Below are 57,671 nucleotides of genomic sequence, written 5' to 3' on the forward strand. Positions count from 1 at the left end.
CTGGGTAACCCACTGAAAGGTATGCTGATAGTTGGCTATAAACTGATTAAACAGCACCGGGAGTTCAGGACGCGACTGCGCCTGAGCGGCAATATGCGGCGTGTCGGAGAGCAGCTGCTTGCAGTGCCAGATAAACTCGCTAAAGCCGCTGAACCCCAGCTTCTGGCACAGCCGCATAATGGTGGCGGTAGAAACGAACGTCGCCTGCGCCAGCTCGCGAACCGTGATGTTGCCTACCAGCAGCGGATGCTCCGTGAGGTGGGCGAGGACGCGATACTCCGCGCGGGTCAGAGACGTCCCGCGCGTTAACAGCGTGGCCAGGCGGTTATTCATTATTTCGCGGGTTCGACAGGCAGATCGTCTCGCGCACCCCATTCGCTCCAGGCGCCGTCGTAGAGCGTGACGTCGCTTACGCCGAGCGTGGCGAGCGCCAGAATCACTACGCAGGCCGTTACGCCGGAACCGCAGCTGGCAATAATCGGACGATGTAAATCAACCCCTGCCTGGTCAAAAATAGCGCGCAGCTCGTCGGTGGTTTTCAGCTCGCCCTCAAACACCAGATCGCCCCACGGCACGTTCAGTGCGCCCGGAATATGTCCGCGCTTCAGCCCCGGACGCGGTTCATCCGCTTGGGCATTGAAGCGCGGAGCAGGGCGGGCATCAACGATTTGCGCCGTTTTTTCATGGCTCACGACCAGCACGTCGGTCAGGCGTTTCACCACGTGGGTGTCAAAGGTCGCGTCGAATTCGCCTTCCGGCAGCGTTACGCCACCCTGCTGAAGGGGCAGTTCGTCGCGCTTCCAGCCCGCCAGCCCGCCCGCCAGAATCGAGACTTTTTCTACGCCGAAGTTTTTCAGCATCCACCACGCGCGCGGTGCGGAGAAGAGGTTACCTTCATCATACACAACGAGGTGCTTATCTTTGCTGATGCCCAGCTCGCGCATCGCCACGGAAAACGCTTCCGGGCGCGGCAGCATGTGCGGCAGGGGAGAGTTGTGATCGGAAAGGGCTTCGATATCAAAAAATACCGCGCCAGGCAGATGCCCGGCACGGTATTCACCGGGCACGTCACGATGCTCTTGTCCCGGAGGGGCCATACGCGCGTCAATAATCTGAACTTCCGGATCGTCGCCGTGCTCAATCAGCCAGTCGGCAGCGACAAAATATGAGGTGGACATGGGTTGCCTCCATTCTTTTCCGTAAAAAAGGATTGTCGGTGTTTTTTCTGACACCGACAAGCAAACCACGTTCAACTCGCGAGCAAGCCCCTATTTTTTCACCGGTTCGCCGTCCTGCCAGGCTTTTTGCAGCGCAGGCCAGTAGTCGCGGTTGGCCTCGATCATCTCATCAAGAATCACTTTCGCATGTTCCATGGTCGGCACGGTGCGGTTGAGGGTGAACGCCTGCAGGGCTTTCTCATAGCTGCCCTCGATGGTCGCCTCCACCAGAAGCTGTTCCGAGGCGAGCTGCTGTTGCAGCAGGGTCTGATGGAACAGCGGCACCTGACCGAGGCAAATCGGTTCCGGGCCTTCGGCGGTGATATAAGCGGGCACTTCGACCACGGCATCATACGGCAGGTTGGCGATCGCCCCACGGTTTTCCACCATTACCAGATGTCGGCTGCGCAGGTTAAAGGCCAGCGAGCAGGCGACATCAACAATAAACTCGCCGTGGACGCCCACGTGGAAGGCATCCGGTAGGATCCCGGTTCGCTTATATTCTTCGGCAGCGGCGAACAGCTTTTTCTCACGCCCGTCCATCACTTCATTGGCGCGGGTATAGTCCGGGTTCTGATGCTCCACAATCTGGTTCGGCATCAGGTAGTACTGCAGATACGGGTTCGGCAGATACTCCGGGAAGTTGTCCATGATCGGCTTGATATTGCGCCAGGTCTTCACCCATGAAGGATCGGAATGCTGCGGATCGGTTTTAGCCGCGTCTTCCGTCAGCAGGCCAAACTTTGCGATATGCTTACGCAGCTCGGGCAGCTTGTCTTCGCCGTCCACCAGCACGCGGGTAAACCAGCCGAAGTGGTTCAGTCCGAAGTAGTCGACCTCCAGCTTGTGGCGATCGACACCCAGAATTGCCCCCATATTGCGCATCGCGGCCACCGGCATATCGCAGATATTCAGCACCCTCGCGTTCGGGCGCAGACGCCGCACGCCCTCCGCGACGATCGCCGCCGGGTTGGAATAGTTCACGATCCAGGCTTTTTCATGCGCGTAGCGATCGACCAGATCGATAAGCTCCACCATCGGCAGGATCGTGCGCAGGCCGTAGGCAAGCCCGCCGGGTCCGCACGTTTCCTGGCCCACCACGCCGTGACGCAGCGGGATCTTCTCATCCTGCTCGCGCATTTTATACTGGCCAACGCGCATCTGGGCGAAGACGAAATGCGCGCCGCTGAAGGCCACTTCCGGATCGCTGGTGACGGTAAATTTGATGCTCTGACTGTGGTCGCGAATCACCTTCTCGACGACGGGCGCAATGGTGCTTTGACGCGCCTCGTCGATGTCATAAAGGCGGATTTCGGCCAGAGGGAAATCCTGCAGGCGCACCATCAGGCTTTTCACAATACCCGGCGTGTAGGTGCTGCCGCCGCCGGCAATCGACAGAATGAATGGGGGTGTAAACATCTTTAGCTCCTTTCAGAGAAACGTCTCAACGGCTTCTCGCATTTTTTGACGTGCAGCCCGTAGACCACCTGAACGTTGTTACCTTGTTTGATAATCCCTTTCGCGCCGGTCGCCTTCAGCCGCGGCTCGTCGATAATGGCGACGTCCTTCACCGTGACGCGTAAGCGGGTGTAGCAGTTATCCACGACCTGAATATTTTCCCGGCCTCCGAGACCTACCACGATGGATTCGCCCAGCCCGTCGTTATTCCCCTTCGCCTGGTATTCCTGCTTGCTGTAAAGGCGCGTTTCCTTGTCGTCATCCTCACGGCCCGGCGTTTTCATGTTGAAGTGCAGGATCAGGAAGCGGAACACCACGAAGTAGAGGGCAAACACGATCAGCCCCACCACGATGTACATCGGCCAGTTGGACTTCTCCGTGCCGAGCGGCAGGTTGTAAAGGATGAAGTCGATAATCCCGTTGGCGCCGATGGCGTGAACGCCCAGCAGCGAGAACAGCATCATGCCGATGCCGGTCAGCACCGCGTGCACCACGAACAGCAGCGGGGCGACGAAGAGGAATGAAAACTCAATCGGCTCGGTCACGCCGACCAGCAGCGAGGTCAGCGCCGCGGGGATAAGAATGGCTTTCGCAATGACTTTACGCTCCGGCTTTGCGGTCATATACATCGCCAGCGCGGCGGCAGGCAGGCCGAACATTTTGCTGATGCCGCGCGCGTCCCACACCACCGTGCTGCTGAGCTGCTTCACGTCCGGGCAAGCCATCTCGGCGAAGTAGATATTGCGCGCGCCCTGATAGGTTGCGCCGCACACCTCCTGCGTACCGCCCAGCTCGGTATAGAGAAACGGCGTATAAACCAGATGGTGCAGGCCAGTGGGAACCAGAATGCGTTCCAGGAAGCCGTAGATGGCCACGCCAAACGGTCCGGAGCCTTTGATGGCAAGCGCCAGGGCGCTGATGCCGTGCTGGGCAAAGGGCCACAGTTCACTCATCACCACGCCGAGCAGCATGGAGACGGGGAGCATGACGATGGCGACAAAACAGTGGCCGGAGTAAATCGCCATCGCGCCGTTAAACTGTACGCCGGAGTATTTATTGTACAGATATCCGGAGAGCGCCCCGGTCAGGATCCCGGCAAAGACCCCCATCTCCAGCACCTGCACGCCCAGCACCATAGTCTGTCCGGCCGCTCTCATCTGAGCTGCTGGTGCCAGCGCGCCCTGCAGCTGCAGCGTGACGTTCATGGCGTTGATGAACACGATAAAGGTGACAAGGCCAATCAGTGCGGCATAGCCTTTATCACGCGTCGCCAGACCAATCGGAATACCGACGGCAAACACCAGCGCCAGGTTAACCAGCACCGACACGGCAGATTTCGCGATAAGCTGACCAGTATGCTGAATCAGAGGATGTCCGAGAAACGGCAGGTACTCCGCGAGATTACCGTTACCCAGCACGTTACCAAAGGCGATAAACAGACCGACGATCGGTAAGATAAGTACCGGTCCGTACAATGATTTTCCGAAATTTTGTAGGGCGTTCACGGCTCGTTTCATGGCTTTCTCTCTTATTGAACCGCGCACTCGGGGTGCGTCATGGTCATAAAACTAGCAGTCTTCAGGCACGTTTATCCAGCTATCTTATTGTTTTAAAAACAAATGACTTGGAAAGTAACATGTGACGTTATGTCTTGTGATCGCGGTTCCATCACGGCGTAGCGGCGTGATGCCATTCTGCGAGGCGCTTTCCAGACTCTAAAATTGGACTTTTTGAATTAATGAAACTTGCGGATAATACTTATCCGGACGACGACCAACAGGCCCCCCGGGCCAGGGACAAAGGATGAAACCGTTTCGCTTAGCCGCGCTCTCTCTTGCGCTGCTTACCACGTTTACGCTTGTCGGCTGTGATAACAGCGACGATAAATCTCAGGCTGCGGCTCCCGCGGCATCCACCGCATCCACACCAAAAGCCGCGGAAAAGCCCAATGCTGAAACGCTGGCTAAACTGGCCGCCCAGAGTCAGGGAAAAGCGCTGACCTTGCTGGATGCCTCTGAAGTCCAGCTAGACGGTGCTGCCACGCTGGTGCTGACCTTTTCTGTTCCGCTGAATCCTGAACAGGATTTCGCGAAAACAGTGCATGTCGTGGATAAGAAAAGCGGCAAGGTTGACGGGGCGTGGGAACTTGCGCCTAACCTGAAAGAGCTTCGCCTGCGCCATCTGGAGCCTAACCGCAACCTGGTCGTCACCGTTGAACCAGGCCTGCAGGCGCTGAACAAAGCGACGTTTGGTACTAATTATGAGAAAGCCCTGACCACCCGGGACATTGAGCCCACCGTCGGTTTTGCCAGCCGCGGCTCGCTGCTGCCGGGTAAAGTGGTGGAAGGTCTGCCGGTGATGGCGCTCAACGTCAACAATGTCGATGTCAACTTTTACCGCGTGAAGCCTGAATCGTTGGCCTCCCTTGTTAGCCAGTGGGAGTACCGTAACTCGCTGACCAACTGGGAATCCGACAACCTGCTGAAGATGGCGGAACTGGTTTACACCGGTCGATTCGATCTTAATCCGGCGCGCAACACGCGCGAAAAATTGCTATTGCCTCTGAAGGATATTAAACCGCTCCAGCAGTCTGGCGTTTATATCGCGGTCATGAACCAGGCCGGGCACTACAATTACAGCAACGCCGCGACGCTCTTTACCTTAAGCGATATTGGACTGTCCGCTCACCGTTATCATAACCGCCTGGACATCTTCACCCAGAGCCTGGAAAACGGGGCGGCGCAGTCCGGGGTTACCGTTACCCTGCTGAATGACAAAGGGCAGACCCTTGCCGAAGCAAACAGCGATGCCGACGGCCATGCGAAGCTTGAAACCGACAAAGAGGCCGCGCTGATTCTGGCCAGCAAAGACGGCCAGACCACGCTGCTTGACCTCAAGCTGCCGGCGCTCGATCTGGCGGAGTTCGATATTGCCGGTAGCCCCGGCTACAGCAAGCAGTTCTTTATGTTTGGCCCGCGCGATCTCTACCGCCCGGGTGAAACGGTGATCCTCAACGGCCTGCTGCGCGACAGTGACGGTAAGCCACTTCCGGATCAGCCCGTGAAGCTTGACGTGCTGCGTCCGGATGGACAGGTCGCGCGTACCATTGTCGTCAAGCCAGAGAACGGGCTCTATCGCTTTAACTATACGCTGGACAGCGGAGCGCAGACCGGCATGTGGCATATACGCGCCAACACGGGCGATAACCTGCAGCGTCTGTGGGACTTCCATGTCGAAGACTTCATGCCAGAGCGCATGGCGCTCAACCTGAGCGGACAAAAAACGCCGGTATCACCGCAGGATAACGTCGACTTTAACGTGGTGGGCTATTACCTTTATGGCGCACCGGCCAACGGTAATTCTCTGCAGGGCCAGCTTTTCCTGCGTCCGCTGCGAGACGCGGTGTCTGCGCTGCCGGGCTTCCAGTTTGGCGATATCGCCGAAGAGAACCTGAGCCGCAGTCTTGATGAAGTGCAGCTTACGCTTGATGAGCAGGGGCGTGGGCAGGTTTCTACCGAAAGCCAGTGGAAAGAGGTGCATTCTCCGCTGCAGCTGATATTGCAGGCCAGCCTGCTGGAGTCCGGTGGCCGTCCGGTAACGCGTCGTGCTGAGCAGGCTATCTGGCCGGCGGCTGAGTTGCCGGGGATTCGCCCTCAGTTCGCCAGTAAAGCCGTTTATGACTACCGCACCGATACCACCGTCAACCAACCGATTGTTGACGAGAACGGCAACGCCAGCTTCGACATCGTGTATGCCAATGCCAGCGGAGCGAAAAAAGCGGTTTCCGGGTTACAGGTTCGCCTGATCCGCGAGCGCCGCGACTACTTCTGGAACTGGTCTGAGAGCGAAGGCTGGCAGTCTCAGTTCGATCAGAAAGACCTGGTCGAAGGCGAGCAGGAGCTGACTCTCAAGGCCGATGAGACGGGTAAAGTCACCTTCCCGGTGGAGTGGGGTTCTTATCGTCTGGAGGTGAAAGCGCCTGATGAGATGGTCAGCAGCGTGCGTTTTTGGGCGGGGTATAGCTGGCAGGATAACAGCGACGGCACTGGGGCAGCGCGCCCTGATCGCGTGACGCTGAAGCTGGATAAGCCAGCCTATCAGCCAGGCGACACCATTAATCTGCACATTGCAGCGCCGGCCGCAGGCAAGGGCTATGCGATGATCGAATCCAGCGAAGGGCCGCTGTGGTGGAAGGAGATCGACGTACCGGCAAACGGGCTTGATCTCGCTATCCCGGTCGACAAAGCCTGGAGACGTCACGATCTTTATCTGAGTACGCTGGTGGTACGTCCTGGGGATAAATCCAAATCCGCTACGCCGAAACGCGCGGTCGGCCTGCTGCATCTGCCGATGGGCGACGAAAACCGTCGCCTGAATATTGCGCTCGATACCCCACAGAAAATGCGTCCAAACCAGACGCTCTCGGTGAAGGTGAAAGCCAGCGTGAAAGAGGGGGCCGTGCCGCAGAAGGTGAACGTCCTGGTATCGGCGGTGGACAGCGGCGTGCTGAACATTACCGATTACGTGACGCCTGATCCCTGGCAGGCTTTCTTTGGTCAGAAGCGCTACGGCGCGGATATCTACGACATTTATGGCCAGGTCATTGAAGGGCAGGGCCGCCTGGCCGCGCTGCGCTTCGGTGGCGATGGGGATGAACTGAAGCGCGGCGGCAAACCGCCGGTGAACCACGTCACCATCATTGCCCAGCAGGCACAGCCGGTCACGCTGGATGCCAACGGGGAAGGCACGATTACGCTGCCGATTGGAGACTTTAACGGTGAGCTGCGTCTGATGGCGCAGGCCTGGACGGAGGACGATTTCGGTAGCAGTGAAAGCAAGATTATTGTGGCCGCGCCGGTTATTACCGAGCTTAATACCCCACGCTTCCTGGCAAGTGGGGACACCTCACGCCTGACGCTGGATCTAACCAACCTGACCGACCAGCCGCAAACGCTGAACGTTGCCCTGACCGCAACAGGCAAATTATCGCTGGAAGGCGGGCAGCCGCAGCCGGTGCAACTGCCTCCGGGGGCACGAACCACCCTCTTTATTCCGGTGCGTGCGCTGGAAGGCTATGGTGACGGTGAGGTGACAGCACAGGTTACCGGCCTGCAGCTTCCGGGCGAGACCTTTGCGCCACAGCAGAAGAGCTGGAAAATCGGCGTGCGTCCGGCGTCCCCGGCGCAGACGGTCAATACCGGTGCCATGCTGAACCCTGGCGAATCCTGGACCGCACCGGCGCAGCACAGTAACGGTTTCTCTCCTGCCACCCTGCAGGGGCAACTGCTGCTGAGCGGAAAACCACCGCTCAACCTGGCGCGCTACATTCGTGAGCTGCAGGCCTATCCGTATGGCTGCCTGGAGCAGACCGCAAGCGGCCTGTTCCCGTCGCTCTACACTAACGCGGCGCAGCTTACGGCGCTTGGCATCAAAGGTGATAAGGACGATAAACGCCGTGCCGCCATTGATATCGGTATTTCCCGTCTGCTGCAGATGCAGCGTGAAGACGGCGGGTTCGCGCTGTGGGATAAAAACGGTCCGGAAGAGTACTGGCTGACGGCCTACGTGACCGACTTCCTGGTGCGCGCGGGCGAGCAGGGTTACAGCGTACCTGCCGATGCGGTGAATAACGCCAATAGCCGCCTGCTGCGCTACCTGCAGGATCCGGGCATGATGTCCATTCGCTACAGCGACGATACTCAGGCCAGTAAATTTGCCGTGCAGGCCTATGCCGCTCTGGTGCTGGCACGTCAGCAAAAAGCACCGCTGGGAGCTCTGCGTGAAATCTGGGAACGTCACGCTCAGGCGGCGTCCGGGCTACCGCTGATGCAGCTGGGCATGGCGCTCAAGCTGATGGGCGATGCGCCGCGCAGCCAGCAGGCGCTGGATCTGGCGCTCAAAACACCGCGTAACGACAGCAAAACCTGGATGGCCGATTACGGCAGCCAGCTTCGCGATAACGCGCTGATGCTCTCCCTGCTGGAGGAGTACAAGCTGCTGCCGGATGCGCAGAATACGCTGCTGAATGCTCTGTCTGAACAGGCCTTCAGCCAGCGCTGGCTGTCAACGCAGGAGAGCAACGCGCTGTTCCTGGCCGGACGTTCGCTGCAAACCTTGTCCGGTACATGGCAGGCGAAAACCTCTCTGTCTGAGACCGCATCAGGCGGCGATAAGTCACTGGTACAAAACGTGAGCGGCGACCAGCTTGGCGCGCTGCAGGTGACCAATACCGGCACGACTCCGCTGTGGGTGCGTCTGGACAGCACCGGCTATCCGGAATACGCCCCTCAGCCGAGCGCGAACGTGCTGCAGGTTGAACGTCATATCCTGGCAACCGACGGCAGTACTAAATCACTCTCTTCCCTGAAGAGCGGTGAGCTGGTGCTGGTGTGGCTGGAAGTTAAAGCCAGCCAGAACGTGCCGGATGCGCTGGTGGTGGATCTCCTCCCTGCGGGTCTGGAGCTGGAAAACCAGAACCTGGCAAGCAGCAGCGCCAGCCTGCAGGACAGCGGTAGTGAAGTACAGAACCTGCTCAGCCAGATGCAGCAGGCGGACATTCAGCATATGGAATTCCGCGACGACCGCTTTGTGGCCGCCGTGCCGGTAAATGAAGGTCAGCCGGTCACGCTGGTCTATCTGGCGCGCGCCGTGACGCCGGGAACCTACCAGGTGCCGGTTCCGATGGTCGAGTCCATGTATGTGCCGCAGTGGCGGGCAACGGGGGCGGCCAGTGGCCCGCTGATTGTTGTTCCGTAATATGCGAATGGCACGTTTGACACGCTCCCGCTGGCTCTGGCTGGCGGGAGCGCTTCTCGTTTTATGGGGGCTAATTGTCGCCGCCGACCGCCTGTGGCCGTTGCCTCTGAAAGAGGTTAACCCTGCCCGGGTGGTGGTGGATGAGAAGGGCACGCCGCTCTGGCGTTTTGCCGATAGCGATGGGATCTGGCGCTATCCGGTGACGATCGAAGAGGTATCTCCCCGTTATCTTGAGGCGCTGATTCAGTATGAAGATCGCTGGTTCTGGGATCACCCCGGCGTAAACCCGCTTTCTGTTCTGCGCGCTGCCTGGCAGGATCTCACTTCCGGAAGAGTGGTTTCTGGCGGCAGCACGCTCACCATGCAGGTCGCGCGACTGCTGGACCCGCATCCGCGCACCGTTGGCGGCAAAATTCGCCAGCTCTGGCGTGCCATGCAGCTGGAGTGGCATCTTTCCAAGCGTGAGATCCTCACGCTCTATCTCAACCGCGCCCCGTTTGGCGGTACGCTGCAGGGCGTGGGGGCTGCAAGCTGGACGTATCTGGGCAAGCCGCCGTCGCAGCTCAGCTATTCCGACGCGGCGCTGCTGGCGGTGCTGCCGCAGGCACCGAGTCGTTTACGCCCGGACCGCTGGCCTGAACGGGCCGAAGCGGCGCGCAACAAAGTGCTCGACCGCATGGCGACGCAGGGCGTCTGGTCCGCAAAGCAGGTCAAAGAATCCCGTGAAGAATCAGTATGGCTGGCACCCCGGCAGATGCCGCAGCTGGCGCCGCTCTTTGCACGGATGATGCTCGGCAAAAGTCGCGACACGAAAATTGTCACCACGCTGGATGCCGGACTGCAGCGGCAGCTGGAAGAGCTGGCAATGAACTGGAAATCCCGCCTGCCGGCACGCAGCTCGCTGGCGATGATCGTGGTCGATCATACCGATATGAAAGTGCGCGGCTGGGTGGGGTCGGTGGATATCAACGATGACACGCGTTTCAGCCACGTGGATATGGTCAATGCGATCCGATCGCCGGGATCGGTGTTAAAGCCCTTTATCTACGGCATGGCGCTGGATGAAGGACTGATCCATCCCGCCTCGCTGCTTCAGGACGTTCCAAGAAAAACCGGTGATTATCGCCCGGGAAATTTTGACAGCGGTTTCCACGGACCGGTCAGCATGAGTGAAGCGCTGGTGCGCTCTCTCAACCTGCCGGCCGTACAGGTGCTGGAAGCCTACGGACCAAAACGGTTTGCCGGGATGCTGAGCAATGCAGGCTTGCCGCTGATCCTGCCAGCGGGGGCGCAGCCAAATCTGTCTCTGATCCTCGGCGGGGCAGGCGCGCGGCTGGCAGATATCACCGCTGCCTACAGCGCCTTTGCCCGACACGGTAAGGCGGGAAGGCTGCGCCTGCAGCCGGGCGATCCGCTCACTGAACGCCCTTTATTATCGCCAGGCTCGGCGTGGATTATTCGCCGTATTCTGGCCAATGAAGCGCAGCCGTTGCCGGATAATGCGCTACCGCAGGTTGCGCCGCTGGCGTGGAAAACCGGCACCAGCTACGGCTACCGTGATGCCTGGGCCATCGGTCTGAATGCCCGTTACGTGATAGGCATCTGGACCGGGCGACCGGACGGTACGCCCGTGGCGGGACAGTTTGGGTTTGCCAGCGCGGTGCCGCTATTAAACCAGGTCAATAACCTGCTTCAGTCGCGCTCAACGGTAGACGAAGCCCGCCTGCCGCGCGATCCGCGTCCGGAGAGCGTCGGGAGGGGCGTAATCTGCTGGCCGGGCGGCCAGTCGCTGCCGGAAGGCAGTGAAAACTGTCGACGTCGCCTGTCGACCTGGCTGCTGGATGGGAGTGAACCGCCCACACTGCTCTTGCCCGAACAGGAAGGCATACGCGGGATCCGTTTCCCGGTCTGGCTGGATAAATCAGGTAAACGCGTGGCGGCAGATTGCCCGGATGCTACAGAGAAAGTCCTGGATGTCTGGCCACTGCCGCTGGAGCCGTGGCTACCCGCAACCGAGCGTCGTGCGGTACGGGTCCCTCCTTCATCAACAACCTGTCCTCCGCTGTCGCAGGACGCACCTGCGCCACTCATTCTGACAGGCGTGCGCGAAGGGGCCGTCATCAAACGTCTGCCGGGGGAACCCCGCGTTTCGCTGCCGCTTCAGGCGACCGGCAATAGCGGTGAGCGCTGGTGGTTTTTGAACGGTGAACCGCTGAATGTGAAGGGAAGAGTTTACACATTACAGCTTGATAAACCGGGCGATTATCAGTTACTCGTTATGGATGAGACCGGGCAGGTCGCGACGGTGAATTTTACGCTGCAGTGACCTGAAAAAAGCTTTCTGATGTGAGCTGTTGCTAAAACTCGTCTTATTTTAAAAAAATGTTACCTGAATCCATAGGCAATGGCGCCATTGCTCATTATAATCCGCGCCACACCATACTCAGGTATGCAAAACAACAGAACATTGACAGAGGTTATCATGGCTATTGAACGTACTTTTTCCATCATCAAACCAAACGCGGTGGCAAAAAACGTTATTGGCAGCATCTTCGCTCGCTTTGAATCTGCAGGGTTCAAAATTGTTGGCACCAAAATGCTGCACCTGACCGTTGAGCAGGCTCGCGGCTTCTACGCTGAGCACGAAGGTCGCCCATTCTTTGACGGCCTGGTTGAGTTCATGACCTCCGGTCCAATCGTGGTCTCCGTGCTGGAAGGCGAAAACGCAGTGCAGCGTCACCGTGATCTGCTGGGCGCAACCAACCCGGACAACGCGCTGGCTGGTACTCTGCGCGCTGATTATGCAGATAGCTTCACCGAGAACGGTACCCACGGTTCTGACTCTGTTGAATCTGCTGCACGCGAAATCGCTTTCTTCTTCGCTGAAGGCGAAGTGTGTCCACGTACCCGTTAATTTAACGGTTTCGTTTACACATTATTTTCGTAAATGCCGCGTCCAGACGTGGCATCCCTGCGCCAGACTTTGTACAATGCAACGCCCCGGACGAGCAGACCGCTTTCCGGGGCGTTTCTATTCAACCCTCCATGGGCCATAACGTGTAACAACGAGGCCGGTAAATATTATGTCTGAATTAGTGAATACCTCCGAAGTCGCCATTCCTGCGGTTCCCAATAAAAATGGAAAAATCAACCTGCTGGATCTGAACCGTCAGCAGATGCGCGAGTTCTTTAAAGAGATGGGCGAAAAGCCGTTTCGTGCCGATCAGGTCATGAAGTGGATGTACCATTACTGCAGCGACAATTTTGATGACATGACTGACATCAACAAGGTCCTGCGCAACAAGCTCAAAGAAGTGGCTGAAATCCGCGCGCCGGAAGTGGTGGAAGAGCAGCGCTCCGCGGATGGCACCATCAAATGGGCGATTGCGGTTGGCGATCAGCGCGTTGAAACCGTCTACATCCCGGAAGAAGACCGCGCTACGCTGTGCGTCTCCTCCCAGGTTGGCTGCGCGCTGGAGTGCAAATTCTGCTCAACCGCGCAGCAAGGCTTTAACCGTAACCTGCGCGTTTCAGAAATTATTGGCCAGGTCTGGCGTGCCGCGAAAATCGTGGGCGCGGCAAAAGTAACCGGTACGCGTCCTATCACCAACGTGGTGATGATGGGGATGGGTGAGCCGCTGCTGAACCTGACCAACGTCGTTCCGGCGATGGAAATCATGCTGGATGACTTCGGTTTTGGTCTGTCCAAGCGTCGCGTCACGCTGTCTACTTCTGGCGTTGTGCCTGCGCTGGACAAGCTTGGCGACATGATTGACGTCGCGCTGGCGATCTCCCTGCACGCGCCAAACGATGAAATTCGTGACGAAATTGTGCCGATCAACAAAAAGTACAATATCGAAACCTTCCTCGCTGCGGTGCGTCGCTACCTGGAGAAATCCAACGCCAACCAGGGCCGCGTCACTATCGAGTACGTGATGCTTGACCACGTCAACGACGGTACTGAACATGCGCATCAGCTGGCTGAATTGCTGAAAGATACGCCATGCAAAATCAACCTGATCCCATGGAACCCGTTCCCGGGCGCGCCGTATGGCCGTAGCTCGAACAGCCGTATCGACCGTTTCTCCAAGGTGCTGATGGAATATGGTTTCACCACCATCGTGCGTAAAACCCGTGGTGATGACATTGATGCCGCATGCGGACAGCTGGCGGGCGATGTTATTGACCGTACCAAACGTACCCTGCGTAAACGCATGCAGGGCGAGACGATCGCGGTTAAAGCTGTTTGATTATTATGCACTCACGGCGCATTATCTGCGCCGTGAGGCATAGTCTTATGAATAATCAGTCAGATTCGTGATGACTGAACAATAATTACGGTGCGTTTCATCCGAGTTTCGGGCAGTATGTAACGACGTAACAACAGTTTAGCCGTACGGGCAGGGCTGTACTGTCATCTCCGGGCTGACAGTCTTATACTCTCTGTTCAAGGTTAACTGACCAGAAGTTTCGCGGTGCGGGTAGCATTGTGACTCACCGGCACCTGAACCCTTATTTTTCACGTACCAGTAGTTGTAGCGAATGAATACTGAAGCCACTCACGACCAACATGAAGCACTCTCCACTGGCGTTCGTCTTCGCAACGCCCGTGAACAACTCGGACTCAGCCAGCAAGCCGTTGCGGAACGCTTGTGCCTGAAGGTTTCCACGGTTCGCGATATTGAAGAAGATAAGGCACCTGCCGATCTGGCTTCAACGTTCTTGCGCGGTTATATCCGCTCTTACGCAAAACTGGTGCATATCCCCGAAAACGAATTACTGCCAATGATGGAGAAGCAGGCGCCGGTCCGTGCAGCAAAAGTTGCGCCGATGCAGACCTTCTCTCTGGGGAAACGTCGTAAAAAACGTGATGGCTGGCTGATGAGCTTTACCTGGCTGGTGCTGTTTGTGGTGATCGGTCTGACCGGTGCATGGTGGTGGCAAAACCACAAGGCGCAGCAGGAAGAGATCACCACCATGGCCGATCAATCGTCTGCTGAACTCAACCAGGCCGGAAATGATAACGCCCAGAGCGTGCCGCTGAATACCGACGGTGCGGCGTCCTCCAGCGAACCACAGACCGCAGCGCCAGACGCGTCTGCAACCGGTGCGGCACAGGCTCCTGCAGCAACGGCTGACACCACTGCGCCGCAGGCTCAGGATCAAAACGCGGTTGTTGCCCCTTCTCAGGCAAATGTTGATACGGCGGCGAACGCGCCTGCGGCTACTCAGCCTGCAGACAATACCGCAGCGTCTCTGCCAACCAGCCCGGCGGATACTGCGACAGCAGCCGATCCTAACGCACTGGTGATGAATTTCAGCGCCGACTGCTGGCTGGAAGTTACTGACGCGACAGGTAAAAAACTGTTCAGCGGCCTGCAGCGTAAAGATGGCACGTTAAATCTAATCGGCCAGGCTCCTTATAAACTTAAAATCGGCGCTCCGGCAGCGGTACAGATCCAGTATCAAGGAAAACCTGTCGACCTGAGCCGCTTTATCAGAACTAACCAGGTTGCACGTCTTACCGTTAATGCCGAACAATCAGCAGCACAGTAACAGACGGGCAACGCGGGAGATTTTTCATGCATAACCAGGCTCCGATTCAACGTAGAAAATCGAAACGGATTTACGTTGGGAATGTGCCAATCGGCGATGGGGCACCTATCGCCGTTCAGTCGATGACCAACACGCGCACCACCGATGTGGAAGCGACGGTCAACCAAATCAAAGCATTAGAGCGTGTAGGTGCGGACATTGTTCGCGTCTCCGTCCCGACCATGGATGCCGCAGAGGCGTTCAAACTGATCAAACAGCAGGTCAGCGTTCCGCTGGTGGCTGATATCCACTTCGACTACCGCATCGCACTGAAAGTGGCCGAATACGGCGTCGATTGCCTGCGTATTAATCCGGGCAACATCGGTAACGAAGAGCGTATCCGCATGGTCGTGGACTGCGCCCGCGATAAAAATATCCCTATCCGTATTGGCGTTAACGCCGGTTCCCTGGAAAAAGACCTGCAGGAAAAATACGGCGAGCCTACGCCACAGGCGCTGCTCGAATCCGCGATGCGTCACGTCGATCATCTTGATCGTCTTAACTTCGAACAGTTCAAAGTCAGCGTAAAAGCGTCCGACGTGTTCCTGGCGGTAGAGTCTTATCGCCTGCTTGCAAAGCAGATCGACCAGCCTCTGCACCTCGGGATCACCGAAGCGGGCGGCCTGCGCAGCGGCTCGGTAAAATCCGCGATCGGTCTTGGGCTGCTGCTCTCTGAAGGGATCGGTGACACCCTGCGCGTCTCGCTGGCGGCCGATCCGGTCGAAGAGATCAAGGTCGGTTTCGATATCCTGAAGTCGCTGCGTATTCGCGCGCGTGGGATCAACTTCATTGCCTGCCCAACCTGCTCACGTCAGGAGTTTGATGTGATCGGGACGGTGAATGCCCTGGAGCAACGCCTGGAAGACATTATCACCCCGATGGACGTCTCCATCATCGGCTGTGTGGTAAACGGCCCGGGTGAAGCGCTGGTGTCAACCCTGGGCGTGACCGGCGGTAACAAGAAAAGTGGTCTCTATGAAGATGGCGTTCGTAAAGATCGTCTGGATAATAGCGACATGATCGACCAGCTTGAAGCCCGCATCCGCGCCAAAGCCGCCATGATGGACGAGACACAGCGTATCAGCATCCAGCAGGTTGAAAAATAACGTGATGGGAAGCGTGCCGCTTCCCATGTATGATTGAACCCATTCTTTGGGTTTTTTTTGTATATAGAAAGAGAATAAACGTGGCAAAAAACATTCAAGCCATCCGCGGCATGAACGATTATCTGCCTGGCGAAACCGCCATCTGGCAGCGCATTGAAGGCACGCTGAAGCAGGTGCTCGGCAGCTACGGTTACAGCGAAATCCGTTTGCCGATTGTAGAGCAGACCCCGTTATTCAAACGCGCGATCGGTGAAGTCACCGACGTGGTTGAAAAAGAGATGTACACCTTTGAGGACCGCAACGGCGACAGCCTGACCCTGCGTCCGGAAGGTACGGCGGGCTGCGTACGCGCCGGCATCGAACATGGTCTTCTGTACAATCAGGAGCAGCGCCTGTGGTATATCGGCCCGATGTTCCGCCACGAACGTCCTCAGAAAGGTCGTTATCGCCAGTTCAATCAGCTGGGTGTGGAAGTCTTTGGTCTGCAGGGCCCGGACATCGACGCCGAACTGATTATGCTGACCGCCCGCTGGTGGCGCGCCCTCGGTATCGCCGATCACGTTTCCCTTGAGCTGAACTCTATCGGTTCTCTGGAAGCCCGCGCTAACTACCGCGATGCGCTGGTGGCGTTCCTGGAACAGCATAGAGAGAAGCTGGACGAAGACTGCAAACGTCGAATGTACAGTAACCCGCTGCGCGTTCTGGATTCCAAAAACGCGGATGTTCAGGCACTGCTGAACGATGCGCCTGCGCTGGGTGACTACTTGGATGAAGAATCTCGCGAACACTTCTCGGGCCTGTGCAAGCTGCTTGAAGCTGCAGGCATCGCCTATACCGTGAATCAACGCCTGGTGCGCGGTCTGGACTACTACAACCGTACCGTGTTTGAGTGGGTGACCACGAGCCTCGGCTCTCAGGGCACCGTGTGCGCGGGCGGTCGTTATGACGGTCTGGTTGAGCAACTTGGCGGTCGTGCAGCCCCTGCTGTTGGCTTCGCAATGGGCCTTGAGCGACTTGTTTTGCTGGTTCAGGCAGTTAATCCGGAATTTAAAGCAGATTCCGTTGTCGATATATACCTGGTGGCCTCAGGCGCGGAAACGCAGTCTGCGGCGATGCAGCTTGCCGAACGCGTGCGCGATGCGCTGCCGGGCGTTAAGCTGATGACCAACCATGGCGGCGGCAACTTTAAAAAACAGTTTGCTCGTGCCGATAAGTGGGGCGCAAGTATTGCACTGGTGCTGGGTGAGTCCGAAGTGGCCAACGGCGAAGTGGTGGTGAAAGACCTGCGCTCTGGTGAGCAGACAACGGTAACGCAGGACGGCGTTGCGGCGCACTTGCGCACTCTATTGGGCTAAGGAGAAGGACTGCGTGGAAATTTACGAGAACGAACACGATCAGGTCGACGCGATTAAACGCTTCTTTGCTGAAAACGGCAAAGCGCTGGTTGTTGGGGTTATTTTAGGTGTCGGTGCGCTGGTGGGCTGGCGTTACTGGAACAATCATCAGGCGGATTCCGCGCGCGGCGCGTCCCTGTCCTATGAAAATACCGTGAGCGCAATTCGTGCCGATCAGCCGCAAACGCTGACGGCGGCAGAAAAATTTGCGGCTGACAACAAAAACACATACGGTGCACTGGCTGCGCTGGAAGTGGCTCAGCAGTACGTTGATAAGAACGAACTGGATAAAGCCGCTGCACAGCTGTCTCAGGGCCTTGCTGCCGCCAGTGATGAAAACCTGAAAGCGGTGATCAATCTGCGCCTGGCACGTATTCAGGTTCAGCAGAAGAAAGCTGACGATGCGCTGAAAACGCTCGATACCATCAAAGGCGAAGGCTTTGCTGCCATCGTTGCCGATCTGCGCGGTGAAGCACTGCTGAGCAAAGGTGACAAAGCGGGCGCGCGTAAAGCGTGGCAAGCTGGCGTAGAGAGCAACGCTTCACCTGCGCTGAGCGAAATGATGCAGATGAAAATAAATAATTTGTCCGTCTGAGAGGGACCCGATGCAATTGCGTAAATTACTTCTGCCAGGACTGCTTTCTGTTACGTTGTTGAGTGGTTGTTCACTGTTCAGTGGCGAAGAAGACGTTGTGAAAATGTCCCCACTGCCGACGGTCGAAAACCAGTTTACCCCATCCACCGCGTGGGATGTCTCCGTGGGCGATGGGATTGGTGATTTCTATTCTAACCTTCATCCTGCGTATGCAGACAGCGTTGTCTATGCCGCTGAGCGCAAAGGTACCGTGAAAGCGGTGAACGCGGATGACGGAAAAGAAGTCTGGTCCGTTAACCTGGCGGAAAAAGACGGCTGGTTCTCCCGTAAGCCTGCACTGCTGTCTGGCGGCCTGACCGTTGCCGGTGGCCACGTCTACGTGGGCAGCGAAAAAGCGCAGGTTTATGCCCTGAACAGCAGCGACGGCTCCATTGCTTGGCAAACAACCGTGGCGGGTGAATCCCTGTCGCGTCCGGTAGTAAGCGACGGCCTGGTGCTGATTCATACCAGCAACGGCCAGCTGCAGGCGCTGAACGAAGCGGACGGTCTGGTAAAATGGACCGTTAACCTGGATATGCCTGCGCTCTCTCTGCGCGGCGAATCTGCCCCGGCTACCGCATTTGGTGCTGCCATTGTGGGCGGTGACAACGGTCGCGTGAGCGCCGTGCTGATGCAGCAGGGCCAGATGATCTGGCAGCAGCGTATCTCTCAGGCCACAGGCTCAACGGAAATTGATCGTCTGAGCGACGTAGATACAACGCCGGTTATCGTTAACGGTGTGGTTTACGCCCTGGCCTACAACGGCAACCTGACCGCGCTGGATCTGCGCAGCGGCCAGATCATGTGGAAACGTGAGCTGGGCTCGGTGAACGATTTCATCGTTGAGGGTAACCGTATTTATATGGTTGACCAGAACGACCGTCTGCTGGCCCTGAGCACCGAAGGCGGCGTAACGCTGTGGACGCAAAGTGACCTGCTGCACCGTCTGCTGACCGCACCGGCGCTGTACAACGGTAGCCTGGTTGTCGGCGACAGCGAAGGGTATATGCACTGGATCGATCCGGATAACGGCCGCTTTGTTGCGCAGCAAAAAGTCGACAGCTCTGGTTTCCTGACCGACCCGGTTGTGGCCGACGGCAAACTGCTGATTCAGGCAAAAGACGGCACGCTGTACGCGATCACGCGTTAATTACCCGGCGGTTGTAGTATACTAAACGGCTCCTGTTCACTCAGGAGCCGTTTTGACATTTTTAAAAACGCCGCGAAAGCGACGTTATTTTGAATTTTATGAGGCTTCAAACATGGTACCTGTGGTCGCGCTTGTCGGGCGCCCTAACGTTGGAAAATCCACTCTTTTTAACCGTTTAACACGCACCCGTGATGCGCTGGTTGCGGATTTCCCGGGGCTGACGCGTGACCGTAAGTACGGTCGTGCAGAGGTGGAAGGACGCGAGTTCATCTGTATTGATACCGGTGGTATTGACGGCACGGAAGACGGCGTGGAAACCCGCATGGCGGAACAGTCGCTGCTGGCGATTGAAGAAGCGGACGTGGTGCTGTTCATGGTGGATGCACGCGCTGGCCTGATGCCGGCGGACTCCGCTATTGCCAAACACCTACGTTCACGCGAAAAGCCGACCTTCCTGGTGGCGAACAAAACTGACGGTATCGATGCCGATCAGGCCATTGCGGATTTCTGGTCTCTGGGCCTGGGTGAAATCTATCCTATCGCGGCATCGCATGGCCGTGGCGTTACCAGCCTGCTGGAAACCGTTCTGCTGCCGTGGGTTGACGAAGTGAACCCGCCGGAAGAGGTGGACGAAGACGCTGAATACTGGGCGCAGTTTGAAGACGGAGAAGAGGGCGAAGAAGAAGAGCCTGAAGACGACTTCAACCCGCAGGATCTGCCTATCAAGCTGGCCATCGTGGGTCGTCCAAACGTAGGTAAGTCTACGCTTACTAACCGTATTCTGGGTGAAGAGCGCGTGGTCGTTTACGACATGCCGGGCACCACCCGTGACAGTATCTACATTCCTATGCAGCGCGATGAGCGTGAGTATGTCCTCATCGACACCGCCGGGGTGCGTAAGCGCGGGAAAATCACCGATGTGGTGGAGAAATTCTCCGTTATCAAAACCCTGCAGGCAATTGAAGATGCCAACGTCGTGTTGCTGGTTATCGACGCACGCGAAGGGATCTCCGATCAGGACCTCTCTCTGCTCGGCTTTATCCTCAATAGTGGGCGCTCACTGGTTATAGTGGTCAACAAGTGGGATGGCCTGAGCAACGAAGTGCGCGAGCAGGTGAAAGAGACCCTCGACTTCCGTCTGGGCTTTATCGACTTTGCCCGCGTGCACTTTATCTCTGCGCTGCACGGCAGCGGTGTGGGTAACCTGTTCGAATCCGTGCGCGAAGCGTACGACAGCTCCACCCGTCGTCAGAGCACCGCCATGCTGACCCGTATCATGAATATGGCTGCGGAAGACCATCAGCCGCCGCTGGTGCGCGGTCGTCGCGTGAAGCTGAAATACGCCCACGCCGGTGGTTATAACCCGCCAATCGTGGTGATTCACGGCAACCAGGTGAAAGACCTGCCGGACTCCTACAAGCGTTACCTGATGAACTACTTCCGTAAATCGCTGGACGTGATGGGCACGCCTATCCGTATCCAGTTTAAGGAAGGGGAAAACCCGTTCGCCAACAAGCGCAACACCCTGACGCCAAACCAGATGCGCAAGCGTAAGCGTCTGATTAAGCACATTAAGAAAAGCAAATAAGCTTTGCTGAACACACAAAAGCCCGCGACTATCGCGGGCTTTTTTTGTCCAATCATACCGCCGGTTTTATCTGTGTGAAGTCAATCACTATTCACTTTTAACCATGTTTAAATCTAAGAAAGTAGACAATCGTCGAATTTTCATCTTAAAGTCCAGGGTCCGGTACTAGACAAAACTAGCGCCTGGTTATCAAATGGTTAACTAACTTTTCGCCACATGTAAAAAATCGGCCAGATACGTAACTGGCCGGCGTACTTGCTGGTGTTTACAAGCACGACGACATACCTTTCGGGAGAATTATGCAATCCACTGTTAATCAAAAAGAGAGCCGAACGTTCTTCGGCCACCCGTATCCGCTCGGTTCGTTGTTCTTCACCGAGATGTGGGAGCGTTTCTCGTTTTACGGCATTCGTCCGTTACTGATCCTGTTTATGGCCGCCACCGTCTATGACGGCGGGATGGGCCTGGCGCGTGAAAACGCCTCGGCGATTGTCGGTATCTTTGCCGGCACCATGTACCTGGCCGCGCTGCCGGGCGGCTGGCTGGCGGATAACTGGCTCGGCCAGCAGAGAGCCGTCTGGTACGGTTCGATCCTGATTGCGCTCGGCCACCTGTCGATTGCGCTCTCGGCGGTGATGGGGAACAACCTGTTCTTTATCGGCCTGATGTTCATCGTGCTCGGCTCCGGACTGTTTAAGACCTGTATCTCGGTAATGGTCGGTACCCTGTATAAAAAAGGCGACGCGCGTCGTGACGGCGGTTTCTCGCTGTTCTACATGGGCATCAACATGGGCTCGTTCATCGCGCCGCTGATTTCCGGCTGGCTGATTAAAACCCACGGCTGGCACTGGGGCTTTGGCATTGGCGGTATCGGGATGCTGGTAGCGCTGATTATCTTCCGCGTGTTTGCCGTTCCGGCCATGAAACGCTATGACGGAGAAGTTGGCCTCGACTCCACCTGGAACAGCCCGGTGGTGAAGCGTAACGGCGTGGGCGTTTGGCTACTGGCGCTGGCGGCAGGCGTGGCAACGCTCGTGACGCTGATTGCGCAGGGCGTGATTGTGATTAACCCGGTCGCGGTAGCCAGCGTGCTGGTCTACGTGATTGCGGCATCCGTTGCCCTCTACTTTATTTATCTGTTTGTTTTTGCAGGCCTGAACCGTAAAGAGCGCGCCAGGCTGCTGGTCTGCTTTATTCTGCTGATCTCCGCGGCGTTCTTCTGGTCCGCGTTTGAACAGAAGCCAACCTCGTTCAACCTGTTTGCCAACGACTACACTAACCGCATGATCGGCGATTTCGAAATCCCGGCGGTGTGGTTCCAGTCAATCAACGCCCTGTTCATCATCCTGCTGGCACCGGTGTTCAGCTGGGCGTGGCCAAAGCTGGCGAGCATGAACATTCGTCCGAGCAGTATCACCAAGTTTGTTATCGGTATTCTGTGTGCCGCAGCGGGCTTTGGCCTGATGATGCTGGCGGCACAGAACGTGCTGAGCAGCGGTGGGGCGGGCGTATCGCCGTTCTGGCTGGTGGGCAGTATCCTGATGCTGACGCTCGGAGAGCTGTGTCTCAGCCCGATTGGCCTGGCAACCATGACGCTGCTGGCGCCGGAGAGAATGCGCGGCCAGATGATGGGGCTGTGGTTCTGTGCCAGCGCGCTGGGTAACCTGGCGGCGGGTCTGATTGGCGGCCACGTGAAGGCCGACCAGCTGGATATGCTGCCGGATCTCTTTGCGCGCTGTTCCGTCGCGCTGCTGATTTGTGCTGCGGTACTGATCGTCCTCATTGTTCCGGTACGCCGCATGCTGGAAAATGCGCAGACTAAACCGGCAGCTTAAGCCTGATAAAATTCACCCTGGCGGGGCGGTTATCTTGCCCCGATAAAACCCAACAGGAGAGAATATGACGATTACCTGCCCGGATTGCCAGGCACCGCTTGAGCCCCTGAACGGGGTGGCACACTGCGAAAGCTGTAATAAAGATATTGTGCTTGAAGCCCGCTGCCCGGAGTGCCATCAGCCACTCCAGGTCTTAAAAGCCTGTGGGGCGGTGGATTATTTCTGCCAGAACGGCCACGGTCTTATCTCTAAAAAACGCGTGGAGTTCGTTCGGGCCGAAGGTTAATCGCACACGCAGCCTTCGCCTTTCTTCCACAGCTCGACCAGCGACTCGGGCGCTTCCTGCTCCGGTATCAGCACGATGATATCGGCGTAGTGCGCCTGATTTTGCCCGGTCCAGATAATCTGGATGCGGAAATAGCGCTGGTCGCCGCTGCCGGGTGACGAGGCCTGTCCCGGCGGCTGACCGCGTGGAAAGGCCTGCTCCAGGATGCTTACCAGGCGCTGGCGCTGGGCCTCATTGAGCGAGGAGAGCGCGATGGTGCGCTGTCCGCTCAGCTTGGGAATAAAAGCGACGCCGCCTTCCCGGGCCAGCTCAACAACGGCGTCATCCGTCAGTTCCGGAACCTGCATTTACAACACTCCCACCTGTTCCCAGGCTTGTTTAATGGCCGCCCCCACGTCGCCGCCGGAACGTTTCTCTCCGTGCGCGATCGTCAGTTTTGCGAAGGCCTCAAAATCCGCATCCTGCGCCAGATTGCGATCGCAAACCGTGTCGTACCAGGCATAACCCGCTTTTTTCCAGGCGTAGCCGCCGATCGCCGTTGCCGCCAGATAAAAAGCCCGGTTGGGGATGCCGGAGTTCAGATGCACGCCGCCGTTATCCTCGCGCGTTTTAATGAAATCTTTCATGTGCGCGGGCTGCGGGTCTTTGCCAAGCAGCGGATCGTTGTAGGCGGTGCCCGGTTCAGACATCGAGCGCAGCCCTTTGCCGTTGATGCCTTTTGCCAGTAATCCCTCACCAATCAGCCAGTCCGCTTTATCGGCGGTTTGCTTCAGATGGTACTGCTTAACCAGTGAGCCAAACACGTCCGACAGCGACTCGTTCAGCGCGCCGGACTGCTCAAAGTAGATAAGCCCGGCTTCGGTCTCGGTCACGCCGTGGCTCAGCTCGTGCGCCACGACGTCTATGGCGATGGTAAAGCGGTTAAATATTTCCCCGTCACCGTCGCCGAATACCATCTGCTGTCCGTTCCAGAAGGCGTTCTGATATTCCCGGCCATAGTGAACGGTGCCGGTTAAAATAAGCCCTTTATTATCGAGCGAATCGCGCTGATATTCTTTCCAGAAGAAATCATGGGTAATACCTAAATACTCGTAGGCCTCATCCACCGCTATATCGCCGTTCGACGGCTGGCCTTCGTAACGCACCTGCGTACCCGGTAGTTCCTGAGTCTGCTTCGCGTCGTAAATATCACGCTCAAGCTGCCCGGCTTTATTCACGTGCGGCGCAGCGGGTTTGCCGGGCATATGTGCCATCAGCGTCTGGACATGGGTTAAGGTCTGGCGGGCACAGCGCTGCTGCGGTTCGGAACCGCTTTCGATAATACGACGAAGAATATACGGCGGAATAACGCTATTAAGATGGGTCATGCTGCTCTCCTTATTAAAAAAGGGAATAGCAGCAGTATAGTAAGTAACCGGCGAAGAATTATCCGGTTTTACGCTGACGCGTTTTTTTCACCGGTTTAATTGATTTCACTTCGCTTTCTACCCAGCCGTCTGACAGGCGCGTCGTCAGCACATCGCCTGTACTCACCTGTTTGGTTTGCTTCAGCACTTTGCCGTCCGTCGCCGTCGTCACGCTATAGCCGCGCGCCAGCGTGGAGAGGGGGCTAACCGCTTCAAGGTGGGTCACCGCATTGCCAAAGCGTTCGCGGGTGGTGCTCAGTCGCGCACGGATAGTTTCCGCCAGACGATACTCCAGCTGCTGAATTCGCGTTTGCGCGCGATAAATTTTCGGCTGCGGGTTCTGCTGGTTCAGGCGCTGGGTCGCGCGCTGCTGGCGCGATATCGCGCGCTTAAGCTGCGCGTCCACCGCAACGTTCATGCGCTGACGCAGACGTTCCAGAACGGTCTGCTGACGCGCCAGACGCAGCTGCGGGTGCTGCTGCTGTAGACGGTGGTGAAGCTGGGTAAAGCGCCGGGTCCGGTTGGCGAGGTAGTAGTCCATCGCCATCTCAAGACGCTGCTGGCCGTTCTGAATCTGACGCAGCAGCTCCAGCTGGTTGCGGCTGACCACTTCCGCCGCCGCGGACGGCGTCGGCGCGCGGAGATCCGCGACAAAATCGGCGATCGTTACGTCCGTTTCGTGGCCGACGGCGCTCACCACGGGGATCTGACTTGCAAAGATTGCCCGCGCCACGCGCTCGTCGTTAAAGCTCCACAAGTCTTCCAGCGAGCCGCCACCGCGCCCGACGATTAGGACGTCGCACTCCTGACGGACGTTCGCCAGCTCAATGGCGCGCACAATCTGGCCCGGCGCATCGTCACCCTGCACGGCGGTCGGGTAGATGATGACGGGCAGGGAAGGGTCGCGACGCTTCAGCACGTGCAAAATATCGTGCAGTGCCGCACCGGTTTTCGAGGTGATGACCCCAACGCAGTGGGCGGGGGAGGGCAGCGTCTTTTTGTACTGCTGGTCGAACAGCCCCTCGGCAGAGAGTCGGGCTTTTAACTGTTCATACTTCTGCTGCAGCAGGCCTTCGCCCGCGGGCTGCATGCTCTCGACGATAATCTGATAGTCGCCGCGCGGCTCATACAGGGTGATATTGGCGCGGACCAGAACCTGCTGGCCGTGCTGAGGGCGAAATGTCACGCGACGGTTGCTGTTGCGGAACATTGCGCAGCGCACCTGGGCGGTGTCGTCTTTTAAGGTAAAGTACCAGTGACCGGAGGACGGCTGCGTGAAGTTAGAGATCTCACCGCTGATCCAGACCTGCCCCATTTCCTGTTCAAGCAGCAAACGCACCGTCTGATTCAGGCGGCTGACGGTATAAATTGAGGGGGATTGAGAGGATAACATGTGAGCGGGATCAAATTCTAAATCAGCAAGTTATTCAGTCGATAGTAACCTGCTGAGAGGCAATCGCAAGCTTTTTTATAAAAAAGTGTAGATGCAATCGGTTACGCTCTGTATAATGCCACGGCAATATTTAACCACCCAGGTCAGAGATATTGCCCATGCTACGTATCGCTAAAGAAGCACTGACGTTTGACGACGTCCTCCTCGTTCCCGCTCACTCCACCGTTCTGCCGAATACTGCCGACCTCAGCACGCAGTTGACGAAAACCATTCGCCTGAACATTCCTATGCTCTCTGCGGCAATGGACACCGTGACTGAAGCGCGCCTGGCTATTGCCCTGGCACAGGAAGGCGGCATTGGCTTTATCCACAAAAACATGTCCATCGAACGTCAGGCAGAAGAAGTTCGCCGCGTGAAGAAGCATGAATCCGGCATCGTGTCTGACCCACAGACCGTTCTGCCAACCACCACCCTGCACGAAGTGAAAGCCCTGACCGAGCGTAACGGCTTCGCCGGTTACCCGGTGGTGACCGAAGAGAACGAACTGGTTGGTATTATTACCGGTCGTGACGTGCGTTTCGTGACTGACCTGAACCAGCCTGTTAGCGTGTACATGACGCCAAAAGAGCGTCTGGTTACCGTTCGCGAAGGTGAAACCCGCGACGTGGTGCTGGCAAAAATGCACGAAAAACGTGTTGAAAAAGCGCTGGTTGTTGACAGCAACTTCCACCTGCGCGGCATGATCACCGTTAAAGATTTCCAGAAAGCAGAACGTAAGCCTAACGCCTGTAAAGACGAGCATGGCCGTCTGCGCGTCGGCGCTGCGGTTGGCGCAGGTGCCGGTAACGAAGAGCGCGTTGACGCGCTGGTTGCTGCGGGCGTTGACGTCCTGCTGATTGACTCCTCTCACGGCCACTCCGAAGGCGTTCTGCAGCGTATCCGTGACACCCGTGCCAAATACCCTGACCTGCAGATCATCGGCGGTAACGTGGCGACGGGCGCAGGCGCTCGCGCGCTGGCTGACGCCGGCTGCAGCGCGGTGAAAGTGGGTATCGGCCCTGGCTCTATCTGTACTACCCGTATCGTCACCGGCGTGGGCGTTCCGCAGATCACCGCGGTCTCTGACGCGGTTGAAGCGCTGGAAGGCACCGGTATTCCGGTTATCGCTGACGGCGGTATCCGCTTCTCTGGCGACATCGCGAAAGCGATCGCAGCGGGCGCAGCTGCCGTAATGGTAGGCTCCATGCTGGCCGGTACCGAAGAATCCCCGGGTGAAATCGAACTCTACCAGGGCCGTTCTTACAAATCTTACCGCGGTATGGGTTCCCTGGGCGCGATGTCCAAAGGCTCCTCTGACCGTTACTTCCAGACCGATAACGCCGCAGACAAACTGGTGCCGGAAGGTATCGAAGGTCGCGTTGCCTATAAAGGCCGTCTGAAAGAGATCATTCACCAGCAGATGGGCGGCCTGCGCTCCTGTATGGGTCTGACCGGCTGTGGTACCATTGACCTGCTGCGTACTAAAGCGGAATTCGTACGCATCAGCGGTGCGGGTATCCAGGAGAGCCACGTTCACGACGTGACGATCACCAAAGAGTCCCCGAACTACCGTCTGGGCTCCTGATAAGTTTCCGCGCCCGGCTTCTGCCGGGCGCTCTGTTTTTGTTTCACTTGCCTCGGAATTAGCGTCAATGACGGAAAACATTCATAAACATCGCATTCTCATCCTGGACTTCGGTTCGCAGTACACTCAGCTGGTGGCGCGTCGCGTGCGTGAACTGGGCGTTTACTGTGAACTGTGGGCGTGGGATGTCACGGAAGCACAGATTCGCGAATTCAATCCAAGCGGCATCATCCTGTCCGGCGGCCCGGAAAGCACCACCGAAGAGAACAGCCCGCGCGCGCCGCAGTACGTATTCGAAGCTGGCGTGCCGGTATTTGGCGTCTGCTACGGTATGCAGACCATGGCAATGCAGCTGGGCGGCCACGTAGAAGGCTCCAGCGAGCGCGAGTTCGGCTATGCGCAGGTTGAAGTGGTTAACGACAGCGCGCTGGTGCGCGGTATCGAAGACTCCCTGACCGCAGACGGCAAACCGCTGCTGGACGTGTGGATGAGCCACGGCGACAAAGTTACCGCCATCCCGTCTGACTTCGTGACCGTTGCCAGCACCGAAAGCTGCCCGTTTGCCATCATGGCGAACGAAGAAAAACGCTTCTACGGCGTGCAGTTCCACCCGGAAGTGACCCACACTCGTCAGGGTATGCGCATGCTGGAGCGCTTCGTGCGCGACATCTGCCAGTGTGAAGCCCTGTGGACCCCGGCAAAAATTATCGACGACGCCGTTGAGCGTATCCGCCAGCAGGTTGGCGATGACAAAGTGATCCTCGGCCTCTCCGGCGGCGTGGACTCCTCCGTGACCGCGATGCTGCTGCACCGCGCCATCGGCAAAAACCTGACCTGCGTCTTCGTGGACAACGGTCTGCTGCGTCTGAACGAAGCCCAGCAGGTTATGGACATGTTTGGTGACCACTTCGGTCTGAACATCGTTCACGTGGAAGGCGAGCAGCTCTTCCTGGACGCGCTGAAAGGCGAGAACGATCCGGAAGCAAAACGTAAGATCATCGGCCGCGTGTTCGTGGAAGTGTTCGACGAAGAAGCGCTGAAGCTGGACGACGTGAAGTGGCTGGCGCAGGGTACCATCTACCCTGACGTGATCGAGTCTGCGGCTTCCGCCACCGGTAAAGCACACGTCATCAAATCTCACCACAACGTGGGCGGCCTGCCGAAAGAGATGAAGATGGGCCTGGTTGAACCGCTGCGCGAGCTGTTCAAAGACGAAGTGCGTAAGATCGGTCTGGAACTGGGTCTGCCGTACGACATGCTCTACCGTCACCCGTTCCCGGGCCCGGGTCTTGGCGTGCGCGTGCTGGGTGAAGTGAAGAAAGAGTACTGCGATCTGCTGCGTCGCGCGGACGCGATCTTCATCGAAGAGCTGCACAAAGCTGACCTGTACAACAAGGTAAGCCAGGCGTTCACCGTGTTCCTGCCGGTTCGCTCCGTCGGCGTCATGGGCGATGGCCGTAAGTACGACTGGGTTGTTTCCCTGCGTGCGGTGGAAACCATCGACTTCATGACCGCGCACTGGGCGCACCTGCCGTATGACTTCCTGGGCCGCGTGTCTAACCGCATCATCAACGAAGTGAACGGTATTTCCCGCGTGGTGTATGACATCAGCGGTAAACCACCGGCTACGATTGAGTGGGAATAATTTTCCTCTGAATTAACCCAAAACCCTCTGCCCGTGCAGGGGGTTTTTATTTTCCTATTTCCCTTCACCCAGCCGATACGCCAGCGCCACCACCAGCGACTGCGTCAGGCACAGCGTTGCTGACTGTGACCGGAACGCATCCACCTGCGCCTCTTTCACCACAAAGCAGAGGTCGCTGAACGTCGCCAGGGGGCTTATCTGGCTGTCCGTAATCACAATCTGCCGCGCGCCAACGCTGGCGGCGGTTTCGCTGACCATCACCGTCTCTTCCGCGTATGGCGAGAAGCTGATCGACACCACGATGTCGCGCGCCTTAATGCGGCTGATCTGTTCGCGCAGCATCCCGCCCATGCCATCGAGCAGAATAGGGCGACACTCCAGGTGGCTCAGGGCATAGGTGAGGTACGCGGCGACGCTAAAGGAGCGGCGCAGTCCGGCGATGTAGATGGTGTCGGCCTCGGCCAGCAGCTGTACTGCGCGCTCCAGCATCTCCGGCTCGGCGCGGGCGGCCAGCTGCTGCAGCGCCTGCGCGTTCGAGCGGGCAAACTCCTGCAGGATATCGAGCGGCGTTTCCGGCACGGCCTCGCTCTCCATCTCGCGGAACAGCCGGGCGCGGTCGCTGTAGCTGGCGGTCTCCTCCACCAGGTTCATGCGAAACAGCTGTTTCATTTCGTTGAAGCCAGTGAAGTCAAAGGCGTTAGCAAAGCGGATTAGCGTCGAGGGCGGCACGTCGGCGCGTTCTGCAATGACGGCAACCGTATCAAAGGCCACGCTGTTGGTGTTGTCCAGCACGTAGCGGGAGACCTGCTGCAGCCTCTTGCTCAGGCTATCGTAGCGATCGCGGATTTGCTGCTGCAGTTCGTTCAGGCTTGTTGCTGTTGTCATCTTATCCCCCAAATACAGTCTTATGATTCTAAACGCAAAACCGCGTCTTTTAAATATCGGCCATCCATCTGGCAGCAAAAATGAAACAGAAGATTCAGTCATTTCCTCGCCCGAGATCCCTTAATAGCGCACGTGGCGTCAGTGGTGCTGGCTGTTAACATAAAAATCCATCCTTGATCACAATAATCATCATTTATTTTATTTCAACTTAAAATGGAATATTTGTTTCATATATAGTGTTCAGTACACAGCGTTCAGGTAACAGTCACGAATCAACAGCGAGAGGTTAAGGATGGAGACGGTAGCGAATTTTATTCACGGCGAATGTGTCACCGGTTCAGGCCAGCGCGTTCAGGCGATCTTCAACCCGGCCACCGGCGAGCAGATCCGCCAGGTGGTGATGAGTACGGCACAGGAAACGGAGCAGGCGATTGCCGCCGCGCAGCAGGCGTTTCCGGCGTGGGCGCGTCATGCTCCGCTTAAGCGCGCGCGCGTGATGTTCCGCTTCAAAGCGCTGCTGGAAGAGAACATGGATCGCCTGGCCCGCCTCATCAGCGAAGAGCACGGCAAGGTCTTCTCCGACGCGGTGGGCGAACTGACCCGCGGTCTGGAAGTGGTGGAGTTTGCCTGCGGTATTCCGCATCTGCAAAAGGGTGAACACTCGGCGAACGTCGGCACGGGCGTCGACAGCCACTCGCTCATGCAGCCGCTCGGCGTCTGCGCCGGGATCACGCCGTTTAACTTCCCGGCGATGGTGCCGATGTGGATGTTCCCGATTGCGCTGGCGACCGGCAACACCTTCGTGCTGAAGCCGTCGGAAAAAGACCCTTCTCTGGCGCTCGCGCTGGCGCAGCTGCTGAAAGAAGCCGGCCTGCCGGACGGCGTCTTCAACGTGGTGCAGGGCGATAAAGAGTCCGTTGACGTGCTCCTGACCGACCCGCGCGTGCAGGCGGTGAGCTTTGTCGGCTCCACGCCGATTGCGGAATACATTTACCAGACCGCGTCCGCCCACGGTAAGCGCTGCCAGGCGCTGGGCGGCGCGAAAAACCACTGCATTTTAATGTCGGATGCCGACATGGAGATGGCGACCAACGCCATCATGGGCGCGGCCTTCGGCGCGGCGGGCGAGCGCTGCATGGCGCTCTCGGTGGTGCTGGCGGTAGGGGATAAAACCGCCGATGACCTCTGTACTCGGCTGGAGAAACAGATTGCCGCGCTGCGCGTCGGGCCGGGCCTGGACCAGTCGCCGGAAAACGAAATGGGGCCGCTCATCTCCTCCGCGCACCGCAGCAAGGTGCTGGGCTATATCGACAGCGGGGAAGCGCAGGGAGCAAAACTGCGCGTGGACGGCCGCGGCTTTAGCGTGAAGGGCCACGAGCAGGGCTACTTCGTCGGGCCGACGCTGTTCGATAACGTCACTCCTGAGATGACCATCTATAAAGAAGAGATTTTTGGTCCGGTGCTTTCTGTGGTGCGCGTAGCAGATTACGCCAGCGCGGTGGACCTGATTAACCGCCATGAATATGGTAATGGCTCGGCAATCTTCACCCGCGACGGCGGCTGCGCGCGCCGCTTCTGCGAAGAGGTGCAGGCGGGCATGGTGGGGGTCAACGTGCCGATCCCGGTGCCGATGGCATTCCACAGTTTCGGCGGCTGGAAGCGTTCCATCTTCGGCGCGCTCAACGTTCACGGCAGCGACGGCGTGCGTTTCTACACCCGAATGAAAACCATCACCGCGCGCTGGCCGGAAATGCAGCAGGAGACAGGCGCTGCGTTCTCCATGCCGACGCTGGGCTGACAGGAGGCGTTATGCAAACCGAACGTATGACCATGGCCCAGGCGCTGGTCCGGTTCCTTAATCAACAGTACGTTAGCGTGGATGGCGATGAAACCCCCTTCGTGGAAGGCGTCGCCACCATCTTTGGGCACGGCAACGTGCTGGGCATTGGCCAGGCGCTGGAGCAGGATCCCGGCCATCTGCAGGTGATGCAGGGCTGCAACGAGCAGGGCATCGCCCATATGGCGACGGGATTCGCCAAACAGCACCGCCGTCAGCGCATTTTTGCCGTCACCTCCTCCGTCGGGCCGGGTGCCGCCAATATGGTCACGGCCGCGGCAACCGCCACGGCGAACCGCATCCCGCTGCTGCTGCTCCCGGGCGATATCTACGCCAGCCGCCAGCCGGACCCGGTACTGCAGCAGATCGAGCAGTATCACGATCTCAGCATCAGCACCAACGACTGCTTCCGTCCGGTCTCCCGCTACTGGGACCGCATCTACCGTCCCGAGCAGCTGATGAGCGCAATGCTTAGCGCGATGCGAACGCTTACTGACCCGGCAGATACCGGTGCGGTGACGATTTGCCTGCCGCAGGACGTGCAGGGGGAAGCGTGGGATTACCCGCTAAGCTTCTTTGCGCGTCGTGTGCACCACATCGAGCGTCGTCCGCCCGATCCGCAGCGTCTGGCGCAGGCGCGGGCGCTGATCGCCCGCAAGCGTCGTCCGCTGGTGGTGTGCGGCGGCGGGGTGCGTTATTCCGGCGCACATGAGGCGTTTCGCGACTTTGTCGAGACGCTGCAGCTGCCGTTTGCCGAAACCCAGGCCGGAAAGGGGGCGCTGGTAAGTGACCACCCACTTAACCTCGGTGGCGTAGGGGTGACGGGCGGAATGGCGGCCAACCAGCTCGCGCCTCAGGCTGACCTGGTGATTGGCATCGGCACGCGTCTGACCGACTTTACCACCGGCTCCAAGGCGCTCTTTTCCCATCCGGACGTCGAATTTCTGCTGCTGAACGTGGCCGAGTTTGACGCTCTGAAGCTGGACGCCACGGCGCTGATTGCCGACGCTCAAACCGGGCTCGAGGCATTGACCCACGCGCTCGGTGATTACCGCAGCGGCTGGGGAGAGGCGATCGCTGAGGCGAAATCCGCCTGGCGCGACGAGTGCCGCCGCCTGTGGGATCGCCAGTGGCGTCCTGACGACGCGCCCGAAGTGGCGGGGCACCTGGACGCGCAGCTGGCGGAGTACGGCGAGGCGCTCAATACCCGCCTGACCCAGACGCGGGTGCTGGGGCTGATCAACCAGCATGTGGAAGATAACGCCATCGTGGTGGGCGCGGCCGGTTCGCTGCCGGGCGATTTACAGCGCCTCTGGCAGGTCAAAACGCCGGACAGCTATCACCTGGAGTACGGCTACTCCTGCATGGGCTATGAGATTGCGGCAGCCATCGGCGCGAAGCTTGCCCGACCCGAGCAGCCGGTATACGCCATGGTGGGGGATGGCTCCTACATGATGCTGCACTCCGAGCTGCAAACCGCGGTGCAGGAGGGCATTAAGGTCACCGTTCTGCTGTTTGATAATGCCAGCTTCGGCTGCATTAACAACCTGCAGATGGGGCACGGTATGGGCAGCTTTGGCACGGAAAACCGCCATCGCAACCCGGAAACCGGACGGCTTGACGGTCCGCTGGTGAAGGTCGACTTCGCGCAAAATGCGCAGAGCTACGGCTGCCGCGCGTGGCGGGTGCACGACGAGCAAAGCCTGCTGGCGGCGCTCGAGGCATCGCGGGCGCATCCCGGCCCAACGCTGCTGGACATCAAGGTGCTACCGAAGACCATGACCCACGACTACGCCTCCTGGTGGCGAACCGGTGATGCGCAGGTGGCGGAATCGTCTGCCGTGCGTGAAGCCGCGGAGCAAACGCAGGCGCAGGTGAAAAAAGCCCGTCAGTATTAAGTTTTTCCGCCGTAACGAAATTTTCATTTCATTTTTATTTTCCCCTCACCCCAGCCCTCTCCCCAAAGGGGAGAGGGAGAAAAGACCGCGCCGTACCGTCCCCTCTCCCCTTTGGGGAGAGAGTTATGGTGAGGGGCACATCTCCCGCGATGTTGTGAGATTGATAACAAAATTTATCTCATTCATCTCAAAAGTGTTAACCCGCACTCAAAAACATAATTTTCACTATTTATAAAAATGAAATAAATGTTTTATTTATAGGGTCGTTAGTTCACAGCATTCACCAACACCGGGAGCCGTTATGTTTAACATTGCTTTACTGGGCGCTGGCCGAATTGGCCAGGTACATGCAGCTAACATCGCCAGCCACGGCGCGACCACGCTCTGGTCCGTGGTTGACCCGAATCAGGAATTTTCCACCCGCCTCGCCACGCAGTATCAGGCCCGCCAGCAGAGCCTGGATGAAGCGATGACCGACCCTAACGTTCACGCCGTGCTGATCGCCTCTGCCACCGATACCCACGCGGACCTGATTGAAATGGCCGCCCGCCACGGCAAGGCCATCTTCTGTGAAAAGCCGGTACACCTCGACCTCGCCCGCGTGCGCGACTGCCTGAAGGTGGTCAAAGAGTATGACGTGCCGCTGTTCATTGGCTTTAATCGCCGCTTTGACCCGCAGTTCCGCCGCGTGAAAACCGACGCGCAGGCCGGGCGCATCGGCAAACTGGAATCGTTGCTCATCATCTCCCGCGACCCGTCTCCGCCGCCTGCGGAGTACGTGCGCGTTTCCGGCGGCATGTTCCGCGATATGACCATTCACGACTTTGACATGGCCCGCTTCATCATGGGCGAAGAGCCGGTGTCGGTGTATGCCCAGGGCAGTAACCTGGTCGATCCGGCGATTGGCGAGGCGGGGGACATCGATACCGCGTTTATCGTCCTGAAATACGCTTCCGGCGCGATGGCGACCATCGTCAACAGCCGCCGCTCATCTTACGGCTACGACCAGCGCCTGGAGCTGCACGGCTCCGAAGGGCTGCTGTGCGCGGGCAACATTCTGGAAAACCAGGTGCAGCACTACGGCAAACAGGGCTGCACCAGCGCGCTGCCGGAACACTTCTTCCTGCAGCGCTACAAATCCGCTTACGCCGCGGAATGGGAACACTTTGTCGCGGTCCTGCGCGGCGAAGCGGTGCCTGACTGCAGCGGCGATGATGGTGAACGTGCGCTGTACCTCGCGGATAAAGCGCTGGAGTCACTGCGCAGCCAGCGCGAGATCGTCCTCTAAACACAACTACCCTACACAGAGAGACATAATAATGAAAAAACTGATCGTAGCCGCCCTCATCGCCATGACGTCCGGGGCCGCCCTTGCCGAAAACGAGCAAATCGTTTTCAGTACGCCAAACCTGGCCATGCCGTTTGAAGTTCACATGCAGCGCACGGCGGTGAAAGCCGCAAAAGAGATGGGCGTGAAGCTTCAGGTACTGGACGGGCAGGGCAGCTCGCCGAAGCAGGTTGCTGACCTGGAAAATGCCATCACCCGCGGGGCGCAGGGCTTTATCGTTTCCCCGAACGATGTGAACGCGGTCTCCAGCGCGGTGGATGAAATTCAGGATGCGAAGCTGCCAGTGGTCACCCTTGACCGCTCCGTCGACAGCCAGAAGAAGGTGCCGCACTTTGGCGCCAACAACTACAAGGGCGGCCAGGCGATTGGTGACTTCGTTAAAACCAAATTCCCCGACGGGGCGGAGATCATTCTGCTGACCGGCCAGCCGGGCTCCTCCTCCAACATCGAACGCACCAAAGGGATCCGCGACAGCCTGAAGGCGGGCGGGGATAAGTACAAGATTGTCGCCGATCAGACCGGCAACTGGATGCGTTCTGAAGGGATGCGCATCGTGGAAAGCGTGCTGCCCTCGCTGCCGAAACGTCCTCAGGTGATCCTCTCCGCTAACGACGACATGGCGCTGGGGGCGATCGAAGCGCTGCAGAGCCAGGGCGTGAAGCCGGGCGAAATTCTGGTCACAGGCTTTGACGCGGTACCGGAAGCGCTGGCCCGCGTGCGCGACGGCTGGCTGGCGGTGACGGCGGACCAGCGTCCGGGCTTTGCGGTGCAGACGGCGATGAGCCAGCTGGTGGCCAACGTGCGCGAGAAGAAAGCCATCACCGGGGCCGACTACCCGCCGACGCTGATCACTAAAGAGAACCTGCAGCAGGCTGAGCGTATCGGTGAGGCCGGTAACTGATTTATCCGCAGCCGCCGCTGGCGCGGCGGCTCACTCTAAAGGAGGAGCAGACCGATGTCGCAACCCTTACTGAAAGTGACCGACCTGGCAAAAAGCTTTTCCGGCGTCTGGGCGTTAAGCAGCGCCCAGCTGACCGTCGGCGCGGGCGAGATCCACGCCCTGCTGGGGGAAAACGGGGCGGGTAAATCCACGCTGCTGAAGGCGCTCGCGGGGGCGCAGCCGCAAACCCGCGGGGATATCTGGTTCAACGGCGAAACGCTGCCGGTGGACGACTCCCCGGTGGATCGCCAGAACAAGGGCATTATCACCATCTACCAGGAATTTAATCTGCTGCCCAACATGACCGTCGCGGAAAATATGTTTCTCGGGCGCGAGCCGCGTAAACGCAATCTGATCGTCGACGAAAAGGCGGTAAATCAGGAAGCGCAGGTCATTCTCGACTATCTGCAGCTGAACGTTGCGCCGACCACGCCGGTCGCCCGTCTGAGCGTTGCCCAGCAGCAGATGGTGGAGATCGCCCGGGCGCTGACCCTCAACGCCAGGCTAATCATTATGGACGAACCTTCCGCCGCGCTGAGCGATAGCGAGGTGGAAAGCCTGCATCGCGTGGTGCGGGAGCTTAAAAACCGCGGCGTAAGCATTATTTATGTTACCCACCGTCTGCACGAAGTTTTCCAGCTCTGCGATCGCTTCACCGTTTTCCAGGACGGCCGCTTCACCGGCACCGGCGCGGTGGCGGAGACCAACGTCGAACAGCTGATCCGCCTGATGGTCGGTCGTGACGTGGCCTTTAACCGTCGTCCCGCCAGCGAAACGCATCATGAAGACAAACCCGTCCGCCTGGCGGTGAAGGGGCTGAGCCGCGAAAAGCCGCCGCTGGATCCGCACGGCATAGCCCTGCATGACATCAGCTTCCACGTTCACGCCGGGGAGGTCTTAGGCATTGCCGGACTGGTGGGCGCCGGGCGCACCGAAGTGGCCCGCTGCCTGTTTGGCGCGGACGCGTTTACCTCGGGCAGCTTTGAACTGGACGGCGTGCCGTACCAGCCGCGCGACCCTCTTTATGCGCTCGATCAGGGTGTGGCGCTGGTGCCGGAAGACCGCAAAAAAGAGGGGGCGGTGCTGGGGCTGTCGATTCGCGACAACCTGTCGCTCTCCTGCCTCTCCTCGCTGCTGCAGTGGCGCTGGTTCGTGAACACCCGCAAAGAGGACGATCTGATCGAGTCCTACCGCAAGGCGCTGCAGATCAAAATGGTCAACAGCGCGCAGGAGGTGCGCAAGCTCTCCGGCGGTAACCAGCAAAAGGTGATCCTCGCGCGCTGTATGGCGCTCAACCCGCGGGTGCTTATCGTCGATGAGCCGACGCGCGGCATTGACGTGGGGACCAAATCGGAAGTGCACCAGGTGCTGTTTGACATGGCGAAAAAGGGCGTGGCGGTGATCGTGATCTCCTCCGATCTGCCTGAAGTGATGGCGGTGTCAGACCGGATCATCACCCTCAGCGAAGGGCGGGTGACCGGCGAGATCCACGGCGACGACGCTAACGAAGAACGGCTGATGACGATGATGGCCATCAACCATAACGCCCTGAACGCGGCATAACGGAGTTTCTCATGACGCAGATGATTTCTAAAACGCAGGCCCCGGTCAAACGCGCCGGACGCATCGATCCCATCGCCTTCTTCGAGCGCTTCGGGGTGCTGATTTTCATGATCCTGCTGCTGATCTTCTTTCAGTCGCAGAACAGCAATTTTTTCTCTGAACGCAATATTTTCAACATCCTGACCGAAGTCTCCATCTACGGGATCATGGCCGTGGGGATGACCTTTGTCATCCTGACCGCCGGGATTGACCTTTCCGTCGGCTCCATTCTGGCGGTCTGCGCCATGACCGCGGCGAACGTGATTAAGGGCGACAACTTCACCACCGTCGACCCGAACGCCTGGGGCGGCATGAGCTGGCTGATTGGGCTGGGGATTTGCCTGGCGATGGGCACGGCGATTGGCTTCCTGCACGGTCTGGGCGTAACCCGCCTGCGCCTGCCGCCGTTCATCGTGACCCTCGGCGGGATGACCATCTGGCGCGGCCTGACGCTGGTGATCAACGACGGCGCGCCGATTGCCGGTTTCGATCAGGGCTACCGCTGGTGGGGGCGCGGGGAGCTGCTCGGCATCTCCATTCCGATCTGGATCTTCGCCATCGTCGCCCTCGGCGGCTATCTGGCGCTGCATAAAACCCGCTGGGGCCGCTTCGTCTACGCCATCGGCGGTAACCCGGAGGCGGCGCGCCTGGCGGGGGTGAACGTCAAGCGCGTGCTGGTCAGCGTCTATGTGCTGATCGGCTGTCTGGCGGGACTGGCGGGCTTCATCCTGAGCGCGCGTCTGGGGAGCGCCGAGGCGGTGGCCGGGATCTCCTTTGAGCTGCGCGTCATCGCCTCCGTGGTGATCGGCGGTACCTCGCTGATGGGCGGCTACGGGCGCATCGGCGGCACCATTATCGGCTCCATCATCATGGGGATTCTGATTAACGGCCTGGTGCTGATGAACGTCTCGGCCTACTACCAGCAGATTATCACCGGATTAATTATCGTTCTGGCGGTGGCGTTTGACACCTACGCCAAGAGCCGTCGCGGCGCACTGTGAGGATCACGATGAAAGAGGTTCGTATTGGATTAATTGGCACCGGGTATATCGGCAAGGCGCACGCTATCGCGTATGCCCAGGCCCCAACGGTGTTCAACCTGCGCGGCAGGCTGGTGCGCGAGATGGTGGCGGAAGTCACGCCGGAGCTGGCGGCAGCGCGCGCGCGGGCGTTTGGCTTCAACCGCTCCACCGGCGACTGGCGGGCGCTGGTGGCCGACCCGGCTATTGATGTGGTGGATATTTGCTCACCCAACCATCTGCATAAAGAGATGGCGCTGGAGGCGATCCGCCACGGCAAGCACGTCTACTCGGAGAAGCCGCTGGCGCTGAACGCCCACGACGCGCGGGAGATGGTTGACGCCGCGAAGCAGGCCGGGGTGAAAACGCTGGTGGGGTTCAACTACATGAAGAACCCGACGGCGCAGCTGGCGAAAGAGATTATCGCCCGCGGTGAGATAGGCGAGGTGATCCACTTCTACGGCACCCACAACGAAGACTATATGGCCGACCCGCTGTCGCCTATTCACTGGCACTGCTTTAAAGAGACCGCCGGGCTGGGGGCGCTGGGCGACCTGGCGGCGCATATCGTCAACATGGCTCAGTACCTGGTGGGGGATATCGAGCAGGTCTGCGGCGATCTGAAGATCGTGGTCCCGGCGCGCCCGGCGAAGGCCGGATCGTCGGAGATGATTGCCGTCGAAAATGAGGATCAGGCCCACGCGATGGTGCGCTTTGCGGGCGGCGCGCAAGGGGTTATTGAAACCTCCCGCGTCGCCTGCGGCCGCAAGATGGGGCTGTCGTACGTCATCACCGGGACGAAAGGCGCCATCAGCTTCACCCAGGAGCGCATGGCCGAGCTGAAGCTCTATCTGCATGACGATCCGGTTAACCGTCAGGGGTTCCGCACCCTGCTCGTCGGCCCGGCGCACCCGGACTACGCCGCGTTCTGCATGGGCGCAGGACACGGGATTGGCTTTAACGATCAAAAAACGGTGGAGGTGCGCGATCTGGTGGACGGGATTGCCGCCGACGCGCCGATGTGGCCGGACTTCGAAGAGGGCTGGAAGGTATCGCGCGTGCTGGATGCAATCGCGCTCTCGCACCGGGAAGGCCGCTGGCTGAACGTGAACGACATTGTCTGATGAGGTATCAATGTGGAAAAGCAGTTTGATGTGATATGCATGGGCCGCGTGGCGGTAGACCTCTACAGTCAGCAGATTGGTGCCCGTCTGGAGGATGTGTCGAGCTTCGCCAAATACCTCGGCGGCTCGTCCGGCAACGTGGCGTACGGCACCGCGCGCCAGGGCCTGCGCTCGTCGATGCTGGCACGCGTCGGCGATGAACATATGGGCCGCTTCCTGCGGGAAGAGCTCAACCAGGTGGGCTGCGATACCAGCCATCTGATTACCGATAAACAACACCTTACGGCGCTGGTGCTGCTCGGCATTAAAGACCGGGACACCTTTCCTCTGATTTTTTATCGCGATAACTGCGCGGATATGGCGATTACCGCCAGCGATGTGGACGAAAGCTACATTGCCTCCGCACGTTGTCTTGCCATCACCGGGACTCACCTTTCTCATCCTCAGACCCGTGAGGCGGTGCTGACGGCGCTGGGCTATGCCCGCCGTCACGGCGTGCGCACGGTGCTGGACATAGACTACCGTCCGGTGCTGTGGGGGTTGACCGCCTTAGGCGACGGGGAAACGCGCTTTATCGCCGCCGATAAGGTCACCCGCGAGCTGCAGGAGGTGCTGCACCTCTTCGACGTCATTGTCGGCACCGAAGAGGAGTTTCACATTGCGGGCGGCAGCACGGATACCCTGCAGGCGCTGGGACAGGTGCGTGCCGTGAGTCAGGCCACCCTGGTCTGCAAACGCGGCGCCCTAGGCTGCTCGGTCTATACCGAAGCCATTCCGCCCCGGCTGGACGACGGCCTGACGGTGACCGGCGTGCGCGTGGAGGTGCTGAACGTCCTCGGCGCGGGGGACGCGTTTATGTCCGGCCTGCTGCGCGGTTACCTGAACGACGAGGGCTGGGAGCAGGCGTGCCGCTATGCCAACGCCTGCGGCGCGCTGGTGGTCTCGCGCCACGGCTGCGCCCCGGCGATGCCGAGCAAAATCGAGCTGGATGACTATCTTTCACGCGCTGCAGATGTGCCGCGCCCGGATCTCGACCCACGTCTTAACCATCTCCACCGGGTGACCACCCGCCGCCGCGAGTGGCCGGAGCTGTGCGTGATGGCCTTCGACCACCGCAGCCAGCTTGAGGATATGGCAATGCAGTGCGGCGCGTCGCTTAAGCGCATTCCGGCGCTGAAGCAGCTGATCCTGCAGGCCAGCCGCGAGGCTGCGAGCCGCGCCGGGCTGGAGGGCAAAGCCGGTCTGCTGTGCGACGGCACCTTTGGTCAGGACGCGCTGAACGCCATTACCGGAGAAGGGTGGTGGATTGGCCGCCCCATTGAGCTGCCGGGCTCGCGTCCGCTGGAGATGGAGCATGGCAACATCGGCACCCAGCTCATCAGCTGGCCGCAGGAACACGTGGTGAAGTGCCTGGTCTTTTTCCATCCGGAAGACGCCCACGGCCTGCGCCTGGAGCAGGAGCAGAAAATTGCCGAGGTGTACCACGCCTGCTGCCGGTCCGGGCACGAGCTGCTGCTGGAGGTGATCCTTCCTGCGACCATGCCGCGCAGCGACGAGCTCTACCTGCGCGCTATCTCCCGCTTCTACAACCTCGGCATTTACCCCGACTGGTGGAAGCTGCCGCCGCTCTCCGCCGACGGCTGGACGGCGCTGAGCGAGATTATCGAACGTCGGGACCCGCACTGCCGCGGGGTGGTGATCCTCGGCCTGGATGCCCCGGCGGAACAGCTGCGCGCCGACTTTAAAGCCGCAGCGGGTCAGACGCTGGTGAAAGGCTTCGCCGTAGGGCGCACGCTGTTTGGCGATGCCTCCCGCGCCTGGCTGAAGCACGATATTGACGATGCGCAGCTGGTGGCGCGCATCAGGGACAACTACCTGCAGCTTATCGCCTGGTGGCGCGAGCGCGGACACGCATAATGGAGAAGACAATGAGTGTACAACTGGGCATTAACCCGCTGACGTGGACGAACGACGATCTGCCTTCACTCGGCGCGGAGACGTCGCTGGAAACCTGCCTGAGCGAAGGTAAAGAGGCCGGTTTCGCCGGCTTCGAGCTGGGCAATAAGTTCCCGCGCGAAGCGCGCCTGCTCGGCCCCATCCTTCAGCGCCATGACCTGCAGCTGGTCTCCGGATGGTACTCCGGCCGCCTGCTGGATCGCAGCGTGGAGGAGGAGATCGCCGCCGTGCAGTCCCACCTGGCGCTGCTGCGCGAGCTGGGGGCGAAGGTGCTGGTCTTTGCGGAAGTGAGCGGCTGCATTCACGGCGAGCAGCAGACCCCGGTGCATCTGCGCCCGCGCTTCCCGCAGGCGCGCTGGAAGGAGTACGGTGAGAAGCTCACCGAATTTGCCCGCTACACCCAGCAGCAGGGCGTGCAGATTGCCTACCATCACCATATGGGCACGGTGATTGAGTCCGCCGACGATGTGGACAACCTGATGACCCACACCGGCGACGCGGTGGGGCTATTGCTTGATACCGGCCATCTGACCTTTGCCGGGGCCGATCCGCTGGCGGTGGCGCAGCGCTGGGCGTCGCGCATCAACCACGTCCACTGCAAAGACGTGCGTGCCGACGTGCTGGCGGACGTGAAAAACCGTAAAACCAGCTTCCTCGACGCGGTGCTGAGCGGCGTGTTTACCGTGCCGGGCGACGGCTGCGTGGATTACCCGCCGATTATGCGGCTGCTGAAGGCGCAGGATTATCACGGCTGGCTGGTGGTGGAGGCCGAGCAGGACCCGGCGATTGCCCATCCGCTGACCTACGCCCGTCTGGGGTATAACAATCTGAGCCGACTGGCGCGCGACGCCGGACTGATTTGAGGAGGTGACATGTCACGTCTGTTATCACGCTGGCAACAGCCGAACGCGGAGGGGCGCACCCAGTCCGTCACGCCGGAAAGCGCAGGGTGGGGGTACGTCGGCTTTGAGGCGTATGAACTGCAGGAGGGGCAGACGCTGACGCTGCCCGCCGTCCGCGAAGAGCGCTGTCTGGTGCTGGTCGCCGGGCGCGCCTCCATCACAACGCCTTCCGCGCAGTTTAACGATATTGGCGGGCGGATGAGCCCGTTCGAGCGCATCAAGCCGTGGGCGGTGTACGTCACCCCGCAGGAGACGGTACAGGTGAAGGCGCTGACGAAGCTTGAGCTGGCGGTCTGCGCCGCGCCTGGCAAGGGCACGTATCCGACGCGGCTGATTGCGCCGCAGGATATCGACGGCGAAGCGCGCGGTAAGGGCCACAACCAGCGCTACGTGCACAATATTCTGCCGGAAGACAAGCCCGCCGACAGCTTGCTGGTGGTGGAGGTCTGGACTAACGAGGGCTGCACCAGCTCGTACCCGAGCCACAAGCACGACACGGATAACCCGCCGCAGGAGACGTATCTGGAGGAGACCTACTACCATCGCCTCAACCCGGAGCAGGGGTTCTGCATGCAGCGCGTCTACACCGACGACAGAACGCTGGATGAGTGTGTGGCGGTCTATAACCGTGACGTGGTCATGGTGCCGAAGGGCTACCACCCGGTGGCGACGATGGCCGGGTATGACAGCTACTACCTCAACGTGATGGCCGGGCCGGTGCGCAAATGGATGTTCACCTGGGAGGAGAACCACGCGTGGATTAATCGCGATTATCCCGCGGATGGCGGGCACTGAGGCTATTATTTGCCGGGTGGCGCTGCGCTTACCCGGCCTACAATTTACAAAATATTATTTTGCTTCAATCGCCTGCTCAATCGTCCGGGCAACGATCTGCGGCTGGCTCACCATCGATACGTGGCTTGCCGCCACCTCGGTGGTTTTCGCGTGGATCGTCTTCGCCATCGCCCGTTCAAGATCGGGGTTGATCATTCGGTCATTCTTGCTAACCACATACCAGCTCGGTTTGTCATGCCACGCCGCGTGGACGACTTTTTCACCAAACGCCTCAGCCTTAATTGGCCCCTGCGTGGCTGCAATCGTATCTTGAATGGCTGGCTTCACGTCAGGCGCGAAATCCTTCCTGACGGCGTCCGCTGGCAGGTATAAATAACCGTCGGCCGTTTTGGCAATGCCCGCGCTACCCGGCGGCGCAGGGTAGCTTCCTGCCAGATCCGCCGTCGACTGGCCGGAATCCGGGGCGAACGCCGCCACGTACACCAGCGATTTTACCCGCGCATCGTTTCCCGCCTCGCTAATCACGGTGCCGCCCCAGGAGTGGCCCACCAGCACTACGTCACCCTGGGCACGGGCGATGGCCCGCTTTGTGGCGGCAACGTCATCGTTGAGCGACGTGAGCGGCAGCTGAACGGCAATGACCTCGGCGTGCTGCTTCTGCAACAGGGCAATCACCTTATTCCAGCTGCTGCCGTCGGCAAACGCGCCGTGAACCAGCACGACGCTGGTTTTACCCTGTGCAAAGGCGCTGGCGGAAAGCGCCAGCAGGCCTGCCGTTAGTACAGTCAGTGCTTTCATCTTGAGACTCCTTAAAAGTGGTGGACCGCCGCGTGGGGTGGTACGGTGAATTCGATGGTTTTGCGGTCGAGCGGCTTGTGCGTCGGGTCGGCCAGAATAATCGTCACCTTGTGTTTCCCTGCGGGCAGCCCCACCAGAATTACCGGCTCTCCGCTGGCGTCAGCCCAGTGCCACGGCGCGTCATCCACCACCACGTGAATGTGCCCGATGCGCGGAGTGACCTTGAGCGCTTCAGGTCCGAATACCGGCTCGATGCGCAGGTTTTCGGCACGGTACTGTATAAACACCGCGCCTTTGCTCAGCGGCCCGGCAAGCGGGGGATCGACGATCAGCTTTGCGGGTGGTTGCGGCTGCGCCAGCGGGGCAACGGCGGCGGGGCCGTTAACGTCCCCGGCGCTCAGGTTGTCCAGCGGCGTGGCCTGGGCATGGGCTACAGATGCCAGGATAAGCAGGGTGATAAGTGCATAACGACGGGTCATCGGTCTCTCTCCTCATCGGTTCTGAATGGCGACAGGGAAAGAAAACCATTTTTATGTATCGGAGATATTTGCCGGAGGCGGCGTTTTGTACCCGTTTGTCAGCGTGGCGCTCTGGATACAGTGCGATACAGTTTGCTTCCCGGGACAGCGCACGATCGCTATCGCCAGCCCGGCAATCACCAGCGTCAGCCCCGTCGACACCCCCATTGCGCCAGCGATCCCCAGCGTTTTGTTCAGCCACGCATAGGCAAACGGTGAGGCTGCGGCCATAAGTTGGCCCGGGATAAGCAGCATGCCCGTGCGGCGGGCATAGCTTTCGGTGTTAAACAGTTCCAGCGGCAGCGTGGCTTTCACAATGGTGACCAGCCCGTTGATGGCACCGTAACCCAACACAAATCCGGCTGCGCACCAGACAAACTGGGAACTGCTTAGCCCAACCAGAAAGCAGAGCGGCATGGCGAGCGCGGTAAAAATCGTGAGTTTGAAGGGGGTTAAGCGGGCGCCCGCCAGCACTTCCAGCGAGCGAGCACCCGTCTGGCCGATCCCCCACAGCATGCCGATGGCGACAGGCAGGCCGAAGTGGGCAATAAACTCCGGCAGATGGGTGGACGTGCCGTTCGAAACAAAAGTAATGAGGGCAATGAAGATGGCATAAAGCCAGCCGTGACGCCGCTCGTTGTTCAAAGGCGGCACGGTGACCTTTGTCGTCACCGTTAGCCGCTGACGGGGAAGCGTTCTTATCAGCGCCGCGCTCAGCAGGCCGAACAGAGCATAGACGCGCAGCGCGTCCTGCCAGCGCATAACCTGAAGCAGAGCATCGCCCAGCGGCCAGAAGACGGCGGAGGCCATTCCACCCGCCAGCGTGACGCGTGAGATTGTTCTGCGCGCCTGCTGCCCGTAGAGGTTCACCAGCGCGGCGAACAGCGCATCGTAAAGCGACAGGCGCATGCCTGTGCCGGCGACCAGCCAGGCACAGTACCACCCAAAAAGCGTCTGGGTATACGCCATCCCTGCGCAGCTTGCGGCGATCAGCAACGTTCCGCTCATCACCACCGTCTGACCGCCAAAGCGTGCCAGCAGGCGGGCGACAAAAGGGGATACCGCCGCCATCACCAGCATCGCCAGCGTCAGGCCGAGGTAAATCTGCGGTGAAGACCATCCACGGTCGGCTGAAATGGCCAGCGCAAAGGTGCCCGGCATATAAAACGAGATCCCCCAGTTGATGAGTTGATTACATCCGGCAGTGAGGGCGAGGTGGCGTGGCAGGGCAGGTGTTTCCATTATTTTTCATTCCGCTATGCAGTTGTCCTGAGCATAACGGGCGCGGTATTGTGCTGGCAGGGCAGCAACCTTATGCGCGGTATAAGAGAAACTTTGAATGACGACGCTTAATCTGGGCTTTCTCGCCACCTTCCGTCTGGTGATCCAGCGCGGCAGCTTTTCAGCGGCAGCGGATGTGCTGGGTATCTCTCAGCCCGCCGTCAGCCTGCAAATACGCCAGCTGGAGCAGTTTTTGCAAACGCGGCTGGTAGAGCGTACCGGGCGAGGGATAAAGGCGACGGCTGCCGGAGAGGCATTGCTGGCGCATGGGGAGCGTATTCAGCAGGTGGTGGATGACGCTATTCGGTCCGTGAGCGCATTCAGCCACGATGTGAGCGGCACCATTACGCTTGGCACGGGGGCAACGGCCTGCATCCATTTTCTGCCGCCTCTGCTGGAGCAGCTACGACGCGACTATCCGCTCCTGAACGTGGGGGTGACGACGGGGAACACCCGCGATATCGTCAGGGCTATCGAAGAGAACCGTCTCGATATGGGGCTGGTCACGCTGCCGGTGAGTGGCAAGGCGTTGGACGTCATGCCGGTGATGGACGAAGAGTTTGTTTTTATCGCCTCGCGGGAGCTGAAGGATGTTTTCAGGGACTTTACCCCGGAGGCGCTGCACGCTCAGCCGCTGATTGCCTTTGAATCAGGTAGCGGAACCCGGACGCTGATCGATGGCTGGTTTGCGGCTAATGGATTAGCGATCGCACCGGTGATGCAGCTTGGCAGCATCGAGGCGATCAAACGCATGGTTCGCGCGGGGCTGGGCTACAGCATCGTGCCTCGAATGGCGGTTGAACAGAATGACGATCGCGAAGGGCTATGCGTGATGTCGCTTACGCCCATGCTGCAGCGGCAGCTGGCGGTGGTGATGCGACAGGATAAAATCCTCAGCAAAGGGATAGCGGCCATTATTCGGCTCGTGCAGCATCCTTCGGCGGTTTAGCGGTCAGCGGTATCGACGGTCAGGCCGGATTGCTGCGACTGGGTTTTGTCCTGATGGTGATACCAGGCGCCAATCGAGGAGTAAACGAAGCGGCCAAAGAAAAACAGAAAGCTGATGAGCAGTATGATGCGGGTCATTCGGGTGTTAAATCGATGTCGTTTGCGCATACGCGTGACCTGACTCACTCTGTTTATCCTGGGTAAGCCCTTTTGGGCGATAGGGATATTAAGGCACAGCGGGAAGAAGGGGTCAATTCTGCAGTGTGTAAATAACCGTCAATGTATACATTAATTAATGTTATTGAATTTAATTAATGCATTTACCATATTGATAATATGAAGAAAATTATTTCAAAAAAACACCACAAAGAGTAATTTGCGCAAAGTAGTTTGATTTAAGTCAACGGATTCCCGGCCCTTATATTTAAAATCCTTCCTCCACACAGTTCGCCCCGCACGCCGCCGGGCGGCGCGTACGTCAGGTTGGATGCCTGTCTTTATTTTCCCTCTGGAGCGAAAGGGGTTTAACCGGGCATCTATGAACATTCTCGCTTTCCTGAAAAAAAATGAAAACCGCTGGTGGGCATTGCCGCTTATTTTGCCTGTGGTTTTACTTCCCGTGCTGAGCATCGCGAATACCTTCACGCAGCTGGGCGACGGCATTGCGGCACTCTATTATTTACCCCTCTCATTTTTGCTTTCGCTGATGATGTTCTTTGGGCTGGAAGCGCTGCCTGGGATCGTATTGTCGCTGTTTATCCGCTATTACCCCTCGGTCGGCATGTTCGAAACGGTCGCTGGTATGCTCCATTTTGTCGTCCCTTTAGTGCTGAGCTGGGGCGGCTACCGGGTGTTTGCGCCCAGACGGAATATGACCGCATACGGCGACATCCGGCTGATGGCGCAGCGCATCTTCTGGCAGGTCTTCTGCCCCGCGACGCTATTTCTGGTGCTGTTTCAGTTTGCGGTGTATTTAGGCGTGTATGAGAGCCGGCAGAGCCTTGCGGGATTAAACCCTCTTAATATTCGCACGCTCATCAACTATCAGACGCTGCTGGTCAGCGGGCTGACGGGCGTGCCGCTGAGCTATCTGCTGATCCGCCTGATTCGCCATCCGCGCTATCTCAAAAGCCTTTTCTCGCAGATCCGTTCCCAGATAGATAAAAAGGTGACGGTCATTGAGTTTCTGATGTGGGCGATTGCGCTAGGCGGGCTGCTTACGCTGCTGCTGCTCCCGATGAATGAAAACAGCTCCATTTTCACCACGAACTACACCCTGTCGCTGCTCATGCCGGTGATGCTCTGGGGCGCGATGCGTTTTGGCTATAAGCTGATTTCGCTTATCTGGACGCCGATACTGCTGGTATCTATTCACTATTTTTACCGCTATATCCCGGTGAACCCGGGGTATGACATTCAGCTGGCGATCACCTCTTCCAGTTACCTGGTCTTCTCGTTCGTGGTGGTTTTTATGTCGATGCTGGCAACCCGGCAGCGCGCGGTGAACAAACGCTCGCGCAGGCTGGCGCTGCTCGATCCGGTCGTCCATATGCCTAACCTGCGGGCGCTGTCGCGCGATCTGGCGAAAAACCCGTGGTCGGCGCTCTGCCTGCTGCGCATACCGGAGCTGGAAATTCTTGGCCGAAATTACGGCGTGTTGCTGCGGATTCAGTACAAGCAGCAGCTGGCGCAGTGGGTGAACGGTACTCTCCAGCCCAACGAGCAGGTGTACCACCTGACCGGGTACGACATGGCGGTACGCCTCAACGCGGAATCGCACCAGCAGCGGATTGAAACCCTGGACGAGCATATCAAACAGTTCCGCTTTGTCTGGGACGGTATGCCGCTTCAGCCGCAGGTGGGAGTGAGCTATTGCTATGTCCGGTCCCCGGTTAACCATCTGTATCTGGTGCTGGGTGAACTGGGCGTGGTTGCCGACCTGTCGCTCGCCTCTAACCATCCGGAAAATCTTCAGCAGCGTGGGGCCGTCCATTTGCAGCGTAACCTGAAGGATAAAGTTGCGATGATGAGCCGCCTGCAAAAGGCGCTTGATAACGACGAATTCACCCTGCTGGTTCAACCCGTTCGCGGCCTGCGTGGCGATTGCTATCACGAAGTCCTGCTCCGGATGCCGGATGCCAGCGGGCTATTGATCTCTCCCGATCGGTTCCTGCCCGTCGCGCAGGAGTTTGGCCTCTCCTCGCGGGTGGATTTGTGGGTGCTGGAGTATACTCTGCGCTTCCTGGCCGCGCATCGCGAAAGGCTGCCCGGCCAGCGTTTCGCCATTAATCTGGCCCCCTCAACCGTATGTCGGGTGCAGTTTCCGCTTGAAGTCAGTCGCCTGCTGGCGAAATACGCCATTGAGCCGTGGCAGCTGATTTTTGAAGTGACGGAGTGCAGCACCTTTTGCAATGCGGAGCAGGCGCTACACATCCTCCGGCAGCTGCAGAAAATGGGGGTACGTATTGCGATTGATGATTTTGGCACCGGCTATGCGAGCTATGCGCGGCTGAAAAGCGTGGATGCGGATATTCTCAAGATCGACGGCAGCTTTATCCGCAATATCGTCAACAACAGCCTGGATTATCAGATTGTGGCGTCTATCTGCCATCTGGCGCGCATGAAGAAGATGCTGGTGGTGGCGGAGTACGTCGAGACCGAAGAGATACGTAGCGCGGTTCACGCGCTAGGCATCGATTATGTGCAGGGCTATCTGATTGGCAGACCGGCGCCGCTTGAGTCGCTGCTGGAAGCTGAGGCGTCCTGCGCGGACGCCTGAACCGTTACGCGGCGACGTCGGCGCTCTCTTCTTCGATTTTGAGCAGCCAGCCGGTGACGGCTTCCCAGTACTGCTGCTCTTTTTCCAGGTCCAGCAGGACCAGCGCGTTCTGGCTGAACCAGTCGTGCGGGAAGCTCAGCGTCCAGTGATGGTCGTCGGTTTTAAGCTTCAGCGTGGGCGGCGTGGTGGTGGCCTGGCGCTGGTTATTGAGCAGTACGCCCAGACGCAGCAGCTGTATAAGCGGCAGGAACTGTTTTTTCTTGAACAGCGTGAAGCGCGGCAGGTCGTCGAGCTTGATGGCTTTGCGGTGATAACGCACCAGGGTCGCCATCATGGTTTGCTGCTCCTGGTTGAAGCCAGGCAGATCGCTATTTTGCAGAATGTAGGCCGAATGGCGATGCATCCCGCTGTGGTTGATGTTGAGCCCCACCTCGTGGAGCATTGCGGCCCATTTTAACAGCGCGGCAAGCTGCGGGTGCGCGAGCTTCGGATTCTGCTCTTCCCACTGCTCGTACATCTGCACCGTGGTGTCCAGCACGCGCTTCGCCTGCTCGCGGTCGATGTTGTACTGGTTAGCCAGGCTTTGTGCGGTGCGGCTGCGAATATCCTGATGGCGGAAGCGGCCTTCCATCTCATACAGCACGCCTTCGCGCAGCGCGCCGTCGGAAAGGCGCAGCTCTTTAATGGCGAGGGCATCAAACACGCCGCAGAGGATGGCCAGCCCCGGTACGAAGACCACCTTACGCTCGTCGGAAAGACCCGGCAGGCTTAAGGCGTCAAAACTTTTATGCTTCAGCACCTCTTCGGTTAGCAATGTCAGGCGTTCGGGCGTGATAAACCCGTCTTTTTCACCCATCGCCAGCAGCACTTCATGCGCCGCTTTGATGGTACCCGACGCGCCCAGCGCCACGTTCCAGCCCTGGATACGGTACTGCCAGGCCAGGTTTTCCAGTTTCTGGACGGCCGCCATCCGCGCACGCTGGAAGTTCTCGCGGGTGATGCTACCGCCCGGGAAATACATCTGTGCGAAGCTGACGCATCCCATACGGCGGCTTTCCACCAGGCGCGGCTCAAAGTCTTCGCCGATCACAAGCTCCGTAGAACCGCCGCCGATGTCGATAACCAGCTTGCGCCCTTTTTCCGGCTGGGTGTGCTCGACGCCCATGAAGATCAGACGCGCTTCCTCGTTGCCGGAGATGATCTCAATCGGGTAGGGGATCACCTTTTCGGCCCGCTTGAGAAACTCAGGTGCGTTCAGGGCCTGGCGTAGGGTGTGGGTACCCACGATGCAAACGCTGGAGGGCGAGAAGCCCTGCAGGCGTTCAGCAAACAGCGACAGGCAGTTTAACCCGCGCTCCATCGCCTCTTCGCTGAGCATGCTGCGTTCATCAAGACCATCCGCCAGGTGTACGCGCTGCTTCAGACGACCGATGATCTGCAACGCGCCATCTACCTCACGGGCGATGACCATGTGGAAACTGTTAGAGCCAAGATCGACCGCGGCGAATTCCTGCGGGCGTGGGGTCTTATCATTTATCGGCATAGGTTAATCGGGTTGCTCGAGTGATTTGATATAGTCGTAAATCGCCAGTTGCGACCGCACTTTACGGCGGTTGCCGCGCGGTACATAGCGGTTACTGAGTTCTTTGTCGATATAGCGTGCTTTCACGGTATCGCTGAACAGAATCTCGATGATGTCGAGGATCTGCTGCTTCAGGCGCGGATCCAGCAGCGGTGCCGCGACTTCAATTCGGTAGTCAATATTGCGCGTCATCCAGTCTGCCGAAGAGAGATAGACCTGTTTATCACCCGCATTATCGAAAATATAGACCCGATCGTGCTCCAGGTAGCGGTCAACAATGCTGATCACGCGAATATTGTCGCTGATGCCTTCCAGTTCCGGGATCAGCGAGCACATGCCGCGGATCAGAAGATTAACCGGTACGCCGGAGCTGGACGCCGCATACAGCCTGTCCACCAGCCCTTTATCGACCAGGTTGTTAAGCTTCAGCGTGATGCCGGACGACAGCCCTTTCTGGGCATTGGCGATCTCTTTATCGATCATATCGTACAGCAGACGGCGTGAGTTCTGCGGCGAGACCAGCAGATAGTCGAAGCTCACCGGACGGTACGGGTTTTCGATAAAGTTAAAGACCCGGCGCACTTCGTTAGTGATGCGGGCATCGGCAGTTAAGAGCGAGTAGTCGGTATAAATTCGCGCGGTTTTCTCGTTAAAGTTCCCGGTACCGATGTGGGCATAACGCACCACCTCATCGCCCTCTTTACGAGAGATGAGGAACAGCTTGGCGTGAATTTTCAGCCCTGGCGCGGAGAAAATGACGTGCACACCGGCTTCCGTCAGACGACGCGCCCAGTGAATGTTCGCCTCTTCGTCGAAGCGCGCCTGCAGCTCAACCACCACTGTGACTTTTTTGGCGTTGTGCGCCGCGTGGATCATCGCATCGATGATGCGAGAATCTTTTGCCACGCGGTAGATGTTGATTTTGATCGCCAGCACGCTCGGGTCGAACGAGGCCTGACGCAGCAGTTCCAGCACGTGCTCGAAGGTGTGGTACGGATAGTAGAGCAGGACATCGCGTTCGCGGATGGCGTCGAATCCGTTGCGGAATTTATCGAACCAGAGATGGCGCAGGCGCGGCAGCGGCTTGTTCACCAGGTTGGCTTTGCCGACGTTCGGGAAGCCAATAAAATCTTTAAAGTTGTGGTAACGACCACCCGGAACGATGGAGTCATAGCGCGAAATGGTCAGTTTCTCACGCAGCATCTCCACCATGGCGTCCGGCATATCGCGCTGATAGACGAAGCGCACCGGTTCAGCCGTCAGGCGCTGTTTCAGGCTGGATGACATCAGCTCCATCAGGCTGGCTTCCATCTCGTGCACCAGGTCATATTCGGCGTCACGAGTCATTTTCATCGAGTAGGCGTTTAACGCATCGTAATCGAAGAAGCCTTTGAAGATGTCGTCCAGACAGTAGCGCAGGATGTTATCCAGCAGGATCATTGGTTTGCGTCTGCGCGGGGTTTCCGGCGGCAGATTCACAAAGCGCGGCACCTTGTCGGATGGGATCTCCAGCAGCGCGTAACGGATAGATTCACCGCGAATAATTTCCACCGCCAGGTAGGTGTAGTCATCTTTCAAAAACTGCACCAGATCGGTTTCGCGGTTGATCAGAATGGGGGTAATGTGCTGGCGCAGATAGTGTTTGAAGTAGTGGCGCAGCCAGTTTTGTTGGTTAACGGAAAGCTGGCGTTCGTTAATCAGGAAGATTTGATTGCGCGCCATCTCCAGCAGCAGTTCGTTATACAGGCCGTCAAATTCCTGATCGGCTTTCAGCACGCGGGACTGGATTTTGCCCAGCAGATGCCGCGAGTGCGAGTTTAAGCCCTGTTCTTCGCTGATAATGATGCGTCTTTTCAGCTCGGCAAAGCGAACCTTGTAGAACTCATCCAGGTTGTTCGAATAAATACCCAAAAAACGCATGCGCTCGATCAGCGGGTTACTTTTGTCTGCCGCTTCCTGGAGTACACGTTCGTTGAATGCTAACCAGCTTAGCTCTTTCTCGATATATAACTTTTCCTGACCCATTACAGCTCACACTCCAGTTCAATCACAGGACGTGGTAAATCCGTCTCGTCCTTATTATGGCGAGCATTTCCACGATATGTCCAACAGTGCCAGAAAAGTATGACAGTTATTTTTTTTGTTGGGGAATTTAGAGGGTTGGGGAGGGGACATTCGGGTAATGCATCAGGCAGGTCGGGTAAGCGCAGAAGCGCCACCCGACATAATAAACTACTCTTCCGCCGCATGACCCTGCGGAGGTAACTTAACGCCGTCCAGCCAGGCAGCGCCGTCGCGCATCTCGAGACGTCCGTCGACAAACCAGCTTACCACCAGCGGGTAAATGGCGTGTTCCTGGGTCTGCACGCGTTCGGTCACGTCTTCTTCGCTATCGCCGTCAAAGACCGGGACTTTCGCCTGCAGGATAACCGGACCGCCATCCAGCTCGTCGGTAACGAAATGCACGGAGGTGCCATGCTCCTCATCGCCATTTTCCAGAACCTGACGATGGGTATGCAGGCCGGGATATTTCGGCAGAAGAGAAGGGTGAATATTCAGCAGACGTCCGGCGAAGTGTTCTACAAAAGCCGGGCTCAGAATGCGCATATAGCCCGCCAGCACGACTACGTCCGGCGCGTAGGCATCAATCTCATGCACCAGCTCGCGGTCAAAGGCTTCACGCCCGGCAAACTGGCTGGCTTCCAGCGCGTGCGCGGGAATGTTCGCTTCCCGCGCGCGCTCAAGGCCGAACGCGTCGGCCTTGTTGCTGAATACTGCCCGAATGGTGCCGTTGATTTTCTTCTGCTTGCAGGCGTCTATGATGGCCTGCAAATTGCTTCCGTTGCCGGAAATGAGCACCACGATGTTTTTCATTCAATGACCACACGCTGTTCGGAATCGGAGGCTTTAATCGTACCGATTTTCCACGCGTTTTCACCTTTCTCCGTCAGCAGCTTCACTGCTTTATCCGCTTCGCTTGCCGGCAGGGCGATAACCATGCCCACGCCGCAGTTAAAGGTGCGGTACATTTCGTGAGAGCTCACGTTGCCCGCGGTCTGCAGCCAGTTAAACACGGCTGGCCACTGCCATGAGGATTCGTCGATCACCGCCTGGGTGTTGTCCGGCAGAACGCGCGGAATATTTTCCCAGAAGCCGCCGCCGGTCAGGTGGGCAATGGCGTGAACGTCGACGTTCTCGATAAGCTCGAGCACGTTCTTCACGTAGATACGTGTTGGCGCAAGCAGATGGTCAGCCAGTGGTTTACCGTCAAGCTCGGTGGTCAGCGGATCACAGCCGCTCACTTCGAGGATTTTACGCACCAGGGAGTAGCCGTTAGAGTGCGGGCCGCTGGAGGCCAGCGCGATCAGCACATCGCCATCGGCCACTTTGCTGCCGTCGATAATTTCTGATTTTTCTACTACGCCGACGCAGAAGCCCGCGACGTCATAATCTTCGCCGTGATACATGCCCGGCATTTCTGCGGTTTCACCACCAACCAGCGCGCAGCCAGACTGCAGACAGCCTTCGGCGATACCGTTAATCACGCTTGCCGCGGTATCTACGTCCAGTTTGCCGGTCGCGTAATAATCGAGGAAGAACAGCGGCTCTGCGCCCTGTACCACCAGGTCATTCACGCACATCGCGACCAGATCGATACCGATCGTGTCGTGACGTTTTAAATCCATCGCCAGGCGCAGCTTGGTGCCTACACCGTCAGTACCCGAGACCAGAACAGGTTCACGATATTTTTGCGGCAGCGCGCACAGTGCGCCGAATCCACCCAGACCACCCATCACTTCCGGGCGGCGGGTTTTTTTCACCACACCTTTGATTCGGTCAACCAGCGCATTACCTGCGTCAATATCAACACCGGCATCTTTGTAGCTGAGAGAAGTTTTGTTGGTCACGGCTTAAATCCCCACGCGATTGCATAGCTAGTAAGAAAAATCGGCGCAATTCTAACAGTCCAGGCAAACGTTTGCGAGCCTATTCTGGACGTGGAGATCTTTTTTTCTGTGCACCCCGTGAATGCAGCCAAACTTGACTCTGTTCACGAAAATGAAACCGGTTTCTGAGAACTGCTTGCAACGGTTATTCCCTTTGCACATCATCGAACTGAAACCGGTTTCTGTAATTGTTTTTGCAGATAATAACGCAGAATGAGGGAAAGCGAATGTCAGGATTTAAAGCAGATTTTCTGTGGGGTGGGGCCGTTGCGGCGCATCAGCTGGAAGGCGGCTGGAAAGAGGGCGGAAAAGGCGTGAGCGTGGCCGACGTCATGACCGCGGGCGCGCACGGCGTGCCGCGTGAAATCACCAACGGCGTGCTGGAAGGGAAAAATTACCCTAACCATGAAGCCATTGATTTCTACCACCGCTATAAAGAAGACATCAAACTCTTTGCTGAGATGGGGTTCAAATGCTTCCGCACCTCTATTGCCTGGACGCGGATCTTCCCGAAAGGCGACGAGCTTGAGCCTAACGAGGCTGGCCTGAAATTCTATGACAACCTGTTCGACGAATGCCTGAAGTACGGCATCGAACCGGTTATCACCCTGTCTCACTTCGAGATGCCTTTCCATCTGGTCACGGAATACGGCGGCTGGCGCAACCGTAAGCTGATCGACTTCTTTGTTCGTTTTGCAAAAGTGGTATTCCAGCGCTATCAGCATAAAGTGAAGTACTGGATGACCTTCAACGAGATCAACAACCAGGCCAACTTCCACGAAGACTTTGCGCCGTTCACTAACTCCGGGCTGAAGTACGCGCCGGGTGAAGACCGTGAGCCGGTGATGTTCCAGGCGGCGCACTATGAGCTGGTGGCCAGCGCCCTGGCGGTGAAGGCGGGGCGTGAGATTAACCCGTCGCTGCAGATTGGCTGCATGATTGCCATGTGTCCTATCTACCCGCTCACCTGCGCGCCGGACGATATGATGATGGCGATGAACGCCATGCACCGCCGCTACTGGTTCACCGACGTGCACGTGCGCGGCAGGTACCCGCAGCATCTGCTCAACTACTTTGCGCGTCGCGGCTTTACGCTGGATATTACCGAAGAAGATAAAGCCGCGCTGACGCAGGGCTGCGTGGACTACATCGGCTTCAGCTACTATATGTCCTTCGCCACCAAGGCGACGTCGGATAACCCGCAGCTGGATTACGACGAGAGCAAGAGCCTGGTCACTAACCCGTACGTGCAGAAATCGGACTGGGGCTGGCAGATTGACCCGGTGGGGCTGCGCTACTCTCTCAACTGGTTCTGGGATCACTATCAGCTGCCGCTGTTTATCGTTGAGAACGGCTTTGGCGCGATCGACGTGCAGGAGAGCGACGGCACGGTGAACGACCAGTACCGCATTGACTACCTGTCCGCCCACATCCGCGAGATGAAAAAAGCGGTGGAGGAAGATGGCGTGGATCTGATGGGCTACACCCCGTGGGGCTGTATCGACCTCGTTTCTGCCGGTACGGGCGAAATGAAAAAACGCTACGGCTTTATCTTTGTCGACAAAGACAATGAAGGCAACGGCACGCTGAACCGCAGCAAGAAGAAATCGTTCGACTGGTATAAGCAGGTAATTGCGAGCAACGGCGATAGCCTGTAATTGCCGGGTGGCGCTAACGCTTACCCGACCTACACTACACGTAGGTCCGCGTAAGCGTTAGCGCCACCGGGCAGAACCCGCACCCAAGCCGGAGTCTCGCCTCCGGTTTTTTTTGTCTCTAAATCACTTTGCTTGATATACGTCAAGCAAGATGGGTATGGCCTAATCCGAAAAAAGCGGTATAATCCCGCGATTTTTTTGCGGACGCCGCCTCAGAGGAGAAAGAGAATGAAGATTGTGGAAGTGAAACACCCACTCGTTAAACACAAGTTGGGCCTGATGCGTGAGCATGACATCAGCACGAAGCGTTTTCGCGAACTGGCATCTGAAGTCGGCAGCCTGCTGACATACGAAGCGACCTCCGATCTGGAAACGGAAAAAGTCACCATCGAAGGCTGGAACGGCCCGGTGCAGGTTGAGCAGATCAAAGGTAAGAAAATTACCGTGGTGCCAATTCTGCGTGCCGGTCTCGGCATGATGGAAGGCGTGCTGGAGCACGTGCCAAGCGCGCGTATCAGCGTGGTGGGTATCTACCGTAACGAAGAAACCCTTGAGCCGGTTCCTTACTTCCAGAAGCTGGTCTCTAACATCGACGAGCGTATGGCGCTGGTGGTTGACCCGATGCTGGCGACCGGTGGTTCGATGATCGCCACCATCGACCTGCTGAAAAACGCGGGCTGTAGCAGCATTAAGGTGCTGGTGCTGGTTGCGGCACCGGAAGGGATCGCGGCGCTGGAAAAAGCGCACCCGGACGTTGAGCTGTATA

43 protein-coding genes and 1 pseudogene (2 of these 44 cut by a window edge) are annotated in these 57,671 nt (G+C 58.4%); 28 read left to right on the plus strand and 16 right to left on the minus strand.

Annotation, left to right across the window (positions count from 1 at the left end):
- The 4 genes and pseudogenes from USH94_RS00290 to USH94_RS00305 form a co-directional block, all read right to left on the minus strand.
- Positions 1-333, minus strand: the 5' portion of a protein-coding gene (locus USH94_RS00290) for a MurR/RpiR family transcriptional regulator (protein ID WP_111965145.1). It extends 438 nt beyond the left edge of the window; only the first 333 of its 771 coding nucleotides appear in the window; the start codon lies at positions 331-333; the stop codon falls past the left edge of the window.
- Entirely contained in the window at positions 333-1,178 is an 846-nt protein-coding gene (sseA, locus tag USH94_RS00295) for a 3-mercaptopyruvate sulfurtransferase (protein WP_111965146.1), read from the minus strand. Before sseA ends, USH94_RS00290 begins: the two co-directional genes overlap by 1 nt.
- Positions 1,179-1,268: 90 nt before the next feature.
- On the minus strand, positions 1,269-2,636 hold the full coding sequence (locus USH94_RS00300; RefSeq protein WP_111965147.1) for a 6-phospho-alpha-glucosidase: 1,368 nt from the start codon (positions 2,634-2,636) through the stop codon (positions 1,269-1,271).
- Positions 2,637-2,648: 12 nt separating this feature from the next.
- A pseudogene (locus USH94_RS00305) lies at positions 2,649-4,192 on the minus strand (PTS transporter subunit EIIC).
- A 286-nt stretch (positions 4,193-4,478) separates the two neighbouring features.
- On the opposite strand from USH94_RS00305, the gene USH94_RS00310 reads away from it, so the two are divergent.
- The 12 genes from USH94_RS00310 to USH94_RS00365 all read left to right on the plus strand — a co-directional run bounded on the left by USH94_RS00310 (position 4,479) and on the right by USH94_RS00365 (position 23,019).
- On the plus strand, positions 4,479-9,431 hold the full coding sequence (locus tag USH94_RS00310; RefSeq protein ID WP_111965149.1) for an alpha-2-macroglobulin family protein: 4,953 nt from the start codon (positions 4,479-4,481) through the stop codon (positions 9,429-9,431).
- A 1-nt stretch (position 9,432) separates the two neighbouring features.
- The gene (gene pbpC, locus USH94_RS00315) at positions 9,433-11,757 is read left to right on the plus strand and encodes a peptidoglycan glycosyltransferase PbpC (RefSeq protein ID WP_111965150.1); all 2,325 of its coding nucleotides are present in this window, start codon (positions 9,433-9,435) and stop codon (positions 11,755-11,757) included.
- A 156-nt stretch (positions 11,758-11,913) separates the two neighbouring features.
- Complete coding sequence (ndk, locus tag USH94_RS00320) at positions 11,914-12,345, plus strand: nucleoside-diphosphate kinase (protein WP_003860625.1); 432 nt, start codon at positions 11,914-11,916, stop codon at positions 12,343-12,345.
- 169 nt (positions 12,346-12,514) lie between these two features.
- On the plus strand, positions 12,515-13,681 hold the full coding sequence (locus tag USH94_RS00325; protein WP_014171168.1) for a bifunctional tRNA (adenosine(37)-C2)-methyltransferase TrmG/ribosomal RNA large subunit methyltransferase RlmN: 1,167 nt from the start codon (positions 12,515-12,517) through the stop codon (positions 13,679-13,681).
- 292 nt (positions 13,682-13,973) lie between these two features.
- Positions 13,974-14,987: a cytoskeleton protein RodZ gene (gene rodZ, locus USH94_RS00330; protein WP_111965151.1), complete on the plus strand. Its 1,014-nt coding sequence runs from the start codon at positions 13,974-13,976 to the stop codon at positions 14,985-14,987.
- Between the two features lie 26 nt (positions 14,988-15,013).
- Complete coding sequence (ispG, locus tag USH94_RS00335; protein ID WP_111965152.1) at positions 15,014-16,132, plus strand: flavodoxin-dependent (E)-4-hydroxy-3-methylbut-2-enyl-diphosphate synthase; 1,119 nt, start codon at positions 15,014-15,016, stop codon at positions 16,130-16,132.
- An 80-nt stretch (positions 16,133-16,212) separates the two neighbouring features.
- Positions 16,213-17,487: a histidine--tRNA ligase gene (gene hisS / locus USH94_RS00340; protein ID WP_111965153.1), complete on the plus strand. Its 1,275-nt coding sequence runs from the start codon at positions 16,213-16,215 to the stop codon at positions 17,485-17,487.
- 13 nt (positions 17,488-17,500) lie between these two features.
- Positions 17,501-18,121 carry a YfgM family protein gene (locus USH94_RS00345; RefSeq protein WP_047173886.1) on the plus strand — a complete coding sequence of 207 codons (621 nt, stop codon included), beginning with the start codon at positions 17,501-17,503 and terminating at the stop codon, positions 18,119-18,121.
- Between the two features lie 10 nt (positions 18,122-18,131).
- Complete coding sequence (gene bamB, locus USH94_RS00350) at positions 18,132-19,310, plus strand: outer membrane protein assembly factor BamB (RefSeq protein ID WP_111965154.1); 1,179 nt, start codon at positions 18,132-18,134, stop codon at positions 19,308-19,310.
- Between the two features lie 112 nt (positions 19,311-19,422).
- On the plus strand, positions 19,423-20,898 hold the full coding sequence (gene der / locus USH94_RS00355) for a ribosome biogenesis GTPase Der (RefSeq protein WP_024908655.1): 1,476 nt from the start codon (positions 19,423-19,425) through the stop codon (positions 20,896-20,898).
- A gap of 299 nt (positions 20,899-21,197) precedes the next feature.
- Positions 21,198-22,733, plus strand: coding sequence for a peptide MFS transporter (locus tag USH94_RS00360; protein WP_111965155.1), 1,536 nt, complete (start codon positions 21,198-21,200; stop codon positions 22,731-22,733).
- A 64-nt stretch (positions 22,734-22,797) separates the two neighbouring features.
- On the plus strand, positions 22,798-23,019 hold the full coding sequence (locus USH94_RS00365) for a zinc ribbon domain-containing protein (protein ID WP_039024586.1): 222 nt from the start codon (positions 22,798-22,800) through the stop codon (positions 23,017-23,019).
- Here the strand turns inward: USH94_RS00365 and USH94_RS00370 are convergent.
- Genes USH94_RS00370 through xseA form a run of 3 tightly spaced genes read right to left on the minus strand, consistent with a single transcriptional unit; the run spans position 23,016 to position 25,818 of the window.
- Positions 23,016-23,366 carry a protealysin inhibitor emfourin gene (locus USH94_RS00370; protein WP_111965156.1) on the minus strand — a complete coding sequence of 117 codons (351 nt, stop codon included), beginning with the start codon at positions 23,364-23,366 and terminating at the stop codon, positions 23,016-23,018. The genes USH94_RS00365 and USH94_RS00370 overlap by 4 nt on opposite strands.
- Positions 23,367-24,386 (minus strand): M4 family metallopeptidase, encoded by a 1,020-nt coding sequence (locus tag USH94_RS00375; protein ID WP_111965157.1) that lies wholly within the window; start codon positions 24,384-24,386, stop codon positions 23,367-23,369. It abuts the gene before it with no gap.
- A gap of 58 nt (positions 24,387-24,444) precedes the next feature.
- Positions 24,445-25,818, minus strand: a complete 1,374-nt coding sequence (gene xseA, locus USH94_RS00380) for an exodeoxyribonuclease VII large subunit (RefSeq protein WP_111965158.1) — start codon at positions 25,816-25,818, stop codon at positions 24,445-24,447.
- A 158-nt stretch (positions 25,819-25,976) separates the two neighbouring features.
- Between xseA and guaB the strand changes: the two genes are divergently transcribed.
- Together guaB and guaA are read left to right on the plus strand one after the other, a co-directional pair.
- Positions 25,977-27,443: an IMP dehydrogenase gene (gene guaB, locus USH94_RS00385; RefSeq protein ID WP_008502128.1), complete on the plus strand. Its 1,467-nt coding sequence runs from the start codon at positions 25,977-25,979 to the stop codon at positions 27,441-27,443.
- 67 nt (positions 27,444-27,510) lie between these two features.
- Positions 27,511-29,088 carry a glutamine-hydrolyzing GMP synthase gene (gene guaA / locus USH94_RS00390; protein ID WP_111965159.1) on the plus strand — a complete coding sequence of 526 codons (1,578 nt, stop codon included), beginning with the start codon at positions 27,511-27,513 and terminating at the stop codon, positions 29,086-29,088.
- A gap of 54 nt (positions 29,089-29,142) precedes the next feature.
- Here the strand turns inward: guaA and USH94_RS00395 are convergent, their stop codons facing one another.
- Positions 29,143-29,973: a MurR/RpiR family transcriptional regulator gene (locus tag USH94_RS00395; protein ID WP_111965160.1), complete on the minus strand. Its 831-nt coding sequence runs from the start codon at positions 29,971-29,973 to the stop codon at positions 29,143-29,145.
- A 292-nt stretch (positions 29,974-30,265) separates the two neighbouring features.
- On the opposite strand from USH94_RS00395, the gene USH94_RS00400 reads away from it, so the two are divergent.
- From USH94_RS00400 to iolB, 10 genes are all read left to right on the plus strand, one after another.
- Positions 30,266-31,771: a CoA-acylating methylmalonate-semialdehyde dehydrogenase gene (locus tag USH94_RS00400; protein ID WP_111965161.1), complete on the plus strand. Its 1,506-nt coding sequence runs from the start codon at positions 30,266-30,268 to the stop codon at positions 31,769-31,771.
- Between the two features lie 11 nt (positions 31,772-31,782).
- The gene (gene iolD, locus USH94_RS00405) at positions 31,783-33,708 is read left to right on the plus strand and encodes a 3D-(3,5/4)-trihydroxycyclohexane-1,2-dione acylhydrolase (decyclizing) (RefSeq protein ID WP_111965162.1); all 1,926 of its coding nucleotides are present in this window, start codon (positions 31,783-31,785) and stop codon (positions 33,706-33,708) included.
- A gap of 301 nt (positions 33,709-34,009) precedes the next feature.
- A complete protein-coding gene (gene iolG, locus USH94_RS00410; RefSeq protein WP_111965163.1) occupies positions 34,010-34,996 on the plus strand; it encodes an inositol 2-dehydrogenase in 987 nt (328 codons plus the stop codon).
- Positions 34,997-35,027: 31 nt separating this feature from the next.
- Entirely contained in the window at positions 35,028-35,957 is a 930-nt protein-coding gene (locus tag USH94_RS00415) for a sugar ABC transporter substrate-binding protein (protein ID WP_008502118.1), read from the plus strand.
- Positions 35,958-36,011: 54 nt separating this feature from the next.
- Positions 36,012-37,559, plus strand: coding sequence for a sugar ABC transporter ATP-binding protein (locus tag USH94_RS00420; protein ID WP_111965164.1), 1,548 nt, complete (start codon positions 36,012-36,014; stop codon positions 37,557-37,559).
- An 11-nt stretch (positions 37,560-37,570) separates the two neighbouring features.
- Positions 37,571-38,599 carry an ABC transporter permease gene (locus tag USH94_RS00425; RefSeq protein ID WP_111965165.1) on the plus strand — a complete coding sequence of 343 codons (1,029 nt, stop codon included), beginning with the start codon at positions 37,571-37,573 and terminating at the stop codon, positions 38,597-38,599.
- Between the two features lie 8 nt (positions 38,600-38,607).
- On the plus strand, positions 38,608-39,741 hold the full coding sequence (locus USH94_RS00430) for a Gfo/Idh/MocA family protein (RefSeq protein WP_111965166.1): 1,134 nt from the start codon (positions 38,608-38,610) through the stop codon (positions 39,739-39,741).
- Between the two features lie 12 nt (positions 39,742-39,753).
- Positions 39,754-41,658 (plus strand): bifunctional 5-dehydro-2-deoxygluconokinase/5-dehydro-2-deoxyphosphogluconate aldolase, encoded by a 1,905-nt coding sequence (locus USH94_RS00435; RefSeq protein WP_111965167.1) that lies wholly within the window; start codon positions 39,754-39,756, stop codon positions 41,656-41,658.
- Positions 41,659-41,669: 11 nt separating this feature from the next.
- Positions 41,670-42,560, plus strand: coding sequence for a myo-inosose-2 dehydratase (gene iolE / locus USH94_RS00440; RefSeq protein ID WP_111965168.1), 891 nt, complete (start codon positions 41,670-41,672; stop codon positions 42,558-42,560).
- 9 nt (positions 42,561-42,569) lie between these two features.
- A complete protein-coding gene (gene iolB / locus USH94_RS00445) occupies positions 42,570-43,394 on the plus strand; it encodes a 5-deoxy-glucuronate isomerase (RefSeq protein ID WP_111965169.1) in 825 nt (274 codons plus the stop codon).
- Positions 43,395-43,448: 54 nt separating this feature from the next.
- On the opposite strand, the gene USH94_RS00450 is transcribed toward iolB, so the two are convergent.
- Genes USH94_RS00450 through USH94_RS00460 form a run of 3 tightly spaced genes read right to left on the minus strand, consistent with a single transcriptional unit; the run spans position 43,449 to position 45,952 of the window.
- Complete coding sequence (locus USH94_RS00450) at positions 43,449-44,192, minus strand: alpha/beta fold hydrolase (RefSeq protein ID WP_111965170.1); 744 nt, start codon at positions 44,190-44,192, stop codon at positions 43,449-43,451.
- A gap of 11 nt (positions 44,193-44,203) precedes the next feature.
- Positions 44,204-44,671 carry a DUF6130 family protein gene (locus USH94_RS00455; protein WP_111965171.1) on the minus strand — a complete coding sequence of 156 codons (468 nt, stop codon included), beginning with the start codon at positions 44,669-44,671 and terminating at the stop codon, positions 44,204-44,206.
- 51 nt (positions 44,672-44,722) lie between these two features.
- Entirely contained in the window at positions 44,723-45,952 is a 1,230-nt protein-coding gene (locus USH94_RS00460; RefSeq protein WP_111965172.1) for an MFS transporter, read from the minus strand.
- Positions 45,953-46,049: 97 nt separating this feature from the next.
- Here USH94_RS00460 and USH94_RS00465 point away from each other — a divergent pair, with 97 nt between their 5' ends.
- Positions 46,050-46,940: a LysR family transcriptional regulator gene (locus USH94_RS00465; RefSeq protein WP_111965173.1), complete on the plus strand. Its 891-nt coding sequence runs from the start codon at positions 46,050-46,052 to the stop codon at positions 46,938-46,940.
- On the opposite strand, the gene USH94_RS00470 is transcribed toward USH94_RS00465, so the two are convergent.
- Entirely contained in the window at positions 46,937-47,125 is a 189-nt protein-coding gene (locus USH94_RS00470; RefSeq protein WP_223580159.1) for a YfgG family protein, read from the minus strand. The two genes, USH94_RS00465 and USH94_RS00470, sit on opposite strands and share 4 nt — an antisense overlap.
- 352 nt (positions 47,126-47,477) lie before the next feature.
- Here USH94_RS00470 and USH94_RS00475 point away from each other — a divergent pair, with 352 nt between their 5' ends.
- Entirely contained in the window at positions 47,478-49,718 is a 2,241-nt protein-coding gene (locus USH94_RS00475; protein WP_111965175.1) for an EAL domain-containing protein, read from the plus strand.
- Positions 49,719-49,722: 4 nt separating this feature from the next.
- Here the strand turns inward: USH94_RS00475 and ppx are convergent, their stop codons facing one another.
- The 4 genes from ppx to purM all read right to left on the minus strand — a co-directional run bounded on the left by ppx (position 49,723) and on the right by purM (position 55,208).
- Positions 49,723-51,261, minus strand: a complete 1,539-nt coding sequence (gene ppx, locus USH94_RS00480; protein WP_045399702.1) for an exopolyphosphatase — start codon at positions 51,259-51,261, stop codon at positions 49,723-49,725.
- Positions 51,262-51,264: 3 nt separating this feature from the next.
- The gene (ppk1, locus tag USH94_RS00485; protein WP_111965176.1) at positions 51,265-53,325 is read right to left on the minus strand and encodes a polyphosphate kinase 1; all 2,061 of its coding nucleotides are present in this window, start codon (positions 53,323-53,325) and stop codon (positions 51,265-51,267) included.
- Between the two features lie 207 nt (positions 53,326-53,532).
- Entirely contained in the window at positions 53,533-54,174 is a 642-nt protein-coding gene (gene purN / locus USH94_RS00490; protein WP_032646794.1) for a phosphoribosylglycinamide formyltransferase, read from the minus strand.
- Positions 54,171-55,208, minus strand: coding sequence for a phosphoribosylformylglycinamidine cyclo-ligase (purM, locus tag USH94_RS00495; protein WP_008501643.1), 1,038 nt, complete (start codon positions 55,206-55,208; stop codon positions 54,171-54,173). Before purM ends, purN begins: the two co-directional genes overlap by 4 nt.
- Positions 55,209-55,474: 266 nt before the next feature.
- Here purM and USH94_RS00500 point away from each other — a divergent pair, with 266 nt between their 5' ends.
- Entirely contained in the window at positions 55,475-56,905 is a 1,431-nt protein-coding gene (locus USH94_RS00500; protein ID WP_111965177.1) for a 6-phospho-beta-glucosidase, read from the plus strand.
- A 228-nt stretch (positions 56,906-57,133) separates the two neighbouring features.
- Positions 57,134-57,671, plus strand: partial view of a uracil phosphoribosyltransferase gene (gene upp, locus USH94_RS00505; RefSeq protein WP_111965178.1) — the 5' portion only. The gene runs 89 nt beyond the window's last position; 538 of the gene's 627 nt are visible here — the first part of the coding sequence; it begins with the start codon at positions 57,134-57,136; its stop codon lies beyond the right edge, outside the window.

Source organism: Enterobacter sp. 148H3, from assembly GCF_034107425.1.
GTDB classification, from domain to species: Bacteria; Pseudomonadota; Gammaproteobacteria; order Enterobacterales; family Enterobacteriaceae; genus Enterobacter; species Enterobacter vonholyi.

Excerpts from the sequence above, each read along its gene's own strand:
- USH94_RS00325 (WP_014171168.1), top strand. The coding sequence starts at position 12,515 with ATGTCTGAATTAGTGAATACCTCCGAAGTCGCCATTCCTGCGGTTCCC.
- guaB (WP_008502128.1), top strand. The coding sequence starts at position 25,977 with ATGCTACGTATCGCTAAAGAAGCACTGACGTTTGACGACGTCCTCCTC.
- USH94_RS00415 (WP_008502118.1), top strand. The coding sequence starts at position 35,028 with ATGAAAAAACTGATCGTAGCCGCCCTCATCGCCATGACGTCCGGGGCC.
- USH94_RS00500 (WP_111965177.1), top strand. The coding sequence starts at position 55,475 with ATGTCAGGATTTAAAGCAGATTTTCTGTGGGGTGGGGCCGTTGCGGCG.
- ppx (WP_045399702.1), bottom strand. The coding sequence starts at position 51,261 with ATGCCGATAAATGATAAGACCCCACGCCCGCAGGAATTCGCCGCGGTC.
- USH94_RS00300 (WP_111965147.1), bottom strand. The coding sequence starts at position 2,636 with ATGTTTACACCCCCATTCATTCTGTCGATTGCCGGCGGCGGCAGCACC.
- USH94_RS00460 (WP_111965172.1), bottom strand. The coding sequence starts at position 45,952 with ATGGAAACACCTGCCCTGCCACGCCACCTCGCCCTCACTGCCGGATGT.
- purN (WP_032646794.1), bottom strand. The coding sequence starts at position 54,174 with ATGAAAAACATCGTGGTGCTCATTTCCGGCAACGGAAGCAATTTGCAG.
- USH94_RS00370 (WP_111965156.1), bottom strand. The coding sequence starts at position 23,366 with ATGCAGGTTCCGGAACTGACGGATGACGCCGTTGTTGAGCTGGCCCGG.
- USH94_RS00425 (WP_111965165.1), top strand. The coding sequence starts at position 37,571 with ATGACGCAGATGATTTCTAAAACGCAGGCCCCGGTCAAACGCGCCGGA.
- guaA (WP_111965159.1), top strand. The coding sequence starts at position 27,511 with ATGACGGAAAACATTCATAAACATCGCATTCTCATCCTGGACTTCGGT.
- ppk1 (WP_111965176.1), bottom strand. The coding sequence starts at position 53,325 with ATGGGTCAGGAAAAGTTATATATCGAGAAAGAGCTAAGCTGGTTAGCA.
- USH94_RS00375 (WP_111965157.1), bottom strand. The coding sequence starts at position 24,386 with ATGACCCATCTTAATAGCGTTATTCCGCCGTATATTCTTCGTCGTATT.
- USH94_RS00365 (WP_039024586.1), top strand. The coding sequence starts at position 22,798 with ATGACGATTACCTGCCCGGATTGCCAGGCACCGCTTGAGCCCCTGAAC.
- USH94_RS00465 (WP_111965173.1), top strand. The coding sequence starts at position 46,050 with ATGACGACGCTTAATCTGGGCTTTCTCGCCACCTTCCGTCTGGTGATC.
- USH94_RS00475 (WP_111965175.1), top strand. The coding sequence starts at position 47,478 with ATGAACATTCTCGCTTTCCTGAAAAAAAATGAAAACCGCTGGTGGGCA.
- USH94_RS00455 (WP_111965171.1), bottom strand. The coding sequence starts at position 44,671 with ATGACCCGTCGTTATGCACTTATCACCCTGCTTATCCTGGCATCTGTA.
- sseA (WP_111965146.1), bottom strand. The coding sequence starts at position 1,178 with ATGTCCACCTCATATTTTGTCGCTGCCGACTGGCTGATTGAGCACGGC.
- iolB (WP_111965169.1), top strand. The coding sequence starts at position 42,570 with ATGTCACGTCTGTTATCACGCTGGCAACAGCCGAACGCGGAGGGGCGC.
- USH94_RS00395 (WP_111965160.1), bottom strand. The coding sequence starts at position 29,973 with ATGACAACAGCAACAAGCCTGAACGAACTGCAGCAGCAAATCCGCGAT.
- USH94_RS00360 (WP_111965155.1), top strand. The coding sequence starts at position 21,198 with ATGCAATCCACTGTTAATCAAAAAGAGAGCCGAACGTTCTTCGGCCAC.
- der (WP_024908655.1), top strand. The coding sequence starts at position 19,423 with ATGGTACCTGTGGTCGCGCTTGTCGGGCGCCCTAACGTTGGAAAATCC.
- rodZ (WP_111965151.1), top strand. The coding sequence starts at position 13,974 with ATGAATACTGAAGCCACTCACGACCAACATGAAGCACTCTCCACTGGC.
- iolG (WP_111965163.1), top strand. The coding sequence starts at position 34,010 with ATGTTTAACATTGCTTTACTGGGCGCTGGCCGAATTGGCCAGGTACAT.
- USH94_RS00400 (WP_111965161.1), top strand. The coding sequence starts at position 30,266 with ATGGAGACGGTAGCGAATTTTATTCACGGCGAATGTGTCACCGGTTCA.
- USH94_RS00420 (WP_111965164.1), top strand. The coding sequence starts at position 36,012 with ATGTCGCAACCCTTACTGAAAGTGACCGACCTGGCAAAAAGCTTTTCC.
- bamB (WP_111965154.1), top strand. The coding sequence starts at position 18,132 with ATGCAATTGCGTAAATTACTTCTGCCAGGACTGCTTTCTGTTACGTTG.
- xseA (WP_111965158.1), bottom strand. The coding sequence starts at position 25,818 with ATGTTATCCTCTCAATCCCCCTCAATTTATACCGTCAGCCGCCTGAAT.
- pbpC (WP_111965150.1), top strand. The coding sequence starts at position 9,433 with ATGCGAATGGCACGTTTGACACGCTCCCGCTGGCTCTGGCTGGCGGGA.
- USH94_RS00430 (WP_111965166.1), top strand. The coding sequence starts at position 38,608 with ATGAAAGAGGTTCGTATTGGATTAATTGGCACCGGGTATATCGGCAAG.
- USH94_RS00450 (WP_111965170.1), bottom strand. The coding sequence starts at position 44,192 with ATGAAAGCACTGACTGTACTAACGGCAGGCCTGCTGGCGCTTTCCGCC.
- iolD (WP_111965162.1), top strand. The coding sequence starts at position 31,783 with ATGCAAACCGAACGTATGACCATGGCCCAGGCGCTGGTCCGGTTCCTT.
- ndk (WP_003860625.1), top strand. The coding sequence starts at position 11,914 with ATGGCTATTGAACGTACTTTTTCCATCATCAAACCAAACGCGGTGGCA.
- iolE (WP_111965168.1), top strand. The coding sequence starts at position 41,670 with ATGAGTGTACAACTGGGCATTAACCCGCTGACGTGGACGAACGACGAT.
- USH94_RS00310 (WP_111965149.1), top strand. The coding sequence starts at position 4,479 with ATGAAACCGTTTCGCTTAGCCGCGCTCTCTCTTGCGCTGCTTACCACG.
- ispG (WP_111965152.1), top strand. The coding sequence starts at position 15,014 with ATGCATAACCAGGCTCCGATTCAACGTAGAAAATCGAAACGGATTTAC.